General features: G+C 57.0%; 55 protein-coding genes (1 of these 55 running past the window's edge). 11 read left to right on the top strand and 44 right to left on the bottom strand.

Annotated elements, in window-relative coordinates; all coding sequences use genetic code 11:
* The 8 genes from H9X81_RS06570 to H9X81_RS06535 form a co-directional block, all read right to left on the bottom strand.
* A protein-coding gene (locus H9X81_RS06570) for a DNA gyrase/topoisomerase IV subunit B (protein WP_204720721.1) crosses the window boundary here: on the bottom strand, window positions 1-283 show its beginning. 1,706 nt of this gene lie to the left of the window's left edge; the window shows 283 of its 1,989 coding nt (coding positions 1-283); its start codon is at window positions 281-283; its stop codon lies beyond the left edge, outside the window.
* A gap of 148 nt (window positions 284-431) precedes the next feature.
* On the bottom strand, window positions 432-2,468 hold the full coding sequence (gene ftsH, locus H9X81_RS06565) for an ATP-dependent zinc metalloprotease FtsH (RefSeq protein WP_345941529.1): 2,037 nt from the start codon (window positions 2,466-2,468) through the stop codon (window positions 432-434).
* A gap of 77 nt (window positions 2,469-2,545) precedes the next feature.
* Window positions 2,546-3,085: a hypoxanthine phosphoribosyltransferase gene (gene hpt / locus H9X81_RS06560; protein ID WP_204720755.1), complete on the bottom strand. Its 540-nt coding sequence runs from the start codon at window positions 3,083-3,085 to the stop codon at window positions 2,546-2,548.
* 4 nt (window positions 3,086-3,089) lie between these two features.
* Window positions 3,090-4,472, bottom strand: coding sequence for a tRNA lysidine(34) synthetase TilS (tilS, locus tag H9X81_RS06555; protein WP_204720719.1), 1,383 nt, complete (start codon window positions 4,470-4,472; stop codon window positions 3,090-3,092).
* Window positions 4,462-5,817: a replicative DNA helicase gene (gene dnaB, locus H9X81_RS06550; protein WP_177502486.1), complete on the bottom strand. Its 1,356-nt coding sequence runs from the start codon at window positions 5,815-5,817 to the stop codon at window positions 4,462-4,464. Before dnaB ends, tilS begins: the two co-directional genes overlap by 11 nt.
* 46 nt (window positions 5,818-5,863) lie before the next feature.
* Window positions 5,864-6,310, bottom strand: coding sequence for a 50S ribosomal protein L9 (gene rplI / locus H9X81_RS06545; protein WP_177502485.1), 447 nt, complete (start codon window positions 6,308-6,310; stop codon window positions 5,864-5,866).
* Between the two features lie 47 nt (window positions 6,311-6,357).
* Entirely contained in the window at window positions 6,358-8,346 is a 1,989-nt protein-coding gene (locus H9X81_RS12010) for a DHH family phosphoesterase (protein WP_204720717.1), read from the bottom strand.
* Window positions 8,347-8,535: 189 nt separating this feature from the next.
* Window positions 8,536-10,608, bottom strand: coding sequence for a ribonuclease J (locus tag H9X81_RS06535; protein ID WP_345941528.1), 2,073 nt, complete (start codon window positions 10,606-10,608; stop codon window positions 8,536-8,538).
* A 445-nt stretch (window positions 10,609-11,053) separates the two neighbouring features.
* Between H9X81_RS06535 and rnhA the strand changes: the two genes are divergently transcribed.
* The gene (gene rnhA, locus H9X81_RS06530) at window positions 11,054-11,491 is read left to right on the top strand and encodes a ribonuclease HI (protein ID WP_191392750.1); all 438 of its coding nucleotides are present in this window, start codon (window positions 11,054-11,056) and stop codon (window positions 11,489-11,491) included.
* Between the two features lie 81 nt (window positions 11,492-11,572).
* Here rnhA and H9X81_RS06525 read toward each other — a convergent pair whose 3' ends face one another.
* Window positions 11,573-12,493, bottom strand: coding sequence for a pseudouridine-5'-phosphate glycosidase (locus H9X81_RS06525; RefSeq protein ID WP_204720715.1), 921 nt, complete (start codon window positions 12,491-12,493; stop codon window positions 11,573-11,575).
* 24 nt (window positions 12,494-12,517) lie between these two features.
* Window positions 12,518-13,603 (bottom strand): PfkB family carbohydrate kinase, encoded by a 1,086-nt coding sequence (locus H9X81_RS06520; RefSeq protein ID WP_191392752.1) that lies wholly within the window; start codon window positions 13,601-13,603, stop codon window positions 12,518-12,520.
* Window positions 13,604-13,753: 150 nt separating this feature from the next.
* Between H9X81_RS06520 and H9X81_RS06515 the strand changes: the two genes are divergently transcribed.
* Window positions 13,754-14,341 carry an HD domain-containing protein gene (locus tag H9X81_RS06515; protein WP_191392753.1) on the top strand — a complete coding sequence of 196 codons (588 nt, stop codon included), beginning with the start codon at window positions 13,754-13,756 and terminating at the stop codon, window positions 14,339-14,341.
* Window positions 14,342-14,404: 63 nt separating this feature from the next.
* Here H9X81_RS06515 and H9X81_RS06510 read toward each other — a convergent pair whose 3' ends face one another.
* The 4 genes from H9X81_RS06510 to H9X81_RS06495 all read right to left on the bottom strand — a co-directional run bounded on the left by H9X81_RS06510 (window position 14,405) and on the right by H9X81_RS06495 (window position 18,987).
* Window positions 14,405-15,760, bottom strand: coding sequence for an ABC transporter permease (locus tag H9X81_RS06510; protein ID WP_177502653.1), 1,356 nt, complete (start codon window positions 15,758-15,760; stop codon window positions 14,405-14,407).
* The gene (locus H9X81_RS06505; protein WP_204720713.1) at window positions 15,747-17,411 is read right to left on the bottom strand and encodes a CARDB domain-containing protein; all 1,665 of its coding nucleotides are present in this window, start codon (window positions 17,409-17,411) and stop codon (window positions 15,747-15,749) included. The genes H9X81_RS06510 and H9X81_RS06505 overlap by 14 nt, the downstream gene beginning before the upstream one ends.
* Window positions 17,408-18,367: an ATP-binding cassette domain-containing protein gene (locus H9X81_RS06500; RefSeq protein WP_177502651.1), complete on the bottom strand. Its 960-nt coding sequence runs from the start codon at window positions 18,365-18,367 to the stop codon at window positions 17,408-17,410. Before H9X81_RS06500 ends, H9X81_RS06505 begins: the two co-directional genes overlap by 4 nt.
* A gap of 179 nt (window positions 18,368-18,546) precedes the next feature.
* On the bottom strand, window positions 18,547-18,987 hold the full coding sequence (locus H9X81_RS06495) for a GNAT family N-acetyltransferase (RefSeq protein WP_191392756.1): 441 nt from the start codon (window positions 18,985-18,987) through the stop codon (window positions 18,547-18,549).
* 410 nt (window positions 18,988-19,397) lie between these two features.
* On the opposite strand from H9X81_RS06495, the gene H9X81_RS06490 reads away from it, so the two are divergent.
* From H9X81_RS06490 to H9X81_RS06475, 4 genes are all read left to right on the top strand, one after another.
* On the top strand, window positions 19,398-20,690 hold the full coding sequence (locus tag H9X81_RS06490; protein WP_204720711.1) for an efflux RND transporter periplasmic adaptor subunit: 1,293 nt from the start codon (window positions 19,398-19,400) through the stop codon (window positions 20,688-20,690).
* A 14-nt stretch (window positions 20,691-20,704) separates the two neighbouring features.
* The gene (locus tag H9X81_RS06485; RefSeq protein WP_191392757.1) at window positions 20,705-21,916 is read left to right on the top strand and encodes an ABC transporter permease; all 1,212 of its coding nucleotides are present in this window, start codon (window positions 20,705-20,707) and stop codon (window positions 21,914-21,916) included.
* 245 nt (window positions 21,917-22,161) lie between these two features.
* The gene (locus H9X81_RS06480) at window positions 22,162-22,557 is read left to right on the top strand and encodes a hypothetical protein (RefSeq protein ID WP_204720709.1); all 396 of its coding nucleotides are present in this window, start codon (window positions 22,162-22,164) and stop codon (window positions 22,555-22,557) included.
* A gap of 3 nt (window positions 22,558-22,560) precedes the next feature.
* Window positions 22,561-22,938 carry a DUF3139 domain-containing protein gene (locus tag H9X81_RS06475; protein WP_204720708.1) on the top strand — a complete coding sequence of 126 codons (378 nt, stop codon included), beginning with the start codon at window positions 22,561-22,563 and terminating at the stop codon, window positions 22,936-22,938.
* A 72-nt stretch (window positions 22,939-23,010) separates the two neighbouring features.
* Here H9X81_RS06475 and H9X81_RS06470 read toward each other — a convergent pair whose 3' ends face one another.
* The 19 genes from H9X81_RS06470 to H9X81_RS06380 form a co-directional block, all read right to left on the bottom strand.
* A complete protein-coding gene (locus H9X81_RS06470) occupies window positions 23,011-25,287 on the bottom strand; it encodes an ATP-dependent Clp protease ATP-binding subunit (RefSeq protein ID WP_204720706.1) in 2,277 nt (758 codons plus the stop codon).
* A 191-nt stretch (window positions 25,288-25,478) separates the two neighbouring features.
* On the bottom strand, window positions 25,479-26,039 hold the full coding sequence (locus H9X81_RS06465; RefSeq protein WP_204720704.1) for a CDP-alcohol phosphatidyltransferase family protein: 561 nt from the start codon (window positions 26,037-26,039) through the stop codon (window positions 25,479-25,481).
* Window positions 26,040-26,190: 151 nt separating this feature from the next.
* Window positions 26,191-26,904: a CvpA family protein gene (locus tag H9X81_RS06460; RefSeq protein WP_204720702.1), complete on the bottom strand. Its 714-nt coding sequence runs from the start codon at window positions 26,902-26,904 to the stop codon at window positions 26,191-26,193.
* 45 nt (window positions 26,905-26,949) lie between these two features.
* Window positions 26,950-28,155 carry a DUF5711 family protein gene (locus H9X81_RS06455; RefSeq protein ID WP_204720700.1) on the bottom strand — a complete coding sequence of 402 codons (1,206 nt, stop codon included), beginning with the start codon at window positions 28,153-28,155 and terminating at the stop codon, window positions 26,950-26,952.
* Window positions 28,127-28,894, bottom strand: a complete 768-nt coding sequence (gene truA, locus H9X81_RS06450) for a tRNA pseudouridine(38-40) synthase TruA (protein WP_204720698.1) — start codon at window positions 28,892-28,894, stop codon at window positions 28,127-28,129. Before truA ends, H9X81_RS06455 begins: the two co-directional genes overlap by 29 nt.
* Before the next feature lie 13 nt (window positions 28,895-28,907).
* Entirely contained in the window at window positions 28,908-29,720 is an 813-nt protein-coding gene (locus H9X81_RS06445; protein WP_204720696.1) for an energy-coupling factor transporter transmembrane component T family protein, read from the bottom strand.
* Window positions 29,713-30,582 (bottom strand): energy-coupling factor transporter ATPase, encoded by an 870-nt coding sequence (locus H9X81_RS06440; RefSeq protein WP_204720694.1) that lies wholly within the window; start codon window positions 30,580-30,582, stop codon window positions 29,713-29,715. The genes H9X81_RS06445 and H9X81_RS06440 overlap by 8 nt, the downstream gene beginning before the upstream one ends.
* A 4-nt stretch (window positions 30,583-30,586) precedes the next feature.
* Window positions 30,587-31,468 carry an energy-coupling factor transporter ATPase gene (locus H9X81_RS06435; protein ID WP_177502852.1) on the bottom strand — a complete coding sequence of 294 codons (882 nt, stop codon included), beginning with the start codon at window positions 31,466-31,468 and terminating at the stop codon, window positions 30,587-30,589.
* 38 nt (window positions 31,469-31,506) lie between these two features.
* The gene (locus H9X81_RS06430) at window positions 31,507-32,382 is read right to left on the bottom strand and encodes a class I SAM-dependent methyltransferase (protein ID WP_191392765.1); all 876 of its coding nucleotides are present in this window, start codon (window positions 32,380-32,382) and stop codon (window positions 31,507-31,509) included.
* Window positions 32,383-33,729 carry a phosphoglucosamine mutase gene (gene glmM / locus H9X81_RS06425; RefSeq protein WP_191392766.1) on the bottom strand — a complete coding sequence of 449 codons (1,347 nt, stop codon included), beginning with the start codon at window positions 33,727-33,729 and terminating at the stop codon, window positions 32,383-32,385. It lies immediately after the preceding gene.
* 88 nt (window positions 33,730-33,817) lie between these two features.
* Window positions 33,818-34,873, bottom strand: a complete 1,056-nt coding sequence (gene ruvB, locus H9X81_RS06420; protein ID WP_204720751.1) for a Holliday junction branch migration DNA helicase RuvB — start codon at window positions 34,871-34,873, stop codon at window positions 33,818-33,820.
* Between the two features lie 43 nt (window positions 34,874-34,916).
* Window positions 34,917-35,525, bottom strand: coding sequence for a Holliday junction branch migration protein RuvA (gene ruvA, locus H9X81_RS06415; RefSeq protein WP_204720692.1), 609 nt, complete (start codon window positions 35,523-35,525; stop codon window positions 34,917-34,919).
* A gap of 6 nt (window positions 35,526-35,531) precedes the next feature.
* The gene (gene ruvC / locus H9X81_RS06410; protein WP_204720689.1) at window positions 35,532-36,107 is read right to left on the bottom strand and encodes a crossover junction endodeoxyribonuclease RuvC; all 576 of its coding nucleotides are present in this window, start codon (window positions 36,105-36,107) and stop codon (window positions 35,532-35,534) included.
* A gap of 324 nt (window positions 36,108-36,431) precedes the next feature.
* Entirely contained in the window at window positions 36,432-36,779 is a 348-nt protein-coding gene (locus H9X81_RS06405; RefSeq protein WP_204720687.1) for a hypothetical protein, read from the bottom strand.
* Window positions 36,780-36,805: 26 nt separating this feature from the next.
* Entirely contained in the window at window positions 36,806-37,321 is a 516-nt protein-coding gene (locus H9X81_RS06400) for a DUF4358 domain-containing protein (RefSeq protein WP_177503630.1), read from the bottom strand.
* Window positions 37,322-37,362: 41 nt separating this feature from the next.
* Window positions 37,363-38,247, bottom strand: coding sequence for a GDSL-type esterase/lipase family protein (locus tag H9X81_RS06395; protein ID WP_177503628.1), 885 nt, complete (start codon window positions 38,245-38,247; stop codon window positions 37,363-37,365).
* Between the two features lie 427 nt (window positions 38,248-38,674).
* Window positions 38,675-38,929 (bottom strand): hypothetical protein, encoded by a 255-nt coding sequence (locus tag H9X81_RS06390; protein WP_204720685.1) that lies wholly within the window; start codon window positions 38,927-38,929, stop codon window positions 38,675-38,677.
* 390 nt (window positions 38,930-39,319) lie between these two features.
* Window positions 39,320-39,742 carry a flavodoxin gene (locus H9X81_RS06385; RefSeq protein ID WP_204720683.1) on the bottom strand — a complete coding sequence of 141 codons (423 nt, stop codon included), beginning with the start codon at window positions 39,740-39,742 and terminating at the stop codon, window positions 39,320-39,322.
* Between the two features lie 33 nt (window positions 39,743-39,775).
* Window positions 39,776-40,330, bottom strand: a complete 555-nt coding sequence (locus H9X81_RS06380) for a DUF3793 family protein (RefSeq protein WP_177503622.1) — start codon at window positions 40,328-40,330, stop codon at window positions 39,776-39,778.
* A gap of 285 nt (window positions 40,331-40,615) precedes the next feature.
* Here H9X81_RS06380 and H9X81_RS06375 point away from each other — a divergent pair, with 285 nt between their 5' ends.
* Window positions 40,616-41,527, top strand: a complete 912-nt coding sequence (locus tag H9X81_RS06375; RefSeq protein ID WP_204720681.1) for a hypothetical protein — start codon at window positions 40,616-40,618, stop codon at window positions 41,525-41,527.
* A gap of 70 nt (window positions 41,528-41,597) precedes the next feature.
* On the opposite strand, the gene H9X81_RS06370 is transcribed toward H9X81_RS06375, so the two are convergent.
* From H9X81_RS06370 to H9X81_RS06355, 4 genes are read right to left on the bottom strand one after another with little or no spacing between them, the layout of a single operon-like run.
* Window positions 41,598-42,362: an ABC transporter ATP-binding protein gene (locus tag H9X81_RS06370; RefSeq protein WP_204720679.1), complete on the bottom strand. Its 765-nt coding sequence runs from the start codon at window positions 42,360-42,362 to the stop codon at window positions 41,598-41,600.
* On the bottom strand, window positions 42,355-43,362 hold the full coding sequence (locus H9X81_RS06365) for a FecCD family ABC transporter permease (protein ID WP_243424048.1): 1,008 nt from the start codon (window positions 43,360-43,362) through the stop codon (window positions 42,355-42,357). The genes H9X81_RS06370 and H9X81_RS06365 overlap by 8 nt, the downstream gene beginning before the upstream one ends.
* The gene (locus tag H9X81_RS06360; protein WP_204720675.1) at window positions 43,355-44,335 is read right to left on the bottom strand and encodes an ABC transporter substrate-binding protein; all 981 of its coding nucleotides are present in this window, start codon (window positions 44,333-44,335) and stop codon (window positions 43,355-43,357) included. Before H9X81_RS06360 ends, H9X81_RS06365 begins: the two co-directional genes overlap by 8 nt.
* Window positions 44,329-45,264, bottom strand: a complete 936-nt coding sequence (locus H9X81_RS06355; protein WP_191392778.1) for a 4Fe-4S binding protein — start codon at window positions 45,262-45,264, stop codon at window positions 44,329-44,331. Before H9X81_RS06355 ends, H9X81_RS06360 begins: the two co-directional genes overlap by 7 nt.
* Before the next feature lie 134 nt (window positions 45,265-45,398).
* Here H9X81_RS06355 and H9X81_RS06350 point away from each other — a divergent pair, with 134 nt between their 5' ends.
* Window positions 45,399-46,286: a LysR family transcriptional regulator gene (locus H9X81_RS06350; protein ID WP_204720673.1), complete on the top strand. Its 888-nt coding sequence runs from the start codon at window positions 45,399-45,401 to the stop codon at window positions 46,284-46,286.
* Window positions 46,287-46,330: 44 nt separating this feature from the next.
* On the opposite strand, the gene H9X81_RS06345 is transcribed toward H9X81_RS06350, so the two are convergent.
* Window positions 46,331-46,819, bottom strand: coding sequence for a MarR family winged helix-turn-helix transcriptional regulator (locus H9X81_RS06345; RefSeq protein WP_204720671.1), 489 nt, complete (start codon window positions 46,817-46,819; stop codon window positions 46,331-46,333).
* A gap of 244 nt (window positions 46,820-47,063) precedes the next feature.
* Here H9X81_RS06345 and H9X81_RS06340 point away from each other — a divergent pair, with 244 nt between their 5' ends.
* Entirely contained in the window at window positions 47,064-47,831 is a 768-nt protein-coding gene (locus H9X81_RS06340) for an EFR1 family ferrodoxin (protein WP_204720669.1), read from the top strand.
* 244 nt (window positions 47,832-48,075) lie between these two features.
* Here H9X81_RS06340 and H9X81_RS06335 read toward each other — a convergent pair whose 3' ends face one another.
* The gene (locus H9X81_RS06335; RefSeq protein ID WP_204720667.1) at window positions 48,076-49,758 is read right to left on the bottom strand and encodes an FAD-dependent oxidoreductase; all 1,683 of its coding nucleotides are present in this window, start codon (window positions 49,756-49,758) and stop codon (window positions 48,076-48,078) included.
* 169 nt (window positions 49,759-49,927) lie between these two features.
* Window positions 49,928-50,677 carry a hypothetical protein gene (locus H9X81_RS06330; protein WP_204720665.1) on the bottom strand — a complete coding sequence of 250 codons (750 nt, stop codon included), beginning with the start codon at window positions 50,675-50,677 and terminating at the stop codon, window positions 49,928-49,930.
* 366 nt (window positions 50,678-51,043) lie between these two features.
* Here H9X81_RS06330 and H9X81_RS06325 point away from each other — a divergent pair, with 366 nt between their 5' ends.
* A complete protein-coding gene (locus H9X81_RS06325; protein ID WP_204720663.1) occupies window positions 51,044-52,297 on the top strand; it encodes a tetratricopeptide repeat protein in 1,254 nt (417 codons plus the stop codon).
* Between the two features lie 108 nt (window positions 52,298-52,405).
* Here the strand turns inward: H9X81_RS06325 and H9X81_RS06320 are convergent, their stop codons facing one another.
* The 3 genes from H9X81_RS06320 to H9X81_RS06310 form a co-directional block, all read right to left on the bottom strand.
* Window positions 52,406-53,011 carry a hypothetical protein gene (locus tag H9X81_RS06320; protein ID WP_204720661.1) on the bottom strand — a complete coding sequence of 202 codons (606 nt, stop codon included), beginning with the start codon at window positions 53,009-53,011 and terminating at the stop codon, window positions 52,406-52,408.
* 226 nt (window positions 53,012-53,237) lie between these two features.
* The gene (locus H9X81_RS06315) at window positions 53,238-54,299 is read right to left on the bottom strand and encodes a suppressor of fused domain protein (RefSeq protein WP_204720659.1); all 1,062 of its coding nucleotides are present in this window, start codon (window positions 54,297-54,299) and stop codon (window positions 53,238-53,240) included.
* 195 nt (window positions 54,300-54,494) lie between these two features.
* Window positions 54,495-55,703: an RtcB family protein gene (locus H9X81_RS06310; RefSeq protein WP_204720657.1), complete on the bottom strand. Its 1,209-nt coding sequence runs from the start codon at window positions 55,701-55,703 to the stop codon at window positions 54,495-54,497.
* 405 nt (window positions 55,704-56,108) lie between these two features.
* On the opposite strand from H9X81_RS06310, the gene H9X81_RS06305 reads away from it, so the two are divergent.
* Window positions 56,109-56,657: a zinc dependent phospholipase C family protein gene (locus H9X81_RS06305; protein WP_204720655.1), complete on the top strand. Its 549-nt coding sequence runs from the start codon at window positions 56,109-56,111 to the stop codon at window positions 56,655-56,657.
* A 115-nt stretch (window positions 56,658-56,772) separates the two neighbouring features.
* Here H9X81_RS06305 and H9X81_RS06300 read toward each other — a convergent pair whose 3' ends face one another.
* On the bottom strand, window positions 56,773-57,663 hold the full coding sequence (locus H9X81_RS06300; RefSeq protein WP_204720653.1) for a hypothetical protein: 891 nt from the start codon (window positions 57,661-57,663) through the stop codon (window positions 56,773-56,775).
* Window positions 57,664-57,671 lie beyond the last annotated feature (8 nt).

Here is a 57,671-nt window from a genome sequence, read left to right as displayed (position 1 = left end):
GTTCCCAGTTGTAGCGCCCCTCCTTGGGGTTATAATCCACCGGGATGCCTCGTCCCCGGTCCTCCACCTGGACCGAATAGTCCAGATAGCGGGTGACGGTGATCTTTTTGCCATAGCCCTCCCGGGCCTCGTCAATGGCATTGGAGAGGATCTCGAAAATCGAGTGTTCACAGCCCTCCAGACCATCCGAGCCAAAGATAACCCCCGGGCGTTTGCGGACCCGGTCGGCTCCCTTCAGCGCCGAGATGCTGTCATTGCCATAGCTGTTTTTTGATGCTGCCATCTGCTCGCCCCTTCTTTTTACATTGTAAACTTCTCTTATTAAAGCAAATTTTACCACGCTTTGTCAAATCTGCCCGGCAGAATCCGTCGAACAGAAAGACCTGTGGTCCCCCTTTTTTGAGGGCCACAGGCCTTATCAGAACCGTGATTTATTCTTCCTTCTGATCCGGAGCGGAAGATTCCTCCGTGGTTCCGGCTTCCGGTGCAGCCGCAGGAGCTTCCGGCTCCGATGCCGGAGTCTCAGGCTGGGATTCAGTCTGAGCGGCTTCCAGCTGGGCTGCCGCTTCCTTCTGGGCATCGGAAATTACCTTGGAGAAGATACCATGCTGATCTTCCTCCGGGTTCACTTCCCGTCCCTCCATCAGTGCCTTGAAGCCGAATTCGCCGATCTTCTCATGCTCCATCAGGTACTGGGCCACCACTTCCAGCTGGTCGCGGTGTGCTTCCAGGATCTCACGGGCACGGCTGTAAGCCTCTTCGATGATGCGGCGGATCTCCTGATCGATCTCAGCAGCCACTTCCTCCGAGTAGTTCCGGGAACGGTTGATGTCCATACCCAGGAACACTTCACCCTGATCCTGTCCATAGACCACCGGGCCCAGCTTTTCACTGAAGCCATAGCGGGTCACCATGGAACGGGCGATCTGGGTGGCACGCTCCAGGTCATTGGAGGCACCGGTGGAGATGTCATCGAGCACGATCAGCTCTGCCATACGGCCGCCCAGCAGGGTGACAATGTTCTCCTGCATGGCAGTCTTGGCAAGATAGCCCCGGTCGTCCTCAGGCAGCGACATGGTATAGCCGCCTGCCATTCCCCGGGGAATGATGGAGATCTCGTGTACCGGGTCCTGTGTGGGACAGTAGTAGGTGCAGACAGCGTGACCGGCCTCGTGATAGGCAGTCAGACGCTTTTCCTTCTCGGTTACCACCTTGGAGCGCTTTTCGGGGCCGGCGATCACCTTGATGGTGGCGTCCTCGATCTCCTTCATGGTAATGGCACGCTTATTGGCACGGGCAGCCAGCAGAGCCGCCTCGTTGACGACATTTTCCAGATCCGCGCCGGTGAAGCCGACTGTGGCCTTTGCCACAGTCTTGAGGTTGACATCCGGGCCCATGGGCTTATTGCGCACATGCACCTTGAGGATCTCCTCACGGCCCTTTACATCGGGATAGCCCACCAGGATCTGACGGTCGAACCGGCCCGGACGCAGCAGCGCCGGGTCCAGAATATCCTTGCGGTTGGTGGCGGCAATGATGATGACGCCCGAATTGGCGCCGAAACCGTCCATCTCTACCAGCAGCTGGTTGAGGGTCTGTTCCCGCTCGTCATGACCGCCGCCCAGACCAGCACCTCTGTGCCGGCCCACGGCATCGATCTCATCGATAAAGACAATGCTCGGGGCAGTTTTCTTGGCCTCGGCAAACAGGTCACGGACACGGGACGCACCGACACCGACGAACATCTCCACGAAGTCGGAACCGGAGATGGAATAGAAGGGCACACCGGCCTCACCAGCCACAGCACGGGCCAGCAGGGTCTTACCGGTACCGGGAGGGCCCATCAGCAGAACACCCTTGGGGATACGGGCGCCCAGGGCATTGTATTTGGCGGGGTTCTTGAGGAACTCCACAATCTCCACCAGTTCTTCCTTTTCCTCATCGGCACCTGCCACATCGGCAAAGGTGACAATCCGTCCGTCCTGGGGAGTACGGGGCTTGGCCTTGGAGAAACCGGACATTCCGCCGCTGCCCCGGGTCTGGCGCATCATCACATAGAGGAAGATGCCCATACTGCCCACCAGGATCAGGGTGGGAAGCATCGAAACGAACCACGGGATCTCGGCTGCGGGCTCCAGGTCATAGACCATCTTGCTGTCGGGATGGGCCTCGTTGTAGGCCTCAATGTCATCGTCGATGTCATCGAGGAATCGGGAGACATTGGGAACACGGTAGTTGACCTCAGTCTTCTTTCCGTTGATCTCTACAAGCATGGTCATATTGCCGCTGCCCAGGTTCAGATCAAATTCCGAAACCTGACCGTTCTCAAAGTATTCCAGTACTTTGGAATACTTGATGAGCTGCTGGGTGGACGACTGGGAAAACAGAGTCGTAGCCATCAGCAGGAACGCCAGCAAAAGTGCCAGATAGATTCCAAGTCCCTTTGTCGAAGGCTTTTTTACTGCCAAATGTATTCACTCCTTTGCCCTGTGGGCGTAGTTGAGTCGGATGGCACTGCATCCGCTGCAAAATATCAGATAGCCGCTCAGCCCTGGTAAACTTCTTCCTTGAGAACGCCTACATAGGGCAGATTGCGGTAACGCTCATCAAAATCAAGGCCATACCCGACTACGAATTCATCCGGCACTTCAAAGCAGCAGTAATCCGGCTGAATATCCGCAGTGCGGCGGGCAGGCTTATTGAGCAGGGTTACGATCTTGATGCTGTTGGGATGGCGGTCCCGGAGCAGTTCCCGCAGGTAGCTCAGGGTCAGGCCGCTGTCCAGAATATCCTCCACCAGGAGCAGATCATATCCCTCCACATTATTGTCCAGATCCTTGACGATTTTCACCACACCGGAACTTTTTGTGCCGCTGCCATAGCTGGATACCGACATGAAGTCGATCCGGGCATGGGTGGTGACAGCACGCATCAGGTCTGCCATGAATACCACAGAACCCTTGAGAATGCCCACCATCAGCAGATTTTTGCCGGCGTAGTCCTCGGAAATACGGGCGCCGATTTCAGCGACCTTTTCCCGGATCTCCTCTTCCGAGATCAGAACCTTTTTGATATCCTGTTCCATTACATTATTCATAATCTTTCCCCTCAATACAAACCATCCAATACTGATCGCCCTGCAAAGGACAAACTGCCGCAGCCCGTTCGTCACAGCCGAAGCCTTCGGCCCACAGGAGTCCGCGGTCATCGCTGAGCAGTGCCAGACTGTCTCGGCGCTCCGGTGGAATCCCGGCTTCGCTGAGCAGTTTTTTGAGCGTCTTTGTCACGCCCCGGCCCGCCGGACGAATCCGGTCGCCGCTGTTTCTGCTTCGCAAAACGATATTACCATATATTCTACCACAATCAAGAACATTTTTTAAGGCGTTATACTGTTCTTTCACAATTTTTTCTAAAAATTCACAACTCAAAGGAATCAGGCAGACTTTCCGCCCGTCCGGGAGGAAAAACCGCTGCTCCCCTGCCTCCGGAGAAACCGGGAAACAGAAGCCCTCTGCCGGCTGTGCCGGACGCTCCATCCAGATCCGGCCTCCCCGGCTGCAGAAGCGCACCCCGCCGCCGATCTCCGAAGCGCCGCCCTCGGCTGCCAGCCGGGTACAGATCCCGGTCTGCCGGTGGGAGAGGCTTCCGCCCTCTGCCACTGCCATGCGGCTGAGCACCTCCCGCCGCACTGCCGCCGGCAGTGCCAGGAACGCCTCTGCCATGCAGGCGGTATGGCCCCGGTAGGATTCCGCCGTGTCCAGGAACTGTTCTGCCTCCCGGCTCACCAGCTCGTAGCCCTCCCCCATCGCCTCGATGAGATGGGCAAAGGCCTCGGGCAGCGCCGGGTTGAGGGCATACAGCTCCGGGATCAGACGCAGCCGGATGCGGTTGCGGGTGTACTCCTCGGAAAAGTTGGTGCTGTCGGTGACAAAGCCGATGCCGTTTTCGGCGCAGTAGGCCTCCACCTCCTGCCGGGTGACAGCGATCAGCGGACGGATCAGGTAGTCCCGCACCGGCTGGATGCCGCACATACCCCGCAGTCCGGTTCCCCGGGCTATGGAGAACAGCACCGTCTCCATATTGTCACTGAGGGTGTGGGCGGTCGCAACCTTGCAGCCGGTCTCCCGGTGCAGCCGCTCAAAGAGGGCATACCGGGCCTTGCGTCCGGCGGTTTCCTCCGAGAGGTGCTCCTGCCGGGCCAGCTCTGCCACTTCCACCCGCTCCACGGTGAGCGGCACCTGCCAGCGCTGGCACAGCTCCCGGACAAAGGCCTCGTCCCGGTCCGCTTCCGCTCCCCGCAGGCAGTGGTTGAGGTGGCAGGCGGTCACTGTGAGCCCCATAGGCTCCCGCAGCGACAGCAAAAAAGCGAGCAGGGCCGCCGAATCCGCGCCGCCGGATACCGCAGCGCAGACATGGTCGCCCTGCCCGATCATTTCATATTTCTCAATGGTGTCCAGTACCTTATCCCTCATTGCGGAACAGCTCCAGTCCCTTGAACCGGGTGAACTGACCATCCCAGCCCAGCTTTACCGAATCGGTTTCGCCGTGACGGTTCTTGGCTACAATGCACTCCGCCACATTCTGTTCCTCACTCTCCCGGTTGTAATAGGCGTCCCGATAGAGGAACAGCACAATATCCGCATCCTGCTCGATGGAACCGGATTCACGCAGGTCGGAGAGCATGGGACGGTGATCCTGCCGGCTGTCCGGCCCTCGGGAGAGCTGGGACAGGGTGATCACCGGCACATTGAGTTCCTTTGCCATGATCTTGAGCCCTCGGGTGATCTCCGAGATCTCCAGCACACGGTTGTCGCCCGAGCGCCGTCCGGAGGTCATCAGCTGGAGGTAGTCAATGACCACCAGGCCGATATCCGGAATACGCCGGAGCTTGGCCTTGATATCCGCCACCGTGATGGACGGGGTATCGTCGATGTAGATCTCCGCCTTGGAGAGCATCTGAGCGGTCATAGCCAGCTTGGTCCAGTCCTCAGGGGTGAGGTTGCCGGTACGCAGCGCGCCCGACTGGATCAGCGCCTCAGACGAAAGGATTCGTCCCACCAGCTGCTCCTTGCTCATTTCCAGCGAAAAGACTGCCACCTTCTTGCCCGAACGCACTGCCACATTGGTGGCGATATTCAGGGCGAAGGAGGTCTTTCCCATACCGGGACGGGCCGCCACCAGGATCAGGTCGGACTTGTTGAGCCCGGTGAGGATGGTATCCAGCGCCCCGAAGCCGGACGGGGTACCCACATACTCGCTCTTGTCGTCGCCGCTGAGCTTCTGGAGCCGGTCATAGGTCTCGATGATAACCTCGTCAATGCGGGTCAGACCGCCGGTTTCCCGGCCCTTGCGGATGTCAAAGATATCCTGCTCCGCCCGGTCCATGATGCTCTTGGCATCGCCGGTGCCCTCCCGGATGGTATCCAGGATCTTACGGGAGGTCTCCGCCAGGCTGCGCAGATAGTACTTCTCCTGGACGATCCGGGCATAATCCGCCACATTGGAGGTGCTGGGCACCATCTCCACCAGGCTGACCAGATACATCTTGGCATCGCTCTCGGTGGGGAAAATGCCCTCGGACAGCACCTTGTCCAGCAGGGTGACCACATCGATCTTTTCCGAGGCGAGGAACATACGCATCAGCACCGAGAATATCTCCCGGTTATAGCTGCCGTAGAAGCTCTCCGGCTTGAGATATTCCAGTACATCGGTAATCCGTGCCGGATCTGCAATCACAGCACCCAGTACCGACTGTTCCGCTTCCTTGCTGTATGGAAGCGCTTCCAGCAGTGCATCCGCACTGGCATTCCGGTCCATCCATTCTTCCTCCCTCTCGTAAATTTCCCGGCGGGTCAGGCTGGAATCAGCCCTCTACAACCTCTACAAAGCACTCGCAGCTGATTCCGGAGTAGAACTTCAGAATCGCACGGAAGCTGCCGAAGGACTTGATTTCCAGGGGCAGTTCGATCTTGCGCTTGTCAATGGTGACGCCGTGCTGCTTTGCCATCTCCTCGGCGATCTCCTTGGCGGTCACCGAACCGAACAGGCGTCCGCCCGCACCGGCCTTGGCCTTGATGATGATCTTCTTGTCCTTCATCTTGGCAACATTCTCCCGGGCAGCCTGCATTTCCAGATCGATCTTGTGCTGCTTGGAAGCCTGCTCGTTCTTCAGCTCATTCATGGCCTGGTTGGTGGCCTCCACTGCCAGCTTGCGCTTGAGCAGGAAGTTCTGGGCGTAGCCTGCGGATACCTCCACAACCTCACCCTTCTTGCCAGTTCCCTTTACATCCTGTGTCAGAATTACCTTCATTATAATACTCCTCCTTGGTGTCCGCCGGACTGCGGCTGTACCGCAGTTTACTTGGCGGGTCTCGGGTTTTTGCTCAGATAGTCATCAATGGCTTCAAACAGCCGCTGACGGGCGCTTTCCAGCGTACAGTCGGACAGCTGGGCTCCGGCCATGGTCAGATGACCGCCGCCGCCCAGGCTCTCCATGATGATCTGCACATTCATCTCGCCCATGGAACGGGCCGAGAAGTTCACGCCCCGCCCGGTCTCATACATGACAAAGGACGCCGCCACTCCATTGATATTGAGCAGTTCGTCCGCTGCCTGGGCTGCCACCACATTGATGTCCTCGATCATCTGGTTGGTGCTGGCAACCGCACAGCCATGATAGAGCTCCGCCGATGCCATCAGCTTGATGCGCTGCTGGTAATCGGAGAGCGAGGTGTTGAAGTACTTGCGCACATCGCTTGTTTCGGCACCCAGACGGCGCAGATAAGCCGCCGCCTCAAAGGTGCGCACACCAGCCTTGGAAACAAAGTTCTTGGTGTCCAGCATAATGCCGGCGAGCAAAGCCTCGGCCTCCAGCCGGGTCAGACGGATATTGCCGCTGAGATACTGCACCAGCTCGGTGACCATCTCACAGGCCGAAGACGCATAGGGCTCGTGATAGAAAATGGTGGCGTTGTCGATATACTCCACCAGCTTGCGGTGGTGGTCGATGACCGCCACGCTGCGGCACTTCTCATACAGCTCCCGGGATTCGATGATGGTCTTGGAATGGGTATCCACCACGATGAGCAGGGTGCCCTCCTCCACCACGTCCATAAGCTCGGACGGGGCCTTGAGATACTCCCGATAGCCATTCTCCGCCACCCGGCGGTAGAGCAGATCCACCATGTTCCTGTCGGGATCGATGGCGATCCAGGCGGGCTTGCCCATCTGGGTCACTGCCTTGTGCAGCGCCACTGCCGCACCGAAGCAGTCCATATCCGCAAACCGGTGTCCCATGAGGATGACATTCTTGCTGGAGGCAATCAGCTCGCTGAGTGCCTGGGCCACAATACGGGTCTTGACCTTGGTGCGCTTTTCCACGCCCTTGGAGAGACCGCCATAGAAATCGTAGCCGTTCTTGGTACGCACGGCGGCCTGGTCGCCGCCGCGGCCCTGGGCCATTTCCAGTGCCTGACGGGCCATCTCGTCCGCCTCACTGATGGAGGGCGCCTCCCGTCCGATACCGATGGACAGGGTACAGGGTACCCGGTCGCTGATCTCGATCTTGCGGATGGTATCCAGAATATCCAGACGGTTCTGGATGATCTGCTGCATGAATTTGTCCTCAAAGACCGCATTGTAGCGGTCCTTTTCCACCTGACTCACCACGCCGCCGTATTTCTCCACGAACTGGGTGATCTGGTAGTCGATCTCCGAGAGCACCTGGGTCTTGTCGCTTTCCCGGGCATTCTGCACCAGCTCGTCATAGTTGTCCACCATGATGCGCATCACAGCGGGACGGGTCTTGAAGTAGAGATCGGTATAGTGCTTGAGATCGTGGTCGTCCACGAAATAGAGGGCAAAGAGCTTTTCGGTTTCACTGCCCGAATCATACTCATTGGCGTACATGGAGTACTGCCGTCCGCCGATGCGCACTCCGAAGCCTTTCTCCGGCGTGGGCTGGCGGAAATCGGTATTGCCGATAAAATCGGAGATCATGCGTCCGTAGAGCTGAAGCGTACTGCTGCCGTCGAGCAGCTGTTCCGCCTTGCGGTTGTACCAGACGATCTCCCCGGTATCGCTGACCACGGTAAGCGCCAGCGGATGCCCGATGGAGGCCTCAGTCTGCAGGGCATGGACCTCCTCGCCCAGCTGATGCAGGTACCGGCTGGTACCCGCGGTGATGTAGTGATATTGCACGAAGATGATGAGCATACCCACCAGGAACACACTGACCGATACCGCCAGTGTCCGGGGGTCCACCATGGCAGCCACACCGGTTACTGCCACACAGAGCAGAAACATCGAGCCGAAAATGGTGGAGAGCAGCGCCAGTCGTTTTCGCACCGTGAACCTTCCTTTCCGAAACGCGGTTCGCCGCGGGAATTTTTACAGAAAAGCGGTCTGTGCCGTCCAGCGGCAACAACCCGCATTTTAATTCTGAAAAAGATTATACCACACCCGCACTCATTTGTCACTTCGAAAATGATACGGATGTGGTATATTAAAACGCTGTTTATGCTGCGTGAAAACGCATCAGACTTCCTGGATAATGGGCAGGATCATCGGGCTGCGCTTGGTGCGGCCCCAGACAAACTGTCCCAGCTGATCCTTGATGGCATTCTTGATGCTGCCCCAGTCCTGGACCTCCTGCTCCCGGCAGCGGTCCACAGCCCGCAGGCAGACCCGACGGGCATCGCTCATCATATCCTCGGCCTCCCGTACATAGACAAAGCCGCGGGATACAATATCCGGACCGGACACCACTTCTCCGGTGGCAGAATCCATCGCCACCACCACGATGATCAGGCCGTCCTGAGCCAGGTGCTTGCGGTCCCGGAGAACGATGCTTCCCACATCGCCCACACCCAGGCCGTCCACCATCACAGAGCCGGACGGAACAGTGCCGCCCAGGGCGATCTGTTCGGGCGAGAGTTCTACTACCCGTCCGATCTCGCCGATCACCATATTCTCTCTGGGAACCCCCATGGCAGCTGCCAGGTCGCAGTGCTTCTTCAGGTGCTTGTATTCACCGTGCACCGGCATGAAGAACCGGGGCTTGGTCAGTGCCAGCATGAGCTTGAGCTCGTCCTGCTGGGCATGACCGGAGGTGTGCAGGTCGTAGGTCTTTTCATAGATCACCTCAGCGCCCTGCCGGAGCAGCGCGTTGATCACCCGGGTGACGCTCTCCTCGTTGCCGGGGATGGGCGATGCCGACAGGATAATGAAGTCGTTGGGGGTAACGGTGATCTTGCGGTGGTCGTTCATGGCCATCCGGGTCAGGGCACTCATGGGTTCGCCCTGGCTTCCGGTGGTGGCAATCACCAGCTTGTTGTCGGGGTAGCGGCTGAGCACATCCAGATCCACCAGAGTGCCTTCGGGGATATTCAGGTATCCCATCTCAGCGGCACGCTCCACCATGTTCACCATGCTGCGTCCCGAAACCGCCAGCTTGCGTCCGTGCTTGACGCAGCAGTCCACGATCTGCTGGAGACGGTGGACATTGGAGGAGAAGGTCGCGATGATGATCCGGCGGTCCTCCGCCTTCTTGAACAGGGTCTCAAAGGTATCGCCCACCACCCGTTCGCTCTTGGTGGCGCCGGGGCGTTCGGCATTGGTGGAGTCTGCCAGCAGTGCCAGAACGCCCTGCTGTCCCAGCTGACCGAACCGGGCCAGGTCGATGACCGGGCCAGCCACCGGGGTAAAGTCCACCTTGAAGTCGCCGGTCTGGATGATCAGGCCGGCCTTGGTGGAGATTGCCAGAGCACAGGCATCGGGGATGGAGTGGTTCACGGCGATGAGTTCCACATCGAAGCCGCCCAGCTTGATATGGTCGCCGGGGTGCTTTTCAATGAGCTTCACCCGGCCCAGCAGGCCATGCTCCTTGAGCTTGCCCTCGATGAGCGCCAGGGTGAGGCGTGTGGCATACACCGGGATATTCACAGTCTTGAGCAGATAGGCCAGACCGCCGATATGGTCCTCATGCCCGTGGGTGATAACGATGCCGCGGATCTTATCCTTGTTCTTCTCCACAAAGGTGAAGTCGGGAATTACCACATCCACGCCGAACATCTCGTCATCGGGGAAAGCCAGACCGCAGTCCACAATGAACATATCCTCGCCGCACTCATAGACGGTCATGTTCTTGCCGATCTCATGCAGACCGCCCAGGGGAATGATCCGCACCCGGGCATTGGGGTCGGTATTATTGTTGTTCCCACCCCGGCGGCGGGAGTTCTTCTGGTTCTTGCGGGGCGCTTCCTGAGCCGGAGCCTCCGCCTGTGCGGCAGGAGCTGCCTGCTCTGCCGGAGCATTCTCCTTGGCGGGGCGGTTATTCTTCTTCCGGCTGCCGGACTGCTTCTTCTCCCGGGGCTTTTCCGGCTCGGAAACAGCTGTGGCGCCAATCACAGCGGCAATGGCCTCATCCAGGGTCTTTTTGCGGCTGCGGCTGGGCTTCGGGGTGGATACCAGCTCCTCCCCGGATGCTGCCGGAGTCTCCTCCGCGGCGGGCTTGGCTGCCTTATTGCTTCTGCGGTGATACCGGCGCTTGGGCCGGTCCTGTTTTGATTCTGATTCGTTTATGGGCTTCATAGTTTTCTCATCTGCCACCGAATTTCCTCCATTCTCTTTCATTCAAAATATCGATGTGCGATTTAATTTTCTGTAACGGAAAAAAGCCTGTCTGCAACGCATCCAGGACTGAATGTACTGTAAAACATCAAACGGATCGCTTCCCGTCCGATCCGCACAAACAGGGTACGCCCCGGGGACTTCTCTGCCCGGGGAGCACAGTCAGCCGTATGGCAACCCGACACCGCACTGTTCCGCTCCGATGCCGCATACCGCTGAATTTTACGAACACTCTCTTACTTGCTATCATACACTTTTTATGCAATTCTGTCAATAGAGCCCCTGCAAAACTGGCAAAGGTACTGAATTTGTCGTTTTTATTAGTATGGCTGCTTCCGGACAGATTAGTCAGGCAGGATGCTTGATTTCCCACAGCCGGAATGCTATACTGTCAGAGTTATCCCCCATGAAGGAGGGCAAACCTGTGAAAAAAGTGGAACTCTATACCGACGGCGCCTGTTCGGGCAATCCCGGACCGGGCGGCTGGGGCGCGATCCTGCGCTATGGCGAGCATGAAAAGGAACTCAGCGGCGGCGCTCATGACACCACCAACAACCGCATGGAACTCACCGCTGTGATCGAAGGACTGAAGGCGCTCAAAGAGCCCTGCATGGTGACCGTTTACAGCGATTCCAAGTACTTCTGCGATGGTGTGCAGAAAGGCTGGGTCTACGGCTGGAAAAAGCGCGGCTGGAAAAAATCCGACGGTAAACCGGCGCTCAACCCCGATCTGTGGGAAGAGCTGCTCACCCAGCTGGGCCGCCATCAGGTGGAGATCGTCTGGGTCAAGGGACACGCCGGTCACCCGGAAAATGAACGGTGCGACCGTCTGGCAGTGGCCCAGAGCGAAAAGCACCGCTGACCTCTCCCCTGCGCAAACATACAAAAATCCCCCTGCACCCACTCAAGGGCAGCAGGGGGATTTTTTCTGTTATGATACCGCTCAGCGGCTGAGCTCTACCGCAATGGCAGAGGCCAGACGGGCATTGTTGTAAACCAGGCGGATATTGGCTTCCAGGCTGTCGCCTCCGGTGATCTTCTGGATCTCGTCCAGCAGGTACGGAGTGGTCTCCTTGCCATGGATGCCCAGCTCCTTGGCCTTGGCAATGGCCTCATCAATGACCTTGTAGATGGCATCGTGATCCATCGAGTACTCCTCGGGGATGGGATTGGTCACCAGCATGCTGCCGTCCAGACCCAGCTCCATCTTGGCACGGAAGGCCTCGGCGATCTCTGCGGGGGTATCCATGCGGTAATCCACCTTGAAGCCGCTCTTGCGGGTATAGAAGGCGGGAAGTTCCTCGGTCTGGTAGCCGATCACCGGCACACCCTTGGTTTCCAGGTATTCCAGGGTGAGGCCCAGATCCAGAATGGCCTTGGCGCCGGCGCAGACTACCATCACCGAAGTATGGGCCAGCTCCTCCAGGTCAGCGGAGATGTCCATGGTGGTTTCAGCGCCGCGGTGTACGCCGCCGATGCCGCCGGTGGCAAAGATCTTTACACCAGCCATGTCAGCCAGGATCATGGTGGCAGCTACGGTTGTGGCGCCGTCCTCACCCTTGGCGCAGACCACCGGAATATCCCGACGGCTCACCTTGGTCACAGCCAGGCCCTTCTTGCCCAGGTGATCAATCTCCTCGGGGGTGATGCCCACGGTCAGCTTGCCGCCGATGATGGCGATGGTAGCCGGAACAGCGCCGCATTCCCGGACGATCTTCTCCACTTCCAGGGCAGTTTCCACATTCTTGGGATAGGGCATGCCATGGGAAATGATGGTGGATTCCAGTGCTACCACCGGCTTGCCGGCTTCCAGTGCTGTTTTTACCTCCGGTGCTACAACCAGATATTTCTCCAGATTCTTCATCGTAAAATTCCTCCTGTAATGCACTCAGTTTTCGCTGATCCGGTCCAGTACGGCCTGTCTGGACAGCTTTTCGTTGATGGTATTCTCCCCTTCGATGCAGATGGCAGCGGCTGCCAGTCCACACCGGGCTGCCTTCTCGGTGGAAAACTCACTGAGATAGGCCATCACCAGCGCCGCCATAAAGCTGTCACCGGCACCGGTGGTATTGCGGATCTCCGCCGGGTAGTTGGGAATGCGCTTCTTGCCCCGGGCATTGCCATACAGCACCCCTGCCGCTCCCATGGAGAGGAACACCTGCCGCACACCCAGTTCCAGCAGAATATCCACTGCCTTGCGGGCCGACCGCTCATCGGTCACCGGAATGCCGGTGAGCAGTGCTGCTTCCAGCATATTGGGCTTGATGGTGTGGATCTTTCCCAGCACCGGCAGCAGCTTCACCGCCTTGGCGGTGGACACCGGATCGGCAAAGATGGGCACTGTACAGTTTTCGCAGAGATACTGGATGGTCTCAGCGGGCAGGTTGGTGTCGATGACGCACAGGCTGGCGTTGTTGATCACATCCAGCTTGGAGGCGATGTACTCCGGGGTCAGATAGGAATAGATCTCCATATCCGAAACCGCCAGCTGCATATCGCCGTTTTCATCGGTGATGAACATATAGGTGGAGGTGGATGCCCCGCTCACACTCCGGCTGTGAGTGATGTCAATGCCGTTTTCCCGGCAGCTGTGCTGGATCTCTCCGGCATGGATGTCCTCACCAAAGGCGGTGATGAACTTGACCTCCACATCCAGCAGCGCCAGATTGTGGGCAATATTCCGGCCCACGCCGCCCAGGGACATATGCACGGTACCCGGATTGGAATCCTTGCCCACCAGCCGGCGGAAGGGCATACCGGCAATGTCGATATTCACAGCGCCGACTACCACTACATAGGGGCTCATCTGCAGGATATAGCCTTTCCCCTGGATAAAGCCCTTCTTCATCAGGTTGGAGATATGCACCGCCACCGATGACCGGGTAATCCCCGCCTTGTCTGCCAGCTCCTGCTGGGAGATCAGCGGATTCTCCGCGATCCAGTCCAGCAGCTGTCTTTCCCGTTCTGTTATCATACCGCACCCCATAAGCAAAAATTAAGCTGTCTGAATAAATGTTTACTCCGAAAAATATTGTAACGCCCTTTTTCCAAAAAATCAAGTGCTTTTTCTCGGGGAGAAAATCTGGTATACTGACCATAGAGAACGGGAAAGGAGCAATGCGCCATGACACCCAAAGAAGAATTTATCGCCATATTTACCGAGAACATCAAGCGGGAAGGAGCCCGGGAACTGCTGGCCTGGCTGGAGACCACCGACTTTTTCACCGCGCCTGCCAGCACCAAGTTCCACTGTGCCTGTGAGGGCGGTCTGGTACAGCATTCGCTGAGCGTCTACCACACCCTGATGGAGCGCTACTTTGAGGAGGGCACCGACAACCCCGAAAGCTTTGCCATTGCCGCTCTGCTGCATGACCTGTGCAAGGCCAACTTCTATAAGGTATCCACCCGGAATGTGAAGAATGAGGAAACCGGCAGTTGGGAAAAGGTTCCCTATTATGCTGTGGAGGATCAGTTCCCCTATGGTCACGGGGAGAAGTCGGTCTATCTCATCGAGCGGTTCCTGCGGCTCAAGCCTTCGGAGGCCATGGCCATCCGCTGGCACATGGGCGGCTTTGACGACGCAGTCCGGGGCGGCAGCTTTGCTCTGAGCCTTGCCTTTGAGAAGTACCCCCTGGCGGTGAAGATGCACCTGGCGGATCTGGAGAGCACCTATCTGCGGGAGCATCACACCTCGGCTGTGACCCGCCGGTAATCCATACAAAATAAAAAACACGGGACAGGATTGTCCCGTGTTTTTTTGTGATGTTCTGTGCGTTTAACCGTCGGTTTTGATGGCTTCCAGCGCCGAGATCTTGACTGCACGGTTGGCGGGATAGAACCCGGATATGAGTCCGATGCAGGTGGCAAAGATCAGTCCCAGGGCTACCAGCCACGGCGGGATAATGGATACATCGGTGCCGTAATAGGACGACATATCCGAGCCGCTCATGGAGAAGCCGAAGGTATTCATGGCGAAGGAGATCATATAGCTGAGGATAATGCCGATAACGCCGCCCATAAAGCCGATGGCGCCGGCTTCCATCAGGAAGATGGTGCGGATATTGCCTACGAAGCAGCCCAGCACCTTCATAACACCGATTTCCCGGGTACGCTCATAGATGGACATGATCATGGTATTGGCAATGCCCAGCGCCGCTACAAACAGCGAGATGGCACCCAGACCGCCCAGGATCAGCTGCTGCTGCTTGGCCTGTTCCTCCATGGGTTCCCGGATGCTGTCCAGGGACCAGGTGGAAAAGCCCATGTCCTCAATGGCCTTCTGCACTTCCGATACCTTGCTGATGTCGGTCACCTTGACCTTGGCATTCTGGTATCCGGTATCCTCCGGCAGCTTCATATTATTGGCTTTATAGTAGTCATTGCGGATCTGCTTGAGATCGTCAATGTCCATATAGGCGCCCTGCGAGGTTTCGTAACCCTTGTTGTAGTCCTCCTTCATCCGTCCGTAATAGGTCAGATCGTAGGTATAGACCTTGGTTTCCTTATCCTCGTCATTGGAGCCGGTCTGGATGCGCAGCTTATCCTTTTTCAGATCCACGAACGGATCCTTTACATTGCCGTTGGCATCGGGCCAGGAATCCACATAGTTGTAGCCCGGCTTTTTCTTGTTGTCCCGGAAGGCATAGGCTGCCTTTTCACCAAAGACAATGCCATAGGGCTTGAGGTTCTCGGTGGGGAAACCATTTCCATCCACCAGTTCGATTCCCAGCGAACTGAGCGCTTCGGGATAGATACCCACCACATTGGAAAGGCTCATCTCATAGCGGTCGCCCTTGCCGGCAAAAATACTGGCATTGATGTCATAGGCCTGATAGAACGGGGTTACAACTACAACCCCGTCCATCTGGGAGATCTGCTTGAGGGTCTCATCATCCAGCTTGGCCTGGGTATTGCTGCCGCCGCCCGAGCCATAGTTATAGATCTCGATCAGCGTCAGATCACCCATGCTGGCAAGCATGGCATCGGTACTGGCCTGCATGCCTACACCAATGGAGATCATTACCACAATGGCGCAGGTACCCACTACTACACCCACAACGGTGAGCAGTGTACGCACCTTGCGGCGCAGCAGGTTTTGCACGCACATGGTAATCAGATCAGAGATCTTCATCGTCGAATTCGCTCCTCTTGGCCTTGATCTTGAGGACAGTCATATATCCGGTGGCTCCGGCAACTCCGGCTGCCACTACAAACAGAACCACATTCTGTACTGTAAACAGGCTGGGTTCCTCTGTGGGCTGGGGGTCCACTACGGGGAAATCAATGCCCGGGTCCACATAGGGCATTTCCTCTACCATGATGGTGAACGGACGGGTTACTTCCCGTACATTCATGCTGGCGTCCTCATAGCTGATGACCACTTCGCCTTCCATCTTGCCGGCCTCGGTGGGAGTAACATAGAAATCAGCACTCTCTTCAGCACCGGAAGCTACATTGCCGATAAAGCTGCGTTCTCCGCTGTTCTGCATATTGCCCCGGAGTTCCGCAGTGACATTGTAAACCTGAGTCTTGCCCTTGTTGACAAAATTGATCGACAGATTGTATTCATCGCCTACATACAGGCTGGTCGGCACCTGGATCTCGTCCACCGAGAAGCGGTCCGGCTGGGTTACCGGAATGGAAATGCTCTCGGACGACTCCCCGCTCTTACGGGTGTCATTGGCGATGTACTGGAAGGAAAACTCAATATTGATGGCATAGCTCTGGGCTTCCGCATTGGGATTGGCCTGCATGCTGATGGTCTTGGAGATGCTTTCGCCCACATCCAGATGGTCGAAGTGATAGGTATTGGACGAACTGGTGATGGAGAAGCCGTCGGGAGTGGTGATCTTCATCACGATGTTGTCCAGATCATACTGGGTGCTGGTGTTCTCGAAGGAGAGGTTGAGGTCGATGACCTGTCCGGCCGAAACCTGTGTGGTACCGTAGTCATACTGACTGACAATGATATGCGGGATCAGCGGGTCGAGGTTCACATCCTCATCATCTTCCTCCGGATCGTCCTTATCCACATAGGGAATGCAGCCCGGAATCTTCATGCTCATATTGTACTTGTAGTCCTGACCGTCATAGGTGTATCCCACAACAAATTCCACTGTATCGCCGGAACCGGTATAAACCAGGTCAGTCATGGAAATGTCATACTGCAGGTTCTTACCGGCACCCACGGTAATATTGGTCAGGTTATCCCCGCTGGCAGTGCCGCGTTTGAAATCGCCCTGCTTGAAAGAAACATAGGCACTGGATTTAACAGCATCTTCTGCCTCTTTCTGACTTCCAAAACGCAGGCTTGTATCCAGAATCGTCAGATTCAAGGAAACAGAACGTCCCTTTGTGATGCGGGAGCTTCCTGTAATATTGGAAGCAATAATCTGAGCATCACCATCTGTCGTAGTACTCATAACCGTAATACTGAAACTGGCATCCTCTTTCCAGTTGCTTCCGTCTGTTGTAGCAAAATTCAGGCCTGCATATGTAACTGAATTTTTGTCCTTGCAGTCCACATTTGTGTCCTCACCCTGGCTGGATGAGCTGCTTGATACATACAGTTTCATATCCGAACCAACAATCCTGAAATAATGTGTGCCAGTGGACAGTTTATCCGCTTGCGGCGTGCCGGTCACATTAACCACACTGGGGCTGTTGTTGATAACCGACAGCGAACTCGCCGCATATGAGGTGAAGGCCGGAGCCATCACGCCCAGGATCATCAGCGCGACCAGAAGCAGGGTGATCACCCGCACATAAGTCTTTTTTATCATTGTTTGTTTCCCTCCAGATTTTCTTCTGCGGTGTCAGCCGGGCTCTCCTGCTCTGGCAGTTCCGCTTTCGGTGCAGGTTCTTCCCCTGCGGTGGATGCTGCCGTTCCCACCGGCGGCTCTCCCCCTTCTGCCTGCTTTTCTTCCTGCAGCTCCTGCCGGATCGCTTCGATCTCCTCTTCGCTCTCCAGCACCGTCGTCTCCGCCAGATTGGCGTTCTCCGACAGGAAGTATTCCACAATCTCCTCATTGCTCATGCGGTCCACAATCGACTTGTTTTCCACATCACTGACGATCTTTCCATCGATCAGCGTCACAATCCGGTCCGCATACTGCGCCAGATAGGAGTCATGGGTAACCAGGATCAGGGTCTGGTTGTTCTGCCGGCACATACGCACCATCATTGCCATTACCTCAATGGTGGTTTTGGTATCCAGGTTGCCGGTGGGTTCGTCCGCAAAGATGATCTTGGGACTTGCCACAAACGCCCGGGCAATTCCCACTCGCTGCTGCTGACCACCCGACATCTGATTGGGCCGGTGATGCATCCGCTTTTCCAGTCCCACTTCCCGCAGCATCTGTGCAGCAATCTTTTCCCGCTTTGCTTTTGGTACGCCCCGGAACATCAGCGGCATTGCCACATTTTCCAGTGCTGTATGGGAAGTCATCAGATTATAGGACTGGAAGATAAATCCGATGTTCCGCTGACGGAATGCCGCCAGACGGTCCTCTCCGAATTTGGAGATATTGTTTTTGCCTATGTAAACAGCGCCCCGGGTTGGTTTTTCCAGACCAGCCAACTGATTGAGCAGGGTACTCTTACCGGAACCGGATGTACCCAGAATACAGCATACCTGGCCTTTCTGGATCTCCAGGTTGATATTGTCCAGTGCTACAACCTTTTCGCTGCCAAGCTTATAGACCTTTCGCAGATCCTTGATGGTGATGATGGTTTCCAAGCGATCCCCCCCAATGGAACCGGTTTTTTTGCCTTGTATTGGTTTATCCGTCTTTAGTTACTGTGTCAAAAAAACAGGAGTCTGTTGCAGAGCCCGGTGAAAAATTTACCGGATCTGCTGCCAAATCCATTCTATCATACCAAAGTCGGCTTTACAACCGCATTTGCCCGGGAATCAGCTCAGTGTTCTTCCACCATCTGGAGGTATTCCAGGAAGTGGTAACCCTTGCGCTGGTACAGCCGGATCGCGCCCTCATTTTCCCGGTTGACTTCCAGACGCAGACGCCGGGCCGATGCATACTGTTCCCGGAACCATTCCAGTGCCTGGGTCCCCAGACCCTTGCCCCGGAACTCGGGTGTGAAATACAGCTCTTCGAGCAGGGCTACCATGCCGCCCACTTCATTGCTCCAGGTATGGGATACCAGGATATATCCCGCCGGCTGTCCGTCCACTTCCAGCAGGAATCCTTCGGTATAGGGGTTTCCGCTGACGCAGGCTTCAAAGGTGCGGCGGAAGTTATCCGGGTCCACAGCATGCAGTACAGCACCGCCCGAATAGAAATCCTGACAAAACGCGAGGAACACTGCCTGATCCTCCGCTTTCAGATGACGAATTACCATGTTTTATTCCTCCTGATTCTGCTTTGGGCATATAATATCCTGCCCAGTATACCATAGCCGGCCCGCTTTTGGCAAACCCCCTGCCACAGATTTCTTACTGTCCGGTGACGGCTTGTTTACAAATTTATCAATTCCTTCATAAATTATCCTTTGACTTTATATATAGAGAAGTATATACTTTAGCTTATGTTGGTCTGTCCAGGCGCCGGAGAACGCCCGGAGAGCCAATGATCCGGCGAAATCCCGACGGCTGTTTCACAGCGGCACTGTATCGCGCGCTGCGGAATTTGGATTATTGGGGGAGCCTCGGCTGTTTTCGCATACACAAACCCTGCCCGGATCGGGTGCTGGATACAGTGCATCCGCTGCGGACAGGCGGAACATCTTTACAGTTTAGGGGCGTAAAACAAATGGAAGAAACGACTGAGATCCAGAAAACGGAACAGCTGCCTGCTGAAAAGCCGGCAGAAAAACCCAAAAAGAAGAAGCTCAGCAAGAAAAAGATCGCGCTGATTGTTGCAGCAGCACTGATTCTGGTTCCGCTGGGCAGCTGTGTTTACGGAACTCTTACATACAAGCCCACTCTGAACGGCGCCGCCGCTTCCATGGGTGAGATCCGCACCACAGTTTCCTTTTCTGCCAATGTAGCCGGGGATGGTCTGGAGAAGTACCCCATTCCTGAAACCACAGAAGTGGAAAAGGTTTATTTTGAGGTCGGCGACAGTGTCAAGGCCGGTGACCTCATTGTCAAGTTTGACAACAGCGACGCGGTGGACGCCTACAAGAAGGCGACCATCAACTATGAAACTGCCCGTCTGCAGCTCAATGAAACCGAAAAGGACTACTGGGATCTGAAGGAGGACCTGGACGACTGCATCGAGGACATCGAGTTCTACAAGGAAAAGTGGAAGGACTACGAGGACTACGAAACCATCGGCAACACCACAGATGAGGATCTGATCGAGGCCAACCGCCTCTATAATAACTACTTCAGCAAGTGGGAAGCCGCCAAAGATCAGAAGGAAGCGCTGGAAAAGCAGATCCCCTCGGCCGATTACATCAAGATCCAGCAGCTCAACTTTGAGCTGACCAAGATGACCCTGGACGAAGCAGAGGATGTCTACAACAACCTGCCCCAGGATATCTATGCCCAGCACGACGGTGTGATCGAGACCATCGGCGTCACCGATTACGGCACTGCCGCCAAGGGCACTGTGGCTGTTTCCATCCTGACCTCCGAGTCCAACACCGTAGAGTTCAACATCGGACGGTATGACATCGGCGATATTCAGGTGGGCCAGAAGGCCACTGCCACCATCGGCGGCGTGGAATATCCCGGTACGGTCACCCACATCGACTCGGTTGCCAAGGATGACTCGGTCCGTGCCGAAGTTACCCTGGACAATCCGGAGGGTGTAGTGCCCGGCATCTCGGCAGAGCTGGATATTGAAACCTACCTCAACGAAAACTGCCTGACCATTCCCATTGAGGCCTCCAAGACCGACCGCACCGGTGACTACTGCTATGTGGCCCGGGACAACGGCGACGGCACCTACCGTCCGGAGAAGGTATACATCACCACCGGCAATTCCTCGCTGACCTCGGTTGAGGTACTGGAAGGCCTGAATGAGGGGGATATTGTCATCACCAATCCTCCTGCCAACATCGAGAATATGACATCTGCCAGCCTGATCCTGGCCTGAGGGAGGGCTGACTGATGCTGATGAAAGAATATTTGAGGATGGCGATTGACAGCATCCGCTCCAACAAGATGCGGGCGCTGCTGACCATGCTGGGTATCATTATCGGTATCGCATCGGTCATCACCATCATCGCAGCCGGTGACGGCGTCCGTGCCTATATGAACAGCCAGCTCGAAGCTGTGGGCACCAATACCGTCATCATCTCGGTGGATACCGAAGAGGGCAGCGAAAACGACCTCATCACCAACGAGGATATTGAAGCCCTTCTGGAAAATGAAATGGTCCGGGCTGCCACACCCCAGCTCACGGGATATGGCACCGGCAGCTTCCGCAAATCCACCATCATGGCCTCCATCTACTGCGGTACCGAAGGCATGGAAACCGCCAATGGCGTCAGCATGGTGAGCGGCAGCTTCTTTACGGAAAGTGATAACCTCAGTGCCCGGAATGTCTGTGTCATCGATGATGTGGTAGCCCAGAAGTTCTTCGGCACCACCGATGTCATCGGCCTGGAAGTGACCCTGGAATACAAGGACAACATGAAGTCCTACCGCATTGTCGGCGTCTGCAAGAGCCCGTACAGCGGCTTTGTCACCGATGATATGCTCGACTTCCTGCCCGGCACCTTCTATGTCCCGCTCAATTCGGGACTTACCCTGCTCAATGAGAAGGCCCAGTACTCAAGCCTCTACCTGATCTCCAACGACAAGAGCCAGAACAGCGCCATGAGTGATGCCGCTGTGCGCATCCTGGAAGCCCGGCACAACAATGCCGGACGCAGCATCTACTACTCCCAGGATCTCAGCTCCCAGCTGGATATGATCAACGATGTCATGGGTCTGGTGACCAACTTCATTGCGGCGGTGGCTGCCATCTCCCTGATGGTCGGCGGTATCGGCGTTATGAACATCATGCTGGTATCGGTAACCGAGCGTACCCGGGAAATCGGTATCCGCAAATCCCTGGGCGCCAAGACCAATGCCATTCTGCTGCAGTTCCTCACCGAGTCCACCATCATCACCCTGATCGGCGGCCTCATCGGTCTGGTATTCGGCGTAATCGGCGCTTATATCTTCTGTACCATTGGTGGATTCCCGCCGGTATTCACCCCGATCTCCATCATCGGTACTGTGCTCTTCTCGGCTGGTGTCGGCATCATCTTCGGCGTTTACCCGGCGAAGAAGGCTGCCCAGATGAGCCCCATCGAAGCGCTGCGGCACGACTGAGAAGCCACAGCAAAATCCCATCCATCCTATACAGTAAAAATCCCCCGGCCCGGCCGGGGGATTTTTTGCGCGGCGGACATACCCCTGTGTGTTCGGCCATGTGCCGCGTGCGTAAATACGGACTGCTGCCCGCTAAACGCCTGCACATTCAAAAGAAAAGCGCATACACTGTATGATTTTCATATTTTTATTGACATTTGTTGAATAATATGATTCAATACTTATAATAAATGGATGCGTAAAATATGAAGCGAATCGTTAGTTTGTTAGTTTCTGCTGTGATGCTCTTTGCGATGACAGCCACAGCCTTTGCCGGCCCCCAAATGGATAGCACAATGCCAGATGGAGCATATCTGCAATATGATGAAGGCTGGAACAAAGTTTATCGCCATAGCGATTCTTCCATTACTGAAGATGCGGCGCAGTGGGCAGAGGACACATACAAGGATTCTGATGCCGAATATGTAATTACGATGGACTTGGAATCTACAGACGAAACCTACTGCTCCAAACTGGTTTGGCAGGCTTATTATTACGGTCATACTCCATCTGCCGCAAACGGACCCACCTGGGGCGTACGGCTCCCCTACTCCCTTCCGGATACGATCCACAATCTCGACCTTGTTCAGGAATGGTTGTGACTTATGAAACGCTATCTGATCGGCGCACTGCTTTGCGTCACTTTGTTCCTTGCCGGCTGGCTGCTCTTTTCCTTCCCGTATCAGCGGCACTATGCAGAGCGGACTTTTGAGGCTTACACACAGCTGCAGGGAGTGGATCCTAATTCTTTCCTCTCTCTTACTTATCAGAAAGAGTATACACAAAATTCTTACTACATTGTTGTCCATTACAAAGAGGCACCAGGGTTGCGGTATCAGTACCAATACTTTTTCAAAAACAGATGGGGATATCACGCAATGATGCTCATCGTCTATGATGAGCAAAATTGCAGTATCACAGACCATTCGTCGCTGATATATCCCCCCCTCCCCTGGAAATTCGCACTCCAGCCCACAGAATAAGTGCATAATAAAAGGGCGTACCCCCTCTTTCATGGGGGCACGCCCTTTTTGTTTTGTTCTATCTCTCTTTCATCAGGCATAGGTCAGGCGGATCTCATCACCTCCGGCAGTGACCTTCAGCATCGCCGGAGGATCACCGGCACGCTCCACCAGCAGCTCGGCGATGCGGTCCTCCACCTCCCGGCGGATGGTCCGCCGGATGGCACGGCCGCCGCTCCGGTCGCCGAAGGACTTCCTGGCAATCAGGCGGGCAGCGTCCTCATCATAGCCGAAGAGGATGCCTTTCTCCTGCATGGGACCCTTGATCTCGTCCAGCAGCAGGCCAGCGATGCGGGTGTAGTCGTTCTCGTCCAGAGCCCGGAACACCACGATCTCATCCACACGCCCCAGGAACTCGGGACGGAGGAAGTCGCCCAGCGCCTTCATGACACGGTTCTTCTCCGCCTCTTCCGCTGTGCGGTTGAAGCCCATGGCAGAGCTGCGCACATTGCTTCCGGCATTGGAAGTCATCACAATGACGGTGTTCTCAAAGGACACCGTCCGCCCGTGGGAATCGGTGATCCGGCCCTCGTCCAGGATCTGAAGCAGAATGTTGAGCACATCGGGATGGGCCTTTTCGATCTCATCAAACAGCACTACCGAATAGGGCTTGCGGCGCACCTTTTCGGTGAGCTGTCCGGCCTCGTCATAGCCCACATATCCGGGCGGCGAACCGACGATCTTGGAAACCGAATGCTTCTCCATATACTCGGACATATCCAGGCGGATCAGCGGGTCGGCGGTGTCAAACAGCTCGGAAGCCAGCACCTTGACCAGCTCGGTCTTGCCCACACCGGTGGGTCCGACAAAGATGAAGGAGGCCGGACGCCGTCTGGGGCTGATCTGTACCCGGCTGCGGCGGATGGCTGCTGCCACCAGATCCACAGCCTCATCCTGACCGATGACCTTCTTTTTCAGGGCATCTGCCAGGCCGGCAACCTTTGCCAGCTCAGTCTCCTTGATCTTGGAGGCCGGAATGCCGGTCCACAGCTCGATGACCTTGGCGACATGGTCCACAGTCACCTCCGCGGAGAGGGCTTCCTGCTCCACTGCCTCTGCCTGATCCTTGAGCCGCAGGCGTTCGCTGCGCAGTTCTGCCAGCTTTTCATAGTCCACATTCTCGGCCTGCTGCATCTCGGTTTCCTGCTGATCCAGACGCTCCAGCTTGCGGCTGAGCTCACTGTATTCAATCAGCTTCTTGTTCTCCATATTGCAGCAGGAAGCGGCCTCATCCATCAGGTCGATGGCCTTGTCCGGCAGGTACCGGTCGGTGATATACCGCTCTGCCATCACCACGCAGCGGCGCACGATCTCGTCGCTGATCTTCACATGATGGTAGTTCTCATAATACTGCTTGATGCCCTCCAGCACCTGTACCGAGTCCTCGATGGACGGCTCATTTACCGTTACAGGCTGGAACCGGCGCTCCAGAGCCGCATCCTTTTCGATGTGGCTGCGGTACTCATCAAAGGTGGTGGCGCCGATGACCTGAATCTCGCCCCGGGACAGCGCCGGCTTGAGGATATTGGCGGCATTCATCGAGCCTTCCGCATCGCCGGCTCCCACCAGGTTGTGGATCTCATCAATGAAGAGGATCACATTGCCCGCCTTCTTGACATCTTCCACCAGGCCCTTGACCCGGCTTTCGAACTGGCCCCGGAACTGGGTGCCTGCCACCAGGGCAGTGAGATCCAGCAGCCAGATCTCTTTATCCAGCAGGCTGGGCGGGACCTTGCCCTCCACCAGCCGCTGGGCAATGCCCTCGGCAATGGCGGTCTTGCCCACGCCGGGCTCACCGATCAGGCAGGGATTGTTCTTGGTACGGCGGTTGAGGATCTGCATCACCCGGTAGATCTCGCTGTCCCGTCCGATGATCCGGTCCACCTTGCCCTGCCGCACCTTGTCGTTAAGGTTCTCGCAGTAGCTGTCCAGATATTTCATCTTCCGGCGCTTTTTCTCCTGGGCCGGAGTACCCGGTTCATCCGAAGCCGGTTCCTCGGGTTCAGCCGGGAGATTTTCCTCCTCCTGCTGAAGCGGGCCGCCGAACATATTCATCATCGGGAACGGCATAGCGCCGCCCGGTTCGAACCCGTCCTCGTCCCCCATCATATCCATGATCTGATTGCTCATGGACTCAATATCCTCATCCGATATGCCCATGCGGTCGATCAGATCCTTGACCTGAGGGATTCCCAGTTCCTTGGCACACTGCAGGCACAGCCCCTCGTTGACCATCTGTCCGTTTTCCATACGGCTCATAAAGATCACCGCAGGCCGCTTGTGACAGCGGGTACACATAAAATTCTTCATAGGCCCTCCTCCCGCAGCCCGGAAGCCGCGTTATTTTTATATAGCAAAGACCTGTCCTTCACCGGAGGGTGAAAACAGGTCCGGAACATTCCTGCTCACAATGGTATTATAGCGATGGGATATGAACAGAAAATGACAATTCTGACAAAAACAATTAAATTGTTGTCACACTCATGCTGAGAGTGCTAATCTCAGCCCTGTCCAAGCGGTTCCGAGTCGTTCTGCGACTGCCACTGCCGGACAAATACCGGGATATAGAGCGCGAAACAGCCAATAGTAAAGAGGCTCATGCCCCACCAGAATCCCAGACGCAGCAGGGACACCGGACGGGTATCCAGCACAGAGATCACCGACACCACATAAAAGACCAGTGTATAGAGCTTCCCGAACCAATGGGACGCCTCGATCTCATGGTTGCGGCGCAGGATCAACACACTGGCGGCAGCCATCAGCAGTTCCTTGGCAATGAACAGGCTGTACAGCGGCCAGAATCCCGGATACCGGGCCCACATGCAGACAAACACCCCGAACAGGGTGAGCTTGTCAGCTGCCGGGTCCAGGATCTTGCCCAGCTTGCTGGTCATGTGGAAGCGCCGGGCGATCCAGCCGTCCAGCAGATCCGAGACAGCGGACACCACCAGCAGCACAGCCGCCAGTGTGAAGTCCTCCGGCAGGCTGGCAGTGAGGAACACCCAGGCAAAGCAGGGCACCAGAAAAATACGGAACAGCGAAATACAGTTTGGGATAGTCACAGAATGGCTCCTTTCCAGATCAAAGTGGCTGCCATCGACCGTGCCGCCCCCCTGCGACCCGCTCTTCTGCCGCTTGTGGAAGCGGCTCTGTTCAGCTTGTTTTCAGTATACCATATTATGCCATGAAATACCAGTAAAATGGTATAATTGCTTAACCCACATTCAGGAAGTGGGAAAGCGGATTGTTGTCATAGAAAATTTCGGTGAGGAAGCTCTCCTGCACCGCAGCGGGTGTCAGCACACCCGACGGAGTGCCGAAGGTGAAGTAGAACTGCAGCACCAGGGTGAGGATAAACAGGATCGCCGCCGCCTTGACCAGTCCGAACACACCGCCCAGAGCCCGGTTGATGCCGCCCACCAGCGGAATGGAGTTGAAGGCACCGAACGCAATGGCGACAATGTGCAGAACCATCAGCCCCAGGGCGAACAGGATCAGGAAACTCACCAGCTGGATGGCCGAAGTGATCAGCGGACGTACAATGGAGTCGGTGACTGTCTGGGCCAGCTCCGCGGCCTGTGCCGAAGTCACTGCGGAGAGATCCACACCGCCCATCAGGAATTCCGCCGCCGAACGGATGGCCTCAGGCATGGAGGCCAGGGTCTGTTCCAGGGAGCCAGCAAAGGCCTCGGGCGAACCGGCTTCCAGGATGGCGTTGGTGACCGCCTCGGTGATGCGGCCCGCAAAGAACATATCATAGATGGTACCGGAGATGGCATAGCTGATCATCACAGCCAGTACAGCGGCTGCCAGCCAGGAAAGGCATTCGATCAGCATACGCATCAGGCCGTTGTGATAGCCCCGGCGTACCTGCCAGATTACAATCAATACCACAGCCAGATCCATCAGGATAGAAGCAATATTCATGGACACCTCCAGATTCAATAGAGTTTGCAGCGGCAGAGAAGCTGATTATTCCTCCTCTTTTTGCTGCTGGTGACTGAGTTTTTCCAGACTGCTGCCGGTGAGATAGTATACATCATCGCCGATGAGTTCCAGCGAACTGGCGTCCGGCGTATCGTAAACTGCCTCCGGCTGCATCTGCGCGTCATAGACATGCAGTTCATTGTCGGTGAGGACATAGGTGTGTCCCGAATCGGAACGCACATCGATGAAATGATCCGTACAGGCTGCGTACCGCGGCTCGGCAAAGCCCGGGGTCAGGCGCAGCACATTCAGGCTGCGCTCCTCCACATAGTTGCCGGTGACCAGGGTGAAGATCCCCTCGTCAAAGTGGTAATACCACAGGCCCTGGGCACTGAAATCATAGGTATTCAGCACCGTTGCCGCCGAAAGGGAGATCTCATAGAACTTTTTGTCGGTGAGGACATAGAGGTTCTGATCCCCGCCCGATACCGCCATATCCACAATGATCTCTCCGGTGAAGTCCATCCGGCGGGTCTCCTGCTTCCGGGTCAGGTCCAGCAGATTGACGCTGCTCACCAGCTGTCCGTCCTGGGCTTCCAGGGTGGCGGCAGCCAGCACCTCGCCCGAGGCAGGCAGACAGAGATCCAGCACATACCCCTCCGCTGAGTACCACTCATAGATGGAGGCGAATTTGTCATTGTAGACGGTCACCTGGGAAGTATGGGTATCCGACCGGGTCGCCACTGCCAGACTGCCGGAACTGCTGAGTTCCGCGCAGTAGATGGACTTGGCATAGCTCTGGGAAAAGAGCTCCTTCTCCCCGCTGTACACCTTCAGATCGTTGCCGCCCCGGTCATAGAGCAGCGTTTTGGAGCGGTAGCAGGTGCCGTCCACATTGTAGAGGTTGTGGCGGATCTCCCGCACCTTCCGTCCATTGGGGTTATAGTACAGCACCCGGTTCTGTCCGATGACCGCCAGATCTCCTCCGGCATTCTGCAGGCTCACCACATCCGACCCGGTGACCTCCACCGGGAAGCCATCGCCGGGCAGGTACATCGCCAGGAAACTGTTGATGTCCTCGATGTAGGTTCCGCTGAAAAAGCCCTGGACGCCGCTGACAACCAGCCAGGCACCCAGCAGGATGCCCAGGAAGATCCCCAGACGCTTCCAGGCGCGCCGGCGGCTGCGCTCCTTCCGGAGCTGCCGCAGATCGGTGATATTTTCAGCTCTGTTGTCCTTCGATCGGCTCATAGTACACCTTATCCAGATACAACCCGCAGGGCGGAACCCTTCCGCCGGCTCGGGCACGGTTTTTGCTCAGAACAATGGCCCGGATCGCTTCGGGCGTACAGGGGATCTTCCCCATGCCTGCTGCCAGCAGCGTTCCCACCATGATGCGCACCATGTTGTACAGGAACCCGCTGCCGGTCACAGAAAATTCCACCATCTCCCCATCCCGGCGGACGGTGAATTCATAGATGGTGCGCACTGTGTCCTCCACACTGCCCCCGGGACTGCAGAACGCCTGATAGTCATAGGTTCCGATGAACCCCTGAGCGGCGACATTCAGCGCCTCGGCATCGATGGGGTACTTGTAGTATACCCACACCTGATCCTGTTCAAAGGGACTGCGGATCTCACTGTTGCGGATCTTGTAGATATACCGCTTGCCGGTACAGCTGTACCGGGCATGGAATTCCTCGTCCACTTCCTCACAGCGCAGCGCCGCCATATCCGGCGGGAGATCGTTGTTGAGTGCCCGCACCAGCCCTTCACAGGGGATGCGGCAGTTGGTCTTGAACGACACAGCAAAGTCGTTGGCATGAACGCCGGTATCTGTCCGAGAGCAGCCCTTGAGCTGCACCTTCTCAGCCAGGATCTTTTCCAGCACCGGCTGGAAGGTCCCCGCTACCGAAACGGCGTTCTGCTGCACCTGGTACCCATGGTACCGGGAACCGTTATAGGCGATATGCAGCAGCAGATTTCTCATGGTGCCTCCTCTTTTAGTAAATGGACGGGAAATAGGCGTTCACTGCTACCACTGCCGCCAGTACCAGCAGCGATACGGCAAAGCCCGCATAGTCCACACCCTGGTATTTGAGCTGGCGCATCCGGGTGCGCCCGGCTCCGCCATGATAGCAGCGGCACTCCATTGCCAGCGCCAGTTCATCGGCCCGGCGGAAGGAGGACACAAACAGCGGCACCATGATCGGCACCAGGCTCCTGGCCTTGTCCATGAGCCCGCCGCTTTCAAAATCGGCGCCCCGTGCCTTCTGGGCCGACATGATCTTATCGGTCTCTTCAATGAGGGTGGGAATGAACCGCAGCGCGATGGTCATCATCATCGAGATCTCATGCACCGGCACATGGAGCTTGTTGAGGGGCTCCATCAGCCGTTCCAGACCGTCGGTGAGGACGATGGGCGAAGTGGTATAGGTCAGCAGGGTGGTGCCGGCGATGAGACAGATGATGCGCACCGCCATGACAATGGCATAGAACACACCCTGATCGGTGATGCGGATAAAGCCGAACTGGAACAGGACATTGCCGTCCACAAAGAGCATATTCAGCACACCGGTAAAGACGATGAGCATGATCACCGGCTTGATGCTCTTAAGCATCATTTTGATGGGAATACCGGAGATCTTATAGCAGCAGAGGATAAACAGAGCGGAAACTGCCATAGCCTGCAGGTTGCCTGCCAGGAACAGTTCCACAATATAGATCGCCATGAAGATGATCTTGCCCCGGGGGTCCATCCGGTGGATGGGGCTGGTCCCCGGGAAGTACTGCCCGATGGTGATGTCTTTAAGCATGGAGATTTTCCCCCTTTCGGATCAGTTCCCGGATCTGGGCCACAGCGTCCTCCACCCGGAACACATTGGGATTGACCGGATAGCCCTTCTCCGCCAGACGGGTGAAGATCCGGGCCACCTGCGGCACCGAAAGTCCCATCTCAGCGATCTCCTTCTGATGGGAGAACACCTTCTCCACATCGTCGTACATATAAAGGGAACCGTCGTTCATCACCAGTGCCTTGCCCGCATAGTTGGCGATGTCCTCCATACTGTGAGATACCAGCAGAATGGTGCTGCCGGTCTCCCGGTGATATTCCCGGATCTGGCCCAGGATCAGTTCCCGGCCCATGGGGTCCAGACCAGCGGTGGGCTCGTCCAGCACCAGCACCTCCGGACGCATCGCCATCACACCGGCGATGGCAACCCGGCGCTTCTGACCGCCGGACAGCTCGAAGGGGGATTTCTCCAGGTCAGCGGGGTCGATGCCAACCATGGCGGTGGCATGACGCACCCGCTCGTCCACTTCCTGCTCCGACAGCCCCATATTGGTGGGACCAAAGGCCACATCTTTATAGATGGTCTCCTCAAAGAGCTGGTACTCGGGGTACTGGAATACCAGGCCCACCTTGAAGCGGAACTTCCGCACCTGCTTGGGATCGTCCCACATATCCTCCCCGTCAATATACACCTTGCCGGAGGTGGGCTGCAGCAGGGCGTTGAGATGCTGCACCAGAGTACTCTTGCCCGAACCGGTGTGTCCGATCACACCCACGAACTCGCCCTTTTCAATCTCCACATTCACATCATTGACAGCGACTTTCTCAAAGGGAGTGCCCTTGGAGTAGACATAGCTGACATGGTCCAGTTTGATCACACTCATTGTACTATGCCTCCTCTGCCTGTTTTGTCGAATGGATGCCGTGTGCCTCCAGCAGGGCTGCCAGGGCATCGGCACACTCCTCCTCCCCGAGGATGGAGCGATCAATGGAATACCCGGCGTCTGCCAGGTCATTGGCGAGATCGGTGGACTGGGGCACATCCAGGCCGCGGCTCTTGAGCAGCTGCACATGGGTGAATACCTCCCGGGCTGTGCCGTCCAGGATGATCTTGCCGTCATCCACCACCACAACCCGGTCGCACTGGGCAGCCTCGTCCATATAGTGGGTGATGAGCACCACGGTGATGCCGTACTGCTTGTTCATCTCCCGGATGGTGGAGAGCACCTCCACACGGCCCCGGGGGTCCAGCATGGCGGTGGGCTCGTCCAGAACAATGCAGCGGGGACGCATGGCAATCACGCCGGCAATGGCAATGCGCTGCTTCTGTCCGCCCGAAAGCTGATGGGGCGCATGTTCCCGGAACTCATACATACCCACCGACCGGAGCGCATCGTCCACCCGCTGACGGATCTCCGCCGGCGGGACGCCGATATTCTCCGGCCCGAAGGCCACATCTTCCTCCACAATGGTGGCAACCAGCTGGTTATCCGGGTTCTGGAACACCATGCCCACCGTCTGCCGGATGTCAAAGAGCTTGTCCTCATCGGCGGTATTCATGCCGTCCACATAACAGGCACCGCCGCTGGGCAGCAGCACCGCATTGAAATGCTTTGCCAGGGTGCTCTTGCCCGAGCCGTTGTGTCCCAGCACTGCCACGAACTCCCCTTCCCGGATGGAGATGGAGAGGTTCTCCAGCACCGGGATCATCTGTCCGTCGTCCGCTTCATAGCCGAAGCTGATGTCCTCCGCACTGATAAAATCTTTCACAGGTTTTCCTCCCGTTCGCCTAAAAATACCGCAGCCTGTCAGCGCTGCCAGATGGCTGTACTGCCGCAGGGCAATACATAACCGGTGCTCTTCACCGGCAGACCGATCTCATCCGACGAAACCTGTCCGCCGATGCGGTCCCGGATCACTACACCCAGAATATATTCCATCACCGAAGCCGAAAGTCCGGTGGTATAGGAGTTGAGCAGGAAGAAGAGGCTGTCCTCATAGAGCAGCTTGGCAGCTTCCTCCACCAGTGTATAAACCTGCTCCTCCAGCTGCCAGACCTCACCGCCCGGGCCCCGTCCATAGGAGGGCGGGTCCATGATGATGCCGTCATACCGGTTGCCCCGGCGGATCTCCCGGCGGATAAACTTCAGGCAGTCGTCCACGATCCACCGGATGGGACGGTTCTCCAGGCCGGACAGGGCTGCGTTTTCCCGGGCCCAGGCCACCATGCCCTTGGAGGCGTCCACATGGCAGACCGATGCGCCTGCCGCACTGCAGGCAATGGTGGCGCCGCCGGTATAGGCAAAGAGATTGAGCACCTTGATCTCCCGGTTGGGGTCCTTTTTCCGGGCAGCCCGGATCTTCTCCGCCATGAAGTCCCAGTTCACCGCCTGCTCCGGGAAAAGCCCGGTGTGCTTGAAGCCGGTGGGCTGGATCTTGAAGGTCAGCTCCCGGTAGCCGATGGTCCAGCTGCCGGCAGGCATATTGCGCACTTCCCAGCTTCCGCCGCCGCTCCGGGAACGGAGGTACCGGGCATTGATCTTCTTCCAGGAATCCCCCTTCGGGGTGTTCCAGATGATCTGCGGGTCGGGCCGGGCCAGGATCACATTGCCCCAGCGCTCCAGCTTTTCCCCGCCGGAGGTGTCCAGCACCTCAAAGTCTTTCCAGTGTTCTGCTGCTCTCATTTACAAACTCTCCTCGATCTTTTCCGCAATCCTCTGTGCCATGCCGGTGATCTCATCCAGGTCCTCGCCTTCGAGCATGACCCGGATCAGCGGCTCGGTCCCCGACGGACGCACCAGCACCCGTCCCCGGCTGCCCAGCTGGGCTTCGCACTCGGCGATCAGCTCCTGCACCGGACGGTTCTCCGGCAGGAAGTCCTTGACCTGCTGGCTGGCCTTGACATTCACCAGCACCTGGGGATATTTCTTCATCACCGCCGCCAGTTCCGACAGCTTCAGGCCGGTCTTTGCCATGATGCCCAGAAGCTGTACCGCGCAGAGCTGGGCATCGCCGGTGGGCATATAATCCAGGAAGGTGATGTGTCCCGACTGCTCGCCGCCCAGGTTGTAACCCTGTTCCCGCATCCGTTCCAGCACATAGCGGTCGCCCACCTTGGTGGTTTCGATATGTACATCGCTCATCTCGCCGAACTTGAGCAGGCCGATGTTGCTCATCACTGTGCCCACCACGGTGCGCTGGGCCAGCTTATCCTGGCTGATGAGATAGCAGGCGAATACTGCCAGCAGCATATCGCCGTCCACCACTTCGCCCCGTTCGTCCACGGCGATGATGCGGTCGGCGTCACCGTCAAAAGCGATGCCCAGGTCATAGCCGCCTTCCACCACCCGGGGACAGAGCTGTTCAATGTGGGTGCTGCCGCAGTCCACATTGATGTTGATGCCGTCGGGGGTGTCGTTGATGATGGTGAAGTCCGCCCCGATGGCTGTGAACAGCTCCCTGGCGGTGGTGCTGGCTGCGCCGTTGGCACAGTCCACCAGCACCCGGATGCCCTCGGCCCGTGCCGGGGCAGTGGAGGCCAGATACTCCACATAGTCGGTTCTGGCATCGTTGTCCACCCGGATGCGTCCGAAGTCCTGTCCGTCCACCAGCGCATACATCCGCAGGTCGTCCAGGATCAGTTCCTCGATCTCCTCCTCATAGCTGTCGGGGAATTTATAGCCCTCGGCATCAAAGAGCTTGATGCCGTTGTACTCATAGGGATTGTGGCTGGCGGAGATGACAAAGGCTCCGTCCGCCTGATATTTCCGGGCCAGATAGGCCACGCCCGGTGTGGTGATCACGCCCAGCAGGGTCACATCAGCGCCCACCGAGCAGAGTCCTGCCGCAATGGCGCTTTCCAGCATGCCGCCGGAGATCCGGGTGTCCCGCCCGATGAGAAAATGCGGGTGGGTATTGCCCCGCTCCTTGACAACCGTTGCCGCCGCACGGCCCAGATCCAGTGCCAGTTCCGGTGTCATATCCACACCGGCTACGCCCCGGATTCCGTCTGTCCCGAAAATTCTGCCCATACCAATCGTTCCTTCCAAAATTCGTTCTGTGGCCTGTGCGTCACAGGCCGGTGAGGAGCTTTCCTGCCTCACAAAATGCGGATGCGCCTTACTCGTCCTCCAGCAGGCTGAGCTGATCTGCCTCCGGTGCCGGCTGGGGACGCCCGTTCGGCGTCAGTCCCAGATGCTCATAGGCCAGCGGAGTGGCACACCGTCCCCGGGGAGTCCGGGAGAGGAAGCCGATCTGCATCAGATACGGCTCATAGACATCTTCCAGTGTCACCGATTCCTCGCCGATGGCTGCCGCCAGGGTTTCCAGACCCACCGGACCGCCGCCGTAATTGCGGATAATGGTGGTGAGCATCCGGCGGTCGATGGCATCCAGCCCCAGCTGGTCGATCTCCTGCCGGCGCAGCGCCTCATCGGTGATTTCCCGGGTGATGACACCGTTGCCCAGCACCTGGGCAAAATCCCGCACCCGCTTGAGCAGGCGGTTGGCGATTCGGGGCGTGCCCCGGCTGCGCCGCGCGATCTCCACAGCGCCCTCGGCTTCACATTCGATACCCAGAATCCCGGCGCTGCGGGTGACGATCTCGGTGAGCTGCTCCACGGTGTAGAGCTCCAGGCGCAGGATCACGCCGAAGCGGTCCCGGAGCGGGGCGGTGAGCTGTCCGGCCCGGGTGGTGGCGCCCACCAGCGTGAACTTGGGCAGGTCGATGCGGATCGACCGTGCCGAAGGTCCCTTGCCGATGATGATATCCAGGGCAAAGTCCTCCATCGCCGGATAGAGCACCTCCTCCACGCTGCGGTTGAGGCGGTGGATCTCATCAATAAAGAGTATGTCGTTCTCGCTCAGATTAGTAAGCAAAGCAGCCAGATCGCCCTGTTTTTCAATGGCCGGGCCGGAGGTGACCCGGATATTCACATTCATCTCGTTGGCAATGATGGTGGAAAGGGTGGTCTTGCCCAGTCCGGGAGGGCCATAGAGCAGCACATGGTCGAGGTTCTCGCCCCGCATTTTGGCAGCCTCGATATAGATGCTCAGGTTCTCCTTGGCCTTGTCCTGACCGATGTATTCCGCCAGCGTCCTGGGACGCAGGGAAAATTCTGTCTCCGCATCGGCGCCGGTATATTCCGGAGTGACAATGCGGTTTTCAAAATCCATGTCAAATCTGTCCAAATTCCCGCCTCCTCAGCTGTACTGCCGGTCACAGATTCCGGGAGAGCTTCCTGAGCCCTGCCCGGATCATATCCTCAACGCTCATGGTATCGGCGCAGTCCGAAAGAGCGGATGCCGCCTCAGCCTGACTGTAACCCAGGGCTGCCAGGGCTGCCACTGCCTCGCCCCGGTTGCCCTTGCCCATGACTGCCGGCGCCGAAGCCGACAGCGATCCGGCAGAGAACTCGGCTGTGCCCTTGCCGAACTTATCCTTGAGCTCCAGCACGATGCGCTGGGCCAGCTTGGGACCCACGCCCGGAGCAGCGGTGAGCGCCTTGGAATCCCCTGCCATGATGGCAAAGGCCACCTGATCGGCGGTCAGGGACGAGAGGATGGCAATCGCCACCTTGGCGCCCACGCCGCTGACCTGGGTGAGCATCCGGAAGCAGCTGCGCTCCACCTGGGTGGAGAAGCCATAGAGCTCCATGGCGTCCTCCCGGACCGAGAGATGGGTATAGAGCAGTACTTCCTCCCCGGGCTCGGGGAGCTGGGAATAGGTCTGGGCTGACACGGTGCACAGATACCCCACGCCGCCGCATTCCACTGCCGCCGAGCGTCCGTCCGCGGCAATGAGTGTTCCTCTGAGTGAATAATACATAGCCTTTTATCCTCTCTGTTCCAGCTTTCTCCGTTCGATTTCCGCCATCCGCCGGGCATCCCGTGCCTCACTGCGGGCAATGGCCTCCTCCAGACGGCTGCGTCCCATATAGGAGCCCGCCGAATGTCCGTGACAGATGGCAATCGCCAGGGCATCGGCAGCATCGTCCGGCTTGGGGATCTTCTCCAGCCGCAGCAGAATGCGGGTCATCTCCATGACCTGCTTCTTGACGGCCTTGCCATAGCCCACCACCGACTGCTTGACCTGCATGGGGGTGTATTCATAGGTGGGCACGCCCTTTTTCCGGGCAGCCAGCAGGATCACACCCCGGGCCTGGGCCACCATGATACCGGTGGTCTTGTTGTTGGTGAAGAAGAGCTGCTCAATGGCAATGGCATCGGGCTGATACCGGTCGATGACGGCGCTGATCCTATCGTAGACCTGTTCCAGACGCAGATCCGCATCCAGGCCGGCTTCGGTGGTCACAGCCCCATAGGTGATGGGCGTAAAGGTTCGGTTGTCATAGCTGACCACGCCATAGCCCACAATGGCATAACCGGGGTCAATGCCCAGAATGATCATAGAAAAACTCCCTGTTCATGGAGCGGAAAATTGTCCGGTCGAAAAAAGCGCAGACCGCTCCACGATATCTGTTTAAGTATATCACAAACTCCCCCAAAGGACAACAAAAACCCGTCTGTCTGCCGGTCCGGCGCGGATGGAGGCTGTCAGTTTTTCCGCGGGGTGCCGGGCTGTTTTTGGCAGTTTGACCGAGCCGCCCCGAAGCCTGGTTCCCACTGCCCTTCCCCACTGCCGGATCCGCCGAAAGCGGTGGATTTTTTCCACTTATTTTGCAGCAAAACAGAAAAAACTCCGGGAGAACTCCCCGGAGTTTTTAATGCGAAGCTATACCAGAAGTTCCAGTGTGAAGATCACAGCCAGAACCAGGTTGAACCCGCCGGCAAGGACAAAATACATCTGTCGGGTCCGACGGCGGCGGACAGCCAGTCCCAGTACACCCATTACGATGCCGGAGGCCAGCAGGGCCACCAGATAGCAGACGATCCGGAACGGAACCGGCTGGATCGGGCCATCTGCCGGCAGATACCGGGCCGCAAAGCCCGCTGCCAGATAGATTGCCGGCATGAAATAGAGCGGGATCATTGCCAGATCAGCGCCCCGGTTTCCCTTCTGACGGATCACGATGCTCATAGCCAGCAGCATGATCAGCACAGCGGCGCATTCCACAGCCATGACCGGTCACCCCCAAAATAAACCGCTTATGCGCCCAGTTCTGCCTCAAAAGCTGCCTCAGCTGCGGCAGTGTCATCCGCGATGATGACTGCCACATAGTCACCGCTCTTTACCACAGCGGCGCCGTCCAGCTTCTTCACTTCATCGGGACGGTAGGATTCATACTCTGTCTTGCGGGCATCCAGATGGGTCTGGATCATCTCCTCCACAGCAGCGGCATCGCTGGTGCGGAACACCGAGATCTCCTCCACAGTGGCGCCGGTGGGACACATATAAACCGCATAGTCTTCCACACTGTCCGGAATGGTGTAGTAGTTGGGCACTACATCTGCACTGATTGCGATCACTTCATCATTGAAGGTGGTCGCCTCTACCATCTTCTGAGCCAGGCTGTCGGCAGTAACCTCCGAAGCCTGCGAGCTGGAGCTGCTGTTCTGGGAAGCAGTCGAGCTGGAGCTTTCGCCCTGATCCGAATTACTCGAACAGGCGGAAAGGCTCAGTACCATCATTGCGGCAAGTACCGCAGCCATCAGTTTCTTCATTGTAGATATCCTCCAATCTTTATCGCAGCTGTGCCGTCAGATCAGGTTTCCGGCACAGTGTGTTCCTTGAGATAATCAATCCACTTATTGTAGTATTCACCCTTGAAGTGCAGACCATCGGTGGTAAACTCTGCCGGCAGGCCACCGGTTTCATCCTTGATCGCCGAAGCGACATCCACATAGTAAACCTGCTCTTCCCCAGCCATTGCCATCAGCTTTTCATTGCATTCATCAATCTCGGCATTGGTGAGGTTGTAGCCATAGTTGGCCTCAAACTTCTGCTCATTGATGGGCATGAAGGACTGCACATAGATAATGCTGTCCGGATGGGTTTCCTTGAGGTGCTGTACCAGATCACGGTAGAGTTCCACAGTCTTGTCCGCACCCAGTCCCTTCAGACCGTTGATACCCAGCATCACATAGATCTTGGCAGGCTGCTGGGCGTCTGCGGCTTCCAGAATGGTCTGCTTGCTGTCCTCGGTGCCGATGACCTCCTGGGTATAGATATTCTCCAGGCCGACACCCACTGCCGCCAGCACGGTGGTATCCGGCAGGATATTGTAGAGCTGGATACCGGTGGTGAGCGAGTCGCCGATAAAGACAGCGTCATTGAAGTAGGCGCTGGTCACCCGTTCGCTTTCGGGCACCGGCTGACCGAACTGTACAGCCGACGACTCCGGCTCAGACGAGCTCTCCTCCGACGAGGACGGCTCAGAGGCCTCCGAAGAGGATTCACTCTGGGACGAGGAGGGCCGGGAATCGGGATAGAGGTAATCGGGATCATACTTATCCTGCCATTTCTGCCAGACAAAGGCAATGAGCAGGGACAGAATGGTAATTCCCAGCAGAATAATAATCACAGGGATAAAAACATCACCGGAACCGCTGGAACGCCGCACCGGCCGGGATCTTCTCTGATTTGGCATATCAAAAACTCCTTACGGGAAAAAGGAAGAGAAATTTTCGTGCTACCCCCATATTATACACCATATTTTGAGGCATTCAAGCCGCTGGGTGTCAATGTTTATAAAATACTTACAATTACGCAGGGCTTTTTCCGGTTTCTGTCAGAAAAAAAGACCCGCGCAAAGCGGGTCCCATGGGTCAGGAGCGGATTGGCTCGTATGTACAGGAAAAGCGCCGCCAGATAAGCTCCAGAGGCAGAAGAATCAGAAAAATGGGCAGCAGTGCCGCCGCTGTATCCAGGCCAATCCCATCAAATACAGTCAGAAACGCAGTTGTAAAGAAAGCGACCCGGCTGTAAGAGCGGGCGGAATCCGGACGCCCTTTTCTCTCCCGGCCCTGGGTAATTTTCAGCCAGAACCGGGTCCAGGATACCAACGCAAGGGTGACTCACAGAAAGCTGTCAGCACTGGTTTGGCTGACCAGCTTTGCGGGTGAAATACCCGGCAGCAGCCAGAGCTGCGCCGGAATGCCGGTGACATTCCTGCCGTAGAGTGCCTCCTCGATCGAATCGACCGGCGACAGCCAGATCCGGTCCCAAAGAATCCACCAATACAGAGTGATCAGTGCCATTCCGGCTGCAAGCACCAGGCATATCCGAAACATGCGCCGGGCAAATTTCTCAGTATCGGAAATACAGCTCATCGCTCAGTCCTCCTTCGGGCAGCAGGTTTGGCCTGCGGATCGTCCGGCCTAAAACAGGTATAATAGCCTCTTTTACAGCTATTATACCACTTTCCGGCCCGGTTGTCCCGTCATGCCGGACAGGAATCCCGGGTCATGCCTTCCCGAAATGTTTCGCTGAACGGCAAAAAAGACCGGGGCATACATCCGGTCTTTTTTGGCTTCAGGGGTAATCAAAAGGAGTTGGCAGCCGGGAGGGTAAGGCCCGGTCCGCCCATTATGGAAAAATCAGAAGGGGTAAATTTCTGACTGCTGATCCCAGCCGGGTAAAAACCGGAACCAGCCCGTAAAATCAAAAGGGTAAAAAAGAAGTTGTGGAAACTTGTGCGTGTCATCCAAAGGGAGAATTCGTCAGGCCAGGGCGCGTCCCAGGGCGATGCAGGCCTCCTGCGCATCGGCATCGGGGATCTCATTGCAGATCACCGGCTCTGCCAACAGCTGTGCGCCATCGGCACGGCAGTCGGCTTCCCAGGTGCGCATCCATTCCCCGTCGCCCCAGCCATAGGAACCGAACAGGGCGATCTTCTTGCCCCGCAGTCCCGGTCGGCAGGCTGTGAACATGGGCTCGAATTCACTTTCCTCCAGCTGTTCGGCGCCCATGGACGGACATCCGAATGCAATGGCGTCAAATTCGTCCATCTTATCGGCAGAAAAATCCGCCGCCTGGAAAATCAGTGCTTCCGCTCCGGCAGCCCGGGCTCCTTCCAGCACTTTCTGTGCCATGAGTTCGGTGTTGCCGGTGCCGCTCCAATATACAATCGCAGCTTTGCTCATTGTGTAAATCAGCCTCACTTTCGTGTCAGGAGATCATGCCGCCACTGTCAGCCGGGAAAGAGCTCTTCCCTCCCGGTACAGCCGGCAGTAAATGGATCTGCACTTTTCGAACCGGCAGAACTGGCGTCTGGCTTCCCGCTCATCACAGTATACCTTCCAGCAGCCGGTGCATTTGCAGTTCTGACCTCTGTGTTTGATAAAGCCCTTGACATCCCCCAGCGGATAGCCGAGAAACAGACCGATCTCATGCGGGAATTCTCCACCTTTTTCCATGATGCGCCGCGCCAGATGTGCCAGCGCGCCCTCCACAGAAAAATCCCGATAGCCGCAGTCTGCCAGGAACTGCCGGATCTCCGGGTCAGCCAGATCCCGTACCAGCCGTCTGATCCGATAGACATAGATCAGAGCCCGGTCCGGTCCCAGCTGCAGAAGCCGCAGTTCCACTCCCCGGGGAAGAAGCTGCTGCCGGAGCTCTGTCAGCTGAACAATGAGCTCCTCCGCCCGATCATACCGGTAACCAAAGAGATTGGCTGTTTTCAGGTTTGCCAGTGTGGGGGAACAGTGTCCGATCAGATAGTGTTCCAGCATGGTTCTTCCTCCTTCCGCCTGGGGGTCAAGGGTGTTGTTTCAGTTCAGTTAGTTTTAACTAACTTGATAATACTATACCATACCGGTATTCTTTCGTCAACAGGAAAATCACCGGTTTCTGATTGGTATTTCCCGGGGTTTGACTGGGATAAATCCGTCCTTTTCCCTATTTTAACCCTGTGAAACCTGTCTGTTTCCATCAAAATCCCCTATACCGGCTTGTCCGCTTCCAGTTCCTGTATTATAATGTGGGTAACAGAACCCCGCAGAAAAGGAGGAATTCCCATGAAATTAACCCGCCGCCTGTGCGCGCTTCTTCTGGCGGCACTGCTGATGCTCGCTGCTGCCGGCTGCTCATCCGAGCCGTCCTCGACCGCCTCGGACAGCCCATCGGCAAGCAGCTCTTCCCAGCCGGAAGAGTTCCCGTCCGAACCGGAGGAGAGTTCCTCCGAAGCAGAGGAACTGCCCTCTGAAGCCGAGCCCGGCTCTGTACCCGAAACGCCTGCTGATTCCGGCAGCTCGTCCCAGGCAGCCCAGCCGACCCTCACCTTCCAGGGCGAGACTGTTCTGGAAGCCGCTGCGCTGGACTATGACCTCCATTTCACTGCCGACTGCCCGCTCACGCTGCTGGAGCCGGTGATGGACGATCTGACCGAGGCTGCCGAAGCAAACGATGACTCCGGCTCCCGGGCGATCATTCTCTTCACCGACGCCGGGCGGCACTATGTCTGGCTGGGAGAGGGCTCGCCGCTCCACAGTGTATGGGAGAGTGCCTACAACGCCCAGAGTGAGAAGAACCTGCACTGGTATACACACATGACCACCTCAAAGATCACTGAGATCACTATGAGCTGCAATCTGGGAGAGATCACTACCTCTGACCCGGCTCTGATTGCCCAAATCTCGGACTATCTGAAGCATAATCTCACTGCCACACCCTCCAAAGAACCAGAAATAGTGGACTCCATCATCAATCCGAATACTCCCTCCAGTCTTTATGATGTAACGATTCAGTTCGATTCTGGAGTCAAGTATTGGGGACACGGATACGGTGAATATGCAATGACCCCTGATCCTGGCGGCTCGACCTATTATCTTTACAGTTCCGACCTGGGCCAGACCATTGTCTACACACTTTCTGAAGGCTCGGCTGCCAAGCTGCGTCAGTTCATCATTGACCTCTCGCAGAACGCATAATCCCACAGAACGCAAAAAATCCCGGCACATTTCCCGTGCCGGGATTTTTTCTGTCTGGTTGTCTGTCCCGCTATGCTTCCCGGAACAGATAGTGCCGCTGACCCGCGGAGTCGGTCACCGCTTCGGAGGTGACGCCGAACACCCGGTCAATGGCATGGGAATCAAAGACTGCCGCTGCCGTATCGTGGGCAAGGAGAGCTCCCCGCTCCACCAGGCAGATCTCGTCGCAGACCTCCAGCGCCTGTCCGAGATCGTGCATGACGCACAGCACAGTCCTCCCCTGTCCGCCCAGTCCCCGGATCAGCCGCAGCAGTTCAAACTGGTGGTTGATGTCCAGGTAGGTGGTGGGCTCGTCCATGAGGATCACCGGGGTGTCCTGAGCCAGCACCATGGCAAGGTATACCTTCTGCCGCTCACCGCCGGACAGGGCGCTGAGTGCCTTCTGCCGGAGCGCTTCCACCCCGGCCTGTTCCATGGCACGCTGTACCGCCTGCCGGTCCTCGGGACGGGGCTTCCGGGGGAATCCCAGATAGGGGAACCGCCCGTGCATCACCAGTGATTCCACTGTAATAGCCGGAACCTCCCGGCTCTGGGGCAGGACGGCAATCTGTCTTGCCAGCTCCTTGGGGGCATAGTCACCGAGGGGGCGTCCGTCCACCAGCACCTCGCCGCTCATGGGACGGAGCAGCCCCGCCGCTGTTTTGAGCAGCGTGGACTTGCCGCAGCCGTTGCGCCCGAGGATACCGGTGATCTTCCCCGGGGAGAACCGCACCGAGAAATCCCGCAACACTGCCTCGCCGCCATATCCGGCTGTGATGTGACGCAGTTCAATCAAGCGATTTTCTCCCCTTTCGGCTCAGCAGAAGATAGATGAAGAAGGGCCCGCCCAGGAAGGACATGACAATTCCCACCGGCAGCTCAAACGGGGCGAACAGCACCCGGGCGATGATGTCGCAGCCCAGTGTGAACGCTCCGCCCAGCAGCACGCACAGCGGAATCAGATACCGGTTATCCTGTCCCACCAGCATCCGTCCGGCATGGGGAACAATGAGCCCCACAAAGCCGATCAGGCCGGAAAAGCTCACGGCGCTGCCTGCCAGCAGAGCGGCAGTCACCAGAAATACCATGCGGTAGAGTCCGGTGCGCAGCCCCAGGGAGGCGGCAGTTTCCTCTCCCAGCGCCAGGACATTCATGTCATAGCTGAGCACCACCGATACCGCCACGCCAAAGAGGATATATCCGGCGGCAAACCGCACCTGATCCATGGACACGCCGGAGAAACTGCCGATGAGAAAGGCCATGCGGTTCATCTGGGTATCAGGGACAAAGGTGAGGATGGCATCGGTGAAGGCGCTCAGGAAGCTGGACACCGCCACACCTGAGAGCACGATGGTCATCCGGGAAGCGCCGGTTTTCCGGGCGATGCCATAGACGGCAAACACGGCAAACAGCGCTCCCAGGAAGGCCGCTGCGGGCGTATACCGCACCGCGCCCGGGAAAAAGGCCGCCAGAGCGATGGTAAACAGCCCTGAACCGGCATTGACGCCGATGATGCTCGGGCTTGCCAGCGGGTTATTCAGCACGGTCTGGAGCACAGCGCCGGACACTGCCAGCGCCGATCCGGCCAGGATGGCAGCCAGGGTCCGGGGCATCCGCACAAACCAGATGATCCGGCCTGCGGAGGTGGCGGTCTCTCCGGTGGTGAGCGCCTCTGCCAGTTCCCGGAGGGTCACCGGTACTGCTCCCATGCAGATGCTGGCGGCTGCCAGAACCAGGAGCAGCACACCGGACACCAGCAGGATCGCCTCCCGGCGTCCGGCCCGCTCCTTATTCAAAGAGGTCCGGATAGAGAATCCGGGCCAGATATTCATAGCTTTCAGCCCATCTTGCATTGGGCTTGTAGTGGAACAGATCCTTGGGCAGGATCAGATAGCGTCCGTTCTGCACCGCCGACAGACTGCCCCAGGCAGGATTGGATTCAATTCCGGCTTTGAGGGCATCAATGGCCTTCTGGGAGTCGCCCATGGTGGTGACAAAGATATAGTCCGGGTCCTCGGCGATGATGGTCTCCATGCTCAGATCCTCCAGCAGCGACTGGTGTCGGGCTGCAATGTTGTCAGTTCCCAGCTCTTCCAGCATCTGACAGGTCATATTGTCATCTGCCTTGGCCTTGGCTGTGGTGGACAGCGCCCGGATAAACAGCACTGTGGGCTGCTCTTCCGGCTTGGCTGCCTCCACCTTGGCAAGGATCTCATCAATCTGCTTCTGGATATTCAGGCCGTTTTCCTCATAGAGATCCTCCCGTCCGGTGATGTCGGTGCAGATCTTCAGCATGGAAAGATAGTCCTCAAAGGCCTCCACCTTGAAGTAAGCATGGGGGATTCCCGCCTGGGTCAGGGTGTTGTCCAGATTCACATGGCTTTCCACATCGGTGGAAAGAATCACAAAGTCCGGGTCCAGTGCCAGCAGTTCCTCGGTATTCGGCTCCTTGACAGTGCCGATCACCTTGGTGTCCTCGCCGACTTCCATACCCCGCTCGGTCATATAGTCATCGGTGACGCCCACCGGCATACCGCCTGCCAGAGTCCAGGTCTCCGCATAGGAGCCCATCAGCACTGCCACACGCTCGGGCTGTGCTTCCAGCACGACCTCTTTGCCCAGAGCGTCGGTGAAGGTGTAATAGGCCTCAGTCTGTGCGGTCTGGGAGGAGGATTCTGTGCCGTTCTGCGGGGCGGAAGTACAGCCTGCCAGTACAGTACAGGCCATCACACCCGCTGCCAGCAGAGCCAGGATGCGTTTTGTCAGCATTTTGCGCCTCCGATGGTCTCCATCTCCAGAATCTCTTCCTTGCGCTTGAGCAGGTTGTCCGCAATGAGCATCTTCTCTACCTTCTCCACGCCCAGACGGTCCACAGTCTGACCGAAACGCTCGCCGCTCTCACCCTTACTCTTGAAGAGCAGAATGGCCTTTTCTACCACATTCAGTACCTCTTCCCGGGTGAACAGCTTCTGGAGCGGACTGCCCATGCGTACCTTCTTGCCCCAGCGTCCGCCTACATAGACCTTGTAGAGGGTCTCGCCGGTTTCCAGAGCGCCGAAGGGGCACTTGCCGGCACAGCGTCCGCAGTTGTTGCAGATCGTGGGATCAATGCTCACCTTGCCGTCTGCCCGGACAGTGGCTGCCATGGGGCAGGCCTCCTGTACGCCGCACTTGCCGCAGCCACGGCACTTGTCAGCCGAGAGAGAAGGTACCCGCTGACCCACAATACCCAGGTCGTTGAGGTCCGGCTTGACACAGTTGTTGGGACAGCCGCCCACAGCGATCTTGAACTTGTGCGGCAGGGTTACATCGTGATAAGCCACATAGAACCGCTCGTGGATCTCCCGGGCCAGCTCCTGGGTGTCATACAGACCAAAGACACAGGTTGTACCCTTGCAGGATACCACCGGACGCACCTTGGAACCGGTACCGCCGGTAACCATACCCTCCTGGCCCACAAACTCGATGAACGGAGTGATATTCTCATAGGCGATGCCGGGCAGCTCCACGGTCAGACGGGAAGTGAAAGTGATCTTGCCGTTGCCGTACTTTTCCGCTGCTTCGCTCAGGCAGCGCATCTGTGCCGCTGTGAGCACGCCGTTTTCTGTGATGATGCGTCCGGAGAATTCCTCAGTTCCCCGGTTGAGCAGGAAGCCCTGTCCTTTTACACGCTTAATATCCTGTTCCTGAAGTGCCATATTCAATACCCCTTTTTTATCTTTGTTTTTTCCATAACAATGCTATTATACTTCTTGCGGTTCTATTGGTAAAATAGTAATATTGGATTATATCGATAGTATTTTGCCTATATATCGCAAAGGAGCGTTCTGCCATGACCTTCCGCCATCTGAAAATCTTCATTGCCGTTGCCCAGGCCGGCAGCATGAGTGCCGCTGCCCGGGAGCTGTACATTGCCCAGCCCACTGTGAGCCAGGTGATCGCCGAAATCGAAAATGAGTATGGCATCCGGCTGTTTGAGCGGCTTTCCCGACGGCTCTACATCACCCGGGAAGGACGCCAGCTTCTGGATTATGCCCGGCATATCACCGCTTTATTTGAGGAGATGGAACGGGACCTGCACTATGCCTCCCGGAACCGGACCCTCCGGGTGGGCGCCACCATCACCGTGGGCAGCTGCATACTGCCTGCGCTGGTAGCCCGGTTCGAGGCGGAGAACCCATCGGACACCGTGGAAGTGTTGGTGGACAACACCCGGGTTATCGAGGAAAAGATCCTCTCCAGTGAGCTGGACTTCGGCCTGGTGGAAGGCGATGTGACCGAGCCGGATCTTCTCTCCCGCCCGGTGCTCCGGGACGAACTGGTGCTGATCTGTGCCGAGGGGCATCCGTTCTGCAGCCGGACTCGGATCACCATGGCAGACCTGGAAGGCGAGCCCTTTGTGCTGCGGGAACCGGGCAGCGGCACCCGGGAACAGTTCGGAGCGGAACTGGAGCACCGGGGCATCCATGTCCGTGCCAAATGGGTCTGCCACAGTGCCGATTCGATTCTGGAAGCCGTGGCCCGGGGACAGGGGCTTTCGGTGATCTCCCGCCGTCTGGCAGAACAGGCCCTTCCCATAAAAAAACTCCGCATCCTGCCAATCCAGGATGCGGAGCTCTCCCGTACATTCAATCTGGTCTATCACCGGAACAAGTTCCTCTCCGAACCCATTCAGACGTTTTTCCAGCTGCTCTCAGAGGAGGCGGAACGGAACCGGTAACGGCTCACCGGCATCAGCCCTCTGGCATGTGCCGATGGGCAAAGTCAGTCCCGGTGATTCATCTTGTCTTCCATGCTCAGCCGGTACCAGTCCCGCATGATGCGGAAAGTTGCGTCCATCTCTTCCCGGCTGTAATGCTCCAGCAGGAGATCAATTATGGTCTGATACTTTTCACTGTCATAAGCCCGGTGCGCCGCATCCACCGCCTCTCCTTTTTCAGTCAGATACAGCGCATAGCGTTTGGCATCTTTTTCGTCCCGCAGAGCGTAGACCACTCCCCGATGCCGCAGTTTTTTCAGCAGCTGTGATACAGCACTGGTGGTTTTGCCCCATTCACAGGCGATCTCGGTGGCAGTGCATCCCGGATGGTCCTTGATAAAACCGATTGTATGCCCTTCCACAGCCGTATAGGTTTCGCCGTTGTTCAGATAGTCATTCTTCTGGGGATTGGAATTCACAACAGCGGCAATATGCTGCAGAATATCAGAAATCTCATAATTGGTAAGAAAGCGCGCAGAATCTTGCTGTTTCATAAAACTCTCCATCTTCTGTTACGGTCATCCCCATTAAAGCACAGCCTGTTTCCGGTTGTCAAGCTGCCGCCCGGTCTGTCCGGAAGCCATTGTTTCACATAACAGTTGACACACAGGCGGTTTTGTATTATATTAAGTCATATAGTTAAGTAGCTTAACAATTTAAGTACTTATCTATTGCCCGGTCTGTCTGATGGAGCGGCCGGACGGCATACACAGAAAACGATAAGGAGAATCAGTGATTATGGCGGTATATGAACTGTATTTCAGCCCCACCGGGGGAACAAAGAAGGTAACGGATATCCTGACCGATACCTGGGAAAATGAACGAAAGCTGATGGATCTCTCCACTGCTGAACCAGAGGGTTATACATTCCAGCAGGACGACCTGTGCTTCGTGGGAATTCCCGTCTTTGAAGGACGTGTACCCAAGCTGGTGGTTTCCCGGCTGAAAACCCTGGTTTCCAATGGGGCCCAGGCCGTAGCCGTTGCGGTTTACGGCGGACGCGCCGTGGATGATGCCCTTCTGGAACTCACCGATGTGCTGACCGAAACCGGATTCCGCTGCGGCGCAGCCATCGAAGCTGTTGCTGAGCACTCGATCCTGCACATCTATGCCCAGAACCGCCCCGATGCCCAGGATACAGCGGATCTGCACCAGTATGCCGGAAAAATCCAGACATTGTATGAAGCGGGAAAGCTGGCTGACTGCGTTTCGGTTCCCGGAAACCGTCCGTATATCGAAATGGGCGGCATCAAGATCCATCCCGAAGGAAATGAGAACTGTGTCCAGTGCGGAATCTGTGCCGGCGTCTGCCCCACAGGAGCTATCGCCGCACCGGACTTCTCCAGAACAGATGGCAGCAAATGCATCACCTGCATGCGGTGTGTTTCGGTCTGCCCGACCCACGCAAGAGATTTTAATCCCGCACTTGTGAAAGCCACACAGGAAAAAATGGCGCCGCACTTTGCCAGAGAGCGGCATAACAAGCTGTACATCTCCGAAAAGTAATTTCATCCCCAACCAGGTCAACCGGTTCATTCTCTTCGGAGAACCGGCACCCTTTCCCAAAACAGCCAGGGAACTGCCTTCTCGCAGCTCCCTGGCTGTTTTTTTCGCCCGAACCCCATGTCCTGCCTGCACAGTCCATGGCGGTTCTCTCCCAAAGACAGAAAAAATCCCTGTGTCCCATGGATTCGGAACACAGGGATTTTCTTGTATGGCACCGCAGCTATCTGCGGCTTATAGCCAGAACTCAGTTGGGGTCGTAGCAGCCATGCTCAGGAGACTTGGTCTCGCTGAGGATGGACTCATACAGACGCCAGCCGCCCGACAGGTTGTAGCAGTCGAAGCCCATGCCAGCCAGCATGCAGCAGGCTACATAGCTGCGCAGACCGGTGCGGCAGTGGATGTAAACGGGCTTGGACTTATCCAGTTCACCGGCACGGGCACGCAGCTCGTCCACGGGAATATGGATAAAGCCTTCGATATACTGACCGTTCTCCCGCTCCAGATCGGTGCGGACATCCAGCAGGGTCACACTGCCGTCTCTGGGCAGCTTTGCCACATCGTCCCAGAAGAAGTTCTTCACACGGCCAGCCAGGGTGTTCTCGATGACATAGCCCACGAAGTTTACCGGGTCCTTGGCAGAGCCGAAGGGCGGTGCATAGCACAGTTCCAGCTCGGTGAGATCCTTGGCGGTCATACCGGCACGGATGGCAGTTGCCAGTACATCACAGCGCTTGTCCACACCGTCAAAGCCCACGATCTGAGCACCCAGGATCTTGCCGGTGCCCTTCTCATACAGGGTCTTGATGGACATGCCGGTGCTGCCCGGATAGTAGGAAGCATGGCTGTTGGAATAGGTGTAGACCTTGTCATAGTCCAGGCCGGCAGCCTTGGCAGCACGCTCGTTGACACCGGTGGTAGCCACAGTCATGTCGAAGATCTTCAGAACAGCGGAACCCAGGGTATTCTTATAGGTAGTGGGAATGCCGCAGATGTTGTCGGCGGCAATACGGCCCTGCTTGTTGGCGGGACCAGCCAGCGGGATATAAGCCTTTTCGCCGGTGACAAAGTCGGTTACTTCCACAGCGTCGCCTACGGCATAGATATCCGGATCGCTGGTGAGCATGTGCTCGTTGACAACGATTGCGCCGCGCTTGTTGAGTTCCAGACCGGCATCCTTAGCCAGGGCGGTATCCGGACGGACACCCACTGCCATGATAACCATATCGGTTTCGATCTCGCCATCGGACAGGGTGAGCTTGAGCTTGCCGCCCTCTTCCTTGATGGCCTGTACGCCGTTCTTGAGGATCAGGCCCACGCCCTTCTCCTTGAGGTAGCGGTGCACATCGCAGGCCATATCGTAATCCAGCGGAGCGATGACATGGTCAGCCAGCTCCACGATGGTTACAGCCACACCGGCATTCTTGAGGTTCTCAGCCATTTCCACGCCGATATAGCCGCCGCCTACAACCACAGCGCTCTCCGGGAACTCCTCTTCCACATACTCACGGATCTTGATGGTATCGGGAATATTGCGCAGAGTGAATACACGGGCATTGTCTGCGCCTTCCATAGGAGGACGGATGGGAGCAGCACCAGGAGAAAGAATGAGCTTGTCATAGCTTTCGGTGTACTCACCACGGTCCTTGCTGCGGACTGTGACAGTCTTGGCCTTGGGATCAATGGAGGTCACTTCGCTGTTGACCCGGACATCCACATTGAACCGGGCATTGAAGCTCTGGGGAGTCTGGAGGGTCAGAGCCGATTTCTTAGTGATTTCACCACCGATATAATAGGGCAGACCACAGTTGGCAAACGAGATGTACTCGCCGCGCTCAAACATAATGATCTCAGCGGATTCATCCAGACGGCGCAGTCTTGCTGCTGCGGAAGCACCGCCGGCTACACCGCCTACAATTACAACTTTCATGGAAAAGCCTCCTTTTTATTAAAGCCTTTTGTCGATATTATCAGTATAACACACACAGGTTTGCTTTGTAAAACAGGGATTGACAGAAATCCATACTTTTTTCCGGGTTTTGCAGGCAAAGCAGCAGCCGGACCATCCCAGGACGGCCCGGCTGTCTGTTTTTTGTGATTTATGCCCGCTTGTTCATGCCGGAATGCCGGGACGCCGCAGGCTGTGCCGCTGTGCTCTGAGAACGATAGGCACTGTGTACCTGTTCCCGCTCCGTCTTTCCCTGCACCGGAGATCCGGCGGCAGCTTCTGTCCCCTGTTCCGGCTGCTCCGGTTTCCCGGACTGTTCCGGAATTTCCTCCGGCTGCGGGTCCCGGGATTCCTCCGGCGGCTGTACCGGGGTATCCGGCTTTTTCTTTGCTTCCTCCCATTCGGACGGAAGCCGGTCATAGTCCCCGCTGGCGACAAATTCCCGCATGGAATCCGCTGCCGCGTCCACCAGGCGCTTTTCCCGCATGGCAACCTTCAGCTTGGCATGGAGCGGAATGGCAGGATCGTGCTCCACCGTCTGGATGCGGCTCAGCGACTGCCCGATGCGGTTCATCTGCAGGCGGTCCGCTTCCTCCTTGGTCTTGCAGGAACGCAGCGCCCTCTCATAGGCCGCCTGCTCCTGTTCTTCCTGGAGCAGCTCCTGATAGGCCTGGGGATCGTGCTGCCGGAGATAGGCCCGTTCCTCCTCGGTCAGGCTGCCGCCTGCCTCCAGCTTGGCCCGGATGGAGGCCAGGGTCTCGTCCCGGCGGCGAAAGGTCACGCCATCCACTGTGATCTCGTCCTGATGGCTGGCACCGTTCTGCTGGCGCAGGTGCCACATTCCCTGCATTTTCAGCCCGCTGATATAGGAATTCAGGCTGTTGATGGTTGTAAAGTCCATAGCCCCTCCTTTCTCCATGAAAGCCCCTGTAATTTCCAATTTCAGAATACACCACTCGGCGCAGAAATTCAAGGAATATTATGTCTAAAATTTATAATCACATTATTTTATTATGTATTTCTTTTCCTGTGGGATTGCCGGAACTGCATAATTTCTCTGCCGGCAGTTCCGCACTTTTGACAAATTCCATATAAATTCCCCGAAGTTCCCCAGCCCGTCCTGTACATCCACGACCCGATCCGGTATAATAAAAACAGCAGGCATCTGGAAGAAAATGCCGGAAATCCGCTCAATTTACCGCACACAGGCCATCCTTTGACCTCACATCAGTGAACATACAGGTATCAATCGAGGAGGAGTTCAGAAATGGGACAGTTTTTCAGTGACAATGTGGAGAAAGCGCTCCAGTATATCTATTATGAAAACAAGGGCTATGCCCGTCATGGTCAGGAGGGATTCCAGCTGCTGACCGATGCTTCGGCTGCCGGGGACGGCGATGCCACCTGTATTCTGGCACGGTGCCTGTCCGGCCCGCAGTATGTCTGGAAGGGCTTCGGCTTCCCTGAGGAGTCGGATGAAAAGGTGGAAGCCCTCTACCGTCTGGCAGTGGAACAGGGCAGTGCCATCGGAATGCTGGTCGCCATCCGCAGCGGCGTACTGAGCATGGGTCTGGAGCGCAAGGCGCCCATCACCCTGCAGGAAGCCTTTGACCGGGTCCTGAAAAACGCAGCCGGCGGCGATGCCTTCAGCCAGTATGTGATCGGCAACAGCTATTTCTGGTGGGATTTCCTGCGCATCCAGCAGAAGTCCGCTGAGGATTTCCCCTCCCGGGAGGCTTTCAAGGCCTATCTGAAGGAGAATATCACCCAGTGTGAGGACTGGTTCTGGAAGGCATTCCGGGGCGGCATCTATCTGGCAGGCAATAACCTCTACAACTACTATCTCAACGGCGATGAGGACATTGTAGCGCCCCAGCCGGACAAGGCCAAGGACATCTACCAGATCGGCGCCGAGATGGGATACCCGGTTCATCAGATCATCTGCGCTCAGAATGCCGAGCAGGCCGGTCAGATGGAAGAATCCCGGAAATGGTACCGCAGGGCCGCGGAAAACGGCTATCCGAACGCATGGTATCAGGTGGCGGCCTGGTATGAGAAGGGAATCGGCGGCCCGGTCGATATGGCAGAGGCTGTTTACTGCTACAAGCAGTCGGCAGAGAGCAATGAAACCGGCGGTCTCAATGTGCTGGCGGAATACTATTTCTATGGCCTCAACGGATTCCCCAAAGATCCTGCCAGAGCATTCCGTTACTGTCAGAAGGCAATGGACCTTGGCAGCACCTACAACCGGCCCATCATGGCCCGCTGCTATCTGGAGGGCTGGGGCACTCCGGTGGACTATACCGAAGCCTATGTGATGGCTTCCAAGTCCAGCAGCTGGTCGAACGGCACCGAGAGCTGCTATGTACTGGGACGCATCTACTGCGATGGTCTGGGCAAACCCGAGGACATCGGCAAGGGTGTAGAATTCCTGCGCCAGATCAGCGATCATCACCCCGAGGCACAGGAGGAACTGAAAAAGTACAAGAAGGGACTGTTCGGCGGCTGGAAGCGCCGGTAATCCCCTTAAACACAAAATTCCCCGGTCGGTCTGACCGGGGAATTTTCATGAAAAAGGACTGCCATGACCCGGCAGTCCTCTTTTGTTTCAGCACAGAATGATATTCTGTTATTCCGCTGCACCGGCAGGAGTGCCCTGTGCTCCCTGCTCCCATTCATCAAAGCGCTTCATGACCTCATCATAGGTCTGACCGCAGATGGACGGCAGTTCTCCGCCCAGTTCCACACCGGCAGCCTGGAAGCCCTTCTGCACCGCAGTACGGAGGGTATCGATCTTGGATGGGTCACCGCCCGAAAGAGCCTTTGCCATATCCATGATCCGGCCCGCTACGGCATCCACCGAGTATTCACCGCCCTCGGCAATGGACTCCGCCGCCTGACGGCTCTGCTCCGGTGTGACATACAGATCCATGCCGAACAGGGTGAGATTGCTCCGCTGTCCCTGCTTGACCACCATCGACTGGAGCATCTGGATAAAGCTCTCCATGCGCTGGGCCTGTTCGTCCTTCAGCTGCTGCACCTGGGCATCGGTCAGCTTCCTGGAGTAGGTGACCGGCTTCTCCGCACCGGTCTGCACAAAGGTATCCCGGTTCTGAACAGCCGCCTGGTTCTCCGTTGTGGCGCCGGTGGTGTCAGGCTCCTTCTTTTCCGATGCCTTCTCCGAACGCACCGCTGTATTCTGATGTGCAGTATAGCCGATTCTTGTAATATTCATCGTACAGCCTTCCTTTCCGCTTACGCTGATTCCGGGCTGCCATCCGCAGCAGACCATCTGTCCGCGCCGGGCTCTCCCGGCAGACTGCGGCAGCCATTTTCCCGGCTCTGAAACGGGACGCTTCAGAACCTTTTCAATCTATATGTTCGCCCGGCGGGGAGAAAAGAAAAGCTGTAAAGCAATATTTTCCATTTGTTCCATGGATTTCCGACAAGACCGGCAGGGATCACCCGATCTCCCGCAGGATATTTCCCTGGGCATCCCGGATCTGGGTGGGGATCAGCTCCACGGTCAGCGGATAGCTGGTGAGGGGATACTCCCCGGCATGGGGACGCAGAAGCCCGCAGAGCTCCTCCACCGTCTCTCCCGGCATGGACATCGTCAGCACGCCATCCTCTTCCCAGAGTTCCGGCTTGCCGCTCAGGAACTGTACTGCCGCTTCCCCGCCCTGCAGGAACAGGGGACGCCCCTTTCCCAGACGGGCACGCAGCATATTCGCCAGCGTTTCGATGTGACCGGCGCCCAGTGTCAGACGGGCATGACCGTCCTGCAGGCTGACGCCCACCTGTTCCAGATAGAAGAACCCGGTGGAGGAGCCATCCTGCTCCATGCCCTGCTTCCAGACGGCCCGGAATGCGGGGTCATCCATGCGGGAGGCACGGGAGAGATCCACAATGCCCATCGGGCAGGTCTTCTCCAGCTCTGCCAGGAACTTTCCGGTGTTCCAGCACATGACTGCTTCCAGCTCATCGGCGGTAATCCCCACAGCCTGCAGGAAGATCATGTGACCGTTGGGAGTATCCATCTCCCCCAGCTCCGGGTCAATCTGGAACGCAAGGGCTGTGAGACGGGTATCCGATTCCAGAGCAATGGGGCTGTTGCAGTCCAGATGGTGTCCGGGGCCGAACGGATTGCCGCTGGAAAAGACATAGCGGGCCAGATTCTGCAGCAGATTCATGGGCCAGACCGGCGGTTCCTCCTCCCCTTCCCGCTTGAGGCGGAAGGTCAGCTCAAAGCCAAATCCGCTCACCTCCGGGTCCTCGCACTCCTTCTGGTACAGCTCGGTAAAGCCATAGGTCACATAGTGCCAGTGAGGGATTCCCTCTTCGCTCTTCCAGACCTCCACCCCGTCCAGCGGGTCATTCCCGCCCAGGAAGTAGGGAATCACCGTTCCATAGAATCGCCCCTCCTGACCGGGATAGAGCGCATGGAGCTTCTCGGAAATCGCGTCAAATCCGCCCTGTTCCAGTGTGGTTTCGTCCTGTTCCCGTGTGATCTCATCGTTCATCTTGCTGTTCCTCCTTCTGTATGATCCTGTATCTGCGGCTATTGCCGGTTTTCAGCCCGGGCAATCGCCTCAGCGATCTGCTGCCGGGCTGTTTTGATTGCACATGCGTTTATCATGGGACAGCTGTCCGAGCCGGGCAGGCTGACTGCTCCCCTGCCGTCCGGAGCCGTTTCTCCCATGGTTCAGACGAAGGTGTCAGTCCTCATCGCCGGCCTTGAAGTTATAGATGGGGCGGATGATCTTGACTACCTCCGCTGTGGGGCCGATGTTGTCCAGAATATCCTGCATGCCCTTGTAGGCCATGGGGCATTCGTCCAGGGTGGACTTGTTCACCGAGGTGGTGAACACATCCGCCATCTGCTTCTTGAACTCGGATACAGTGAAGGACTGCTTGGCATCGGCCCGGCTCATGAGCCGTCCGGCGCCATGGGGAGCCGAACAGTTCCAGTCCTCATTGCCCTTGCCCACACAGATCAGGCTTCCGTCCCGCATATTGATGGGAATAAGCAGCTGTTCTCCGGCCTTGGCGGACACAGCGCCTTTGCGCAGGATCATGGCATCGGTGTCGATGTAGTTGTGGATGGTGGTGAACTGCTCCTCCACATGGAGCTTCATGCCCCCGACGATCTCGTCCATCATGGCCTGCCGGTTGAGCGCCGCAAACTGCTGGACGATCTTCATATCGTGGATATACTGCTCAAACAGCTCCCCCGATACATACGCCAGTGCCTTGGGAATGCTGGTCTGCTTGATGTTTTTGAGCTTTTTCAGCTCCTTCTGGATCTCCTTCTCCCGGCCCTCTGCCCGCATCCGGGCAATAATCCCGGCAACGGTGGCATCATCGGTTCCATTGAGGACCTTATAGCCCGCCTCCTGATAATAGCGGGCCACTTCCACGCCCAGGTGACGGCTTCCCGAATGGACTACGATATACAGATTTCCCTCGTCGTCCCGGTCCACCTCGATGAAGTGGTTGCCGCCGCCCAGAGTGCCGATGCTCTTTTCGGCCCGGATGAGATCCACCTGCTTTGCGCAGCAGAGCTGGCTCAGATCAATCCGGCTGAAGGAGCGATGCGCCTTGGTACGGATCGAAAAGCCCGAAGGGATCTTTTCATAGATCAGCTTATCCAGCTTCTGCAGTTCCAGATGGGTTTCCCGGATGCGCACTGTTTCCATGCCGCAGCCGATATCCACTCCCACCAGATTGGGCACCACCTTATCGGTGATGGTCATGGTGGTTCCGATGGTGCAGCCCGCTCCGGCATGGATGTCCGGCATCATGCGGATGCGGCTGCCTGCTGTAAATTCCTGATTGCACAGTTCCTGTACCTGTGCGATGGAGGCGCTGTCCACCACATCGGTGAAGATCTTCGCCCCATTGTATTTTCCTTGAATCTCAATCATATTGTACCTCTTTGCTGGTTTCGCAGGGCAAAGCCCTGTCGGGTCATCGCATGCCATGGGACTGGATTGTCCCACACATGCCTGAACAACAGTAACAGAGTGGAAAACGCGGTTCGGAGCCCGGCACCGCCGCGGGAGGGATTCTTCGTTCCACAGCCGACCCTGTCCCTGTGCTGCATGCTGTTCTCCCCGGATGCCTCCGGTCCGGGCTGCTTTTCGGGTACACGGTCCCGTACAGCCTCCAATGGGGCCCGGACTGAGACAGACCCCATTCCCTTCTATCATAAAGCAAAACTGTGCATACCGCAATCCAAAGTACAGAACTTTCCACAGAAAAACTCCTTGTTTTTCCCTACAAGCCGTGCTATACTGAGGTCATTCAAGCCACAAAGGAGAGAGTTTCCGGTGCAAAAACGCAGTCATAAGCTCCTGGCTTCCGCCCTGCTTGCCAATGTACAGGGATTTCAGTCCAGACGCTATGAGCTTGCATTCCTGCTGGGTTCCTTCCAGCCGGACTGTAACCCCCTTACCTATCTGAAAGGGTCCATCCGTGCCCGACTGCTGGGCGGACACAACTTTACCAATTCCCGTCCCTATGTTCTGACCCGGCTGCAGCGGCTGGAACAGAAAGACCGCTGGAATCTGTGGAACTACTATACGCTGGGCAAACTGACCCACTATGTGGCAGATGCCTTCACATTCCCGCACAACGAACACTGGCCGGACAGTCTGGCTTCCCATCATGTCTATGAAACCCAGCTGCGCATCTATCTGGCGGAGCATCTGCGGGAGTATGCCTTCCCGGACTGTTCTGCGGAGCAGCTGGATCTGATCCCGGCACTGGAAGCCCTGCACCGGCAGTATCTGGAGAGCCGGAATTCCGACCTCAGCCGGGATACCCGCTTCATTGTTGAAGCCACGGGCCTGCTCATGCGCTGCTGCCCGGTGGGATAACCCTCTTTCCCGGAGCCATGGGTTCCGGACATTTTTCCAAAAACGCAAAAGCCCGTACTGTCACAAAAGACAGCACGGGCTTTTTTCATGGGCTGACATACCGGGTTGAACCGGCTCACCCCTCCAGTTCCAGATCAAAGCCGCAGCTTTCCCCGGTGACTTCAATGGAGGCCACCCGGCTCTGTTTTGCGATGGTCCCGGCATTCACCCAGTAAGTCCCCGCCGGGACCTGGGTCAGGTACAGCACACCGGACGCATCGGTAAAACCGGTGTAGGAATCCAGGGAGAGTCCTCCGTAGACATCAAAGTTCTTCTGGTCTGCGTTCTGAAGCTCCACAAACATATTGGCGGCTGGCTCCCCGTTCCGGGTCAGTCGCAGGCACACCCTGCCCTCGGTTTCCGCGTAGCCGGCATAGAGGTTGGGCTGGTCGATCTGCAGCTTAAAGGCCGGGACTGTGTTCTCCCATGTGAGGGTGACCCACTGGGTGGAATCGGTCTGGGTTCCGTCTGATGCCCGCTGGGTCACCCGGACTTCCAGCTTCCGGGGCAGACCTTCCACCACCTGAGCCCCTGACCCATCCAAAGCAATCAGGCCGGCCCGGGCCGTCCCTGTCCCATCAATCCGCACCGCAAAGTATTCACTGGGGCTGTAATCGGTTCCATTTTCGGCATTCTGCCGGGCATTCCAGCGGTACTCCTCCTCGGTGGTAAAGCCCAGACGGGCATTCTGCACCGGACTGCCGTTGGAATCCACCACCTCAAAGCGAATGATCCCCTCCGGGTACCGGCTCTGATATTCTGCAGCGGTATGCTCCGGGTCGTGGAATTCCAGCCGGTATTCCGGCTCCTCAGAACCGATTCCCACATCCGGCGCAACCTTGCCGGTTTCGCTTTCCGCCGTCCGGGCTGGCTCTTCCGGTACCGGTGCTTGGGCCTCCGGGGACTGGGGCTCTGAAAATGCAGAACCAAACAGCAAACAGATTGCCAGGAAAACTGCGGTGCTCATGGTCGAAT

The sequence above is a fragment of the Hydrogenoanaerobacterium saccharovorans genome (assembly GCF_016901815.1).
Taxonomy (GTDB): Bacteria; Bacillota; Clostridia; order Oscillospirales; family Ruminococcaceae; genus Avimicrobium; species Avimicrobium caecorum.
This window is presented reverse-complemented; position numbering and strand designations above follow the sequence as displayed.

Coding starts and splice junctions, on each gene's coding strand:
- hpt (WP_204720755.1), bottom strand. CDS start 3,085: ATGGAACAGGATATCAAAAAGGTTCTGATCTCGGAAGAGGAGATCCGG.
- tilS (WP_204720719.1), bottom strand. CDS start 4,472: ATGAGGGATAAGGTACTGGACACCATTGAGAAATATGAAATGATCGGG.
- dnaB (WP_177502486.1), bottom strand. CDS start 5,817: ATGGACCGGAATGCCAGTGCGGATGCACTGCTGGAAGCGCTTCCATAC.
- rplI (WP_177502485.1), bottom strand. CDS start 6,310: ATGAAGGTAATTCTGACACAGGATGTAAAGGGAACTGGCAAGAAGGGT.
- H9X81_RS06525 (WP_204720715.1), bottom strand. CDS start 12,493: ATGAAGAATCTGGAGAAATATCTGGTTGTAGCACCGGAGGTAAAAACA.
- H9X81_RS06520 (WP_191392752.1), bottom strand. CDS start 13,603: ATGATAACAGAACGGGAAAGACAGCTGCTGGACTGGATCGCGGAGAAT.
- H9X81_RS06515 (WP_191392753.1), top strand. CDS start 13,754: ATGACACCCAAAGAAGAATTTATCGCCATATTTACCGAGAACATCAAG.
- H9X81_RS06510 (WP_177502653.1), bottom strand. CDS start 15,760: ATGAAGATCTCTGATCTGATTACCATGTGCGTGCAAAACCTGCTGCGC.
- H9X81_RS06505 (WP_204720713.1), bottom strand. CDS start 17,411: ATGATAAAAAAGACTTATGTGCGGGTGATCACCCTGCTTCTGGTCGCG.
- H9X81_RS06495 (WP_191392756.1), bottom strand. CDS start 18,987: ATGGTAATTCGTCATCTGAAAGCGGAGGATCAGGCAGTGTTCCTCGCG.
- H9X81_RS06490 (WP_204720711.1), top strand. CDS start 19,398: ATGGAAGAAACGACTGAGATCCAGAAAACGGAACAGCTGCCTGCTGAA.
- H9X81_RS06485 (WP_191392757.1), top strand. CDS start 20,705: ATGCTGATGAAAGAATATTTGAGGATGGCGATTGACAGCATCCGCTCC.
- H9X81_RS06480 (WP_204720709.1), top strand. CDS start 22,162: ATGAAGCGAATCGTTAGTTTGTTAGTTTCTGCTGTGATGCTCTTTGCG.
- H9X81_RS06475 (WP_204720708.1), top strand. CDS start 22,561: ATGAAACGCTATCTGATCGGCGCACTGCTTTGCGTCACTTTGTTCCTT.
- H9X81_RS06470 (WP_204720706.1), bottom strand. CDS start 25,287: ATGAAGAATTTTATGTGTACCCGCTGTCACAAGCGGCCTGCGGTGATC.
- H9X81_RS06460 (WP_204720702.1), bottom strand. CDS start 26,904: ATGAATATTGCTTCTATCCTGATGGATCTGGCTGTGGTATTGATTGTA.
- H9X81_RS06455 (WP_204720700.1), bottom strand. CDS start 28,155: ATGAGCCGATCGAAGGACAACAGAGCTGAAAATATCACCGATCTGCGG.
- truA (WP_204720698.1), bottom strand. CDS start 28,894: ATGAGAAATCTGCTGCTGCATATCGCCTATAACGGTTCCCGGTACCAT.
- H9X81_RS06445 (WP_204720696.1), bottom strand. CDS start 29,720: ATGCTTAAAGACATCACCATCGGGCAGTACTTCCCGGGGACCAGCCCC.
- H9X81_RS06440 (WP_204720694.1), bottom strand. CDS start 30,582: ATGAGTGTGATCAAACTGGACCATGTCAGCTATGTCTACTCCAAGGGC.
- H9X81_RS06430 (WP_191392765.1), bottom strand. CDS start 32,382: ATGAGAGCAGCAGAACACTGGAAAGACTTTGAGGTGCTGGACACCTCC.
- glmM (WP_191392766.1), bottom strand. CDS start 33,729: ATGGGCAGAATTTTCGGGACAGACGGAATCCGGGGCGTAGCCGGTGTG.
- ruvB (WP_204720751.1), bottom strand. CDS start 34,873: ATGGATTTTGAAAACCGCATTGTCACTCCGGAATATACCGGCGCCGAT.
- ruvA (WP_204720692.1), bottom strand. CDS start 35,525: ATGTATTATTCACTCAGAGGAACACTCATTGCCGCGGACGGACGCTCG.
- ruvC (WP_204720689.1), bottom strand. CDS start 36,107: ATGATCATTCTGGGCATTGACCCCGGTTATGCCATTGTGGGCTATGGC.
- H9X81_RS06405 (WP_204720687.1), bottom strand. CDS start 36,779: ATGGCTGTGGAATGCGCCGCTGTGCTGATCATGCTGCTGGCTATGAGC.
- H9X81_RS06400 (WP_177503630.1), bottom strand. CDS start 37,321: ATGAAGAAACTGATGGCTGCGGTACTTGCCGCAATGATGGTACTGAGC.
- H9X81_RS06395 (WP_177503628.1), bottom strand. CDS start 38,247: ATGCCAAATCAGAGAAGATCCCGGCCGGTGCGGCGTTCCAGCGGTTCC.
- H9X81_RS06390 (WP_204720685.1), bottom strand. CDS start 38,929: ATGAGCTGTATTTCCGATACTGAGAAATTTGCCCGGCGCATGTTTCGG.
- H9X81_RS06385 (WP_204720683.1), bottom strand. CDS start 39,742: ATGAGCAAAGCTGCGATTGTATATTGGAGCGGCACCGGCAACACCGAA.
- H9X81_RS06380 (WP_177503622.1), bottom strand. CDS start 40,330: ATGCTGGAACACTATCTGATCGGACACTGTTCCCCCACACTGGCAAAC.
- H9X81_RS06375 (WP_204720681.1), top strand. CDS start 40,616: ATGAAATTAACCCGCCGCCTGTGCGCGCTTCTTCTGGCGGCACTGCTG.
- H9X81_RS06360 (WP_204720675.1), bottom strand. CDS start 44,335: ATGCTGACAAAACGCATCCTGGCTCTGCTGGCAGCGGGTGTGATGGCC.
- H9X81_RS06355 (WP_191392778.1), bottom strand. CDS start 45,264: ATGGCACTTCAGGAACAGGATATTAAGCGTGTAAAAGGACAGGGCTTC.
- H9X81_RS06350 (WP_204720673.1), top strand. CDS start 45,399: ATGACCTTCCGCCATCTGAAAATCTTCATTGCCGTTGCCCAGGCCGGC.
- H9X81_RS06345 (WP_204720671.1), bottom strand. CDS start 46,819: ATGAAACAGCAAGATTCTGCGCGCTTTCTTACCAATTATGAGATTTCT.
- H9X81_RS06340 (WP_204720669.1), top strand. CDS start 47,064: ATGGCGGTATATGAACTGTATTTCAGCCCCACCGGGGGAACAAAGAAG.
- H9X81_RS06335 (WP_204720667.1), bottom strand. CDS start 49,758: ATGAAAGTTGTAATTGTAGGCGGTGTAGCCGGCGGTGCTTCCGCAGCA.
- H9X81_RS06330 (WP_204720665.1), bottom strand. CDS start 50,677: ATGGACTTTACAACCATCAACAGCCTGAATTCCTATATCAGCGGGCTG.
- H9X81_RS06325 (WP_204720663.1), top strand. CDS start 51,044: ATGGGACAGTTTTTCAGTGACAATGTGGAGAAAGCGCTCCAGTATATC.
- H9X81_RS06320 (WP_204720661.1), bottom strand. CDS start 53,011: ATGAATATTACAAGAATCGGCTATACTGCACATCAGAATACAGCGGTG.
- H9X81_RS06315 (WP_204720659.1), bottom strand. CDS start 54,299: ATGAACGATGAGATCACACGGGAACAGGACGAAACCACACTGGAACAG.
- H9X81_RS06310 (WP_204720657.1), bottom strand. CDS start 55,703: ATGATTGAGATTCAAGGAAAATACAATGGGGCGAAGATCTTCACCGAT.
- H9X81_RS06300 (WP_204720653.1), bottom strand. CDS start 57,663: ATGAGCACCGCAGTTTTCCTGGCAATCTGTTTGCTGTTTGGTTCTGCA.